Origin of the sequence: Helcococcus massiliensis (assembly GCF_900258485.1) — a bacterium.
Taxonomy (GTDB): Bacteria; Bacillota; Clostridia; order Tissierellales; family Peptoniphilaceae; genus Helcococcus; species Helcococcus massiliensis.
The window spans coordinates 57,672-115,342 of record NZ_OGVE01000001.1; the positions used below are offsets into that span (position 1 = coordinate 57,672).

The following is a 57,671-nucleotide window of genomic DNA, read 5'->3' on the forward strand; positions in this document are numbered from 1 at the left end:
TACTTAACTAATATTGAAAATAAAGGGCAACACCCCAGCATACAAGTTCTTTATGACCTTGTATCGTTACTTCATGTTTCCGTTGATGAATTTTTCTTACCTGCTAATAACTTGGTAAAAAGCACCCGACGATTACAGATAGAGAAATACATGGATAGCTTTACAGACAAAGAACTATCCTTAATGGAATCTTTAGCCAGCGGTATCAACGAAGCAAGAAACATCGAAGACTAATTAAAAGAATCCATACATAACGGAAAGAGCCGATAAAATGAGATTGTATTAATCTCATTTTATCGGCTCTGCGTCTTTGCGTCTGGCTCTGTAATCACAGTTACTTTGAACTGCTTTATTTCAATTAAATTTTCTTGTCTGCATTTCGGACAATAGAGGGGGAATTTTTTTAATTCAGTATCTTCCCTTATCTTTAATCGTGTTTTATTTCCACATACAGGACACAATATCCACTTGTAGTTTATAATAACTATCTCCTCCTTTACACTTTAATTCAAATCTTTATTAAAAAATATTTCATCTTATTTAACAAGAAACCATATTTATATAACAACATAAAATACACTAAGTTATTTTATTGAACATATATCGTACTTTATCTATACGACTATTTGGACGACGGGGCTGGCAAACAGGTTCACCGGTAGTAACATGGTACCCTTTTAACTCTGTTAAACAAACACTACGTCCATTTGTAAAGAAAGTTAAATCACTACGATATTCTTGAATACACCTAGCAGGGATTTCTCCACTAAGAATGACCTCATTATTTTTCAATTGAGTGTCTACGATGTTCGCACAATATTTAGGAGCATCGTTGTATGCTCGTGAAAGATATTCCTGTGGCGCATAAATTTTAAAACTAAGATATGGCTCTAACAATTCTGTTCCAGCTTTTTTTAAGACTTGTTCCAATACAATAGGAGCAAGCATTCGAAAATCTGCTGGGGTACTAACAGGGCTATAGTATAAGCCATACTTAAAACAGATTTTACAATCCGTCACATTCCAACCATATAATCCTTGTTCGCAACCATAGCGTATCCCTTCCATAACTGCATTTTGAAATGATTGATTTAAGTATCCAAGAGAAACCGAGCTCTCATACTGCATTCCACTTCCCAACGGAAGCGGTGATACAGATAAACCAATGGAAGCCCAGAAAGGATTTGGCGGCACTTCGATGTGAATGGTATATTCTGCATTTTTTAACGGTCTCTCCATATAAATGACTGTAGGCTCTTTTAGTTCTATCTCCACATGATACTTTTCTTGCAACAGTGCACTAATCACTTCCATTTGTACTTTCCCTAAGAAAGAAAGTATAATTTCATGTGTCGTAGAATCCACGTAATATCGTAGAAGCGGATCACTATCTGAGATTTCCAAAAGGGCATCAAGCAACATTTCTCTCTGTTCAGGTTTACTCGGTTCAACAGTTGTTTGTAGTAGAGGGTGCGGATTTTCAATCTTTTTTCTCTGTGGCAATAGTTTTGTATCTCCAAGAACACTATTTAACTTCAAAAACTCATTTTGCAAAATAACAATTTCTCCAGAATAAGCTCTATCAATCTTACATAATTCACCATTTATTGAAGTATACATTTCTGTAATTTTTATTTTTTCCTTTTCCGATATTCTAACCGAATCTCGCAAATGCAGTACGCCACTATAAAGACGTATATATGCAAGACGCTGTCTTTTTTCCGAATACTCAATTTTGAAAACTTTTCCGCAAAGTTCAGACTGACCTCGATGTGTTGATGAATAAAATTTATTCGTAATCACTTCTATAAGGTTATCAATCCCTATATTGTTTTTTGCACTTCCGTGATAAACAGGGAACAGGGAACAATTCTGAAATCTTATGCTTTCCTCTTGTTCGAGTTCCAATGCTTCTAATGATTTACCGGACATATATTTCTCTAAAAGGTCATCGTTTCCCTCTATTACCGTATCCCATTGTTCAGATTCGGTAAAGTTCGTCACACACATATTAGGATACAGTTCTACCTTCTGTTTGATTACAATTTCGGCAGAAAGTTTCTCTTTAATATCCTGATAAACCGTTGATAAATCAATTCCATTTTGGTCAATCTTATTGATAAAAAAGATTGTGGGAATCCCCATTTTCCTAAGTGCATGAAATAATATACGAGTTTGTGCTTGTACGCCATCTTTTGCAGAAATCAGTAGAATTGCCCCATCTAAAACTGATAATGAACGATATACTTCTGCTAAGAAATCCATATGTCCTGGCGTGTCTATGATGTTCACCTTCGTATTTTCCCACTGAAAAGAGGTTATTCCTGTCTGAATTGTAATTCCTCTCTGACGTTCTAAAAGCGTATTATCCGTCCTCGTTGTACCTTTGTCCACGCTTCCTAATTCTGTAATCGCTCCACTGTTATATAATAAGCTTTCTGTTAAGGTAGTTTTTCCTGCATCAACATGAGCTAAAACTCCAATATTAATAATTTTCATGTGATTTTCCTCCATTCAAAAACCCAAAAGGGCATAAAAATCCCAGTGATAAATACTTTTATCACTGGGATTTTTATGCATAACCATAGGTATACAAAGCATACAGATATTCTCTGGATACTTTAGAATCACATGATAAAGGTATTCTTAAACTGGGTACAAAAAACTAAGCCCTCCTAAAAAAGGACATCCAATTATTTGTTCCCACTATCAAATTGACAGTTTATTTAAGAATACCTTGCCACATATTTATTAACTCCTTTTAAATAGATACTTAAATAATAGCACGTAAGAGCATATTTGTAAAGGAATCTCCAATTTTTTATCAAAGAGAGTACGTGATTACAAAATAGCTGTAATAATGTACCAATATTTGTTATTCTATAATCTTCCAATTACTCCCGTTCTTTTCAAGTACCAAATCAAATTGAGATACCTGCGTTGCTTTGGTCTGCTGGTCGATATACTCCACTGTCAGCGATACCGTGACTTGATTATCCTTACGATTGTGAATAGGATTTACCAGTTCTTGAAAGATGTACTCTTTTCCGATTGGTTTTAATATCCCGTCATTCACATAGTAGGAAAGTTCACTGGCTGTCGCTGTAGGATAGAGCTTGAAGAACGTCGTTAAAAACTCATTGATTTCATTGGTTGTAATGGAATCAACCGTCCCCTCACTTTCAATGGCTTTTGGTTTATAACTTGATTTCTTAGGTATGTTGGTAATGGTCGGATTCTTAACCAGTACCATATTTCCAGAACCATCTACATAGACACTCACTATATAAGCAGAGTGGACGGTCTTTGTATTTTCTCCCTCTGTAATGAGCTGGTCTACACTGTAGGTTACATTAAACTCATTGTCGCCAGTTGGCTCTACCGTCCATATCTGAAATCCTCTTACAGAAGACGATACAGGAATATCTTTGCGTACTGTATCAACATTGAGAGCTTGAAGTTCATCTGTCAGATAGCCTTTTAGACTTTCCATTCGATTATCAATGGACTTATCGGATTGCTCCCATGAATAGTAGACTTTCGCAAAGTTCTCTACAAAATTTTCTACATGATGAGTATCAACGTATTCCTTTTCTATGATAGTTGTTTCGTGAATAGTATGAGTATCTATAGCTGTAAAGTGCTTGAATATCGCAAAGCTGAAACTAAGCCCTAAAAGTACCCACAAGGCAATCACAACCTTTTTATGAGGATTGACCTTATAGTAGACACGAGGTTTCTTTTCCTTTGGTATCTGTTTTTCTTTATTCTGATTTTTTCTAAATTTCATCATTAAATCTTCCTTTCTCATTGTTTGATTCGTCCTGCTCCCACTAAATGCTGTTGCCAGTAGGGGCTTGTTAAGTCGGCATAACCGATTGGGTCGCCTGCATGAAACATACGGTTATTGCCAAGGTATATCCCAACATGAGTAATATAAGAGCCAGCGTTATAGGTAGAATGAAAGAAAACCAAATCGCCAGCTTGTGCTTCCGATAGTGGGATATGCTGGGTCACATCATATTGCTGTTGTGCGGTTCGTGGTAAGTTAATTCCAGCTTTTCCATACGTCCATTGTGTCAGTCCGCTACAATCAAAAGAAGTAGTCGGGGAAGCTCCACCGTAAACGTATCGCCAGCCCTCATATTTCAGTGCTTCGTCCATGATGGCTTGTACCGTATCATCATCAAACTCTGTTGTGACAAGATACTGCGTTACCAGTTGCACATAAAACATATTGCCATAGTTGTATCGCCAGCCCCCATTGATAGGTATGGCTATGGGATTGGGGTAAGACACTTTTTCGCCACCTGAATACTCTTTTGAGAAACTTTGAGCCAGTTCAAAGGTATATTTATTTCCACGATTAGCCACATACCCTAAGAAACCACCACCATAATTGTAGGACTGGATAACCGATTCTAAATCTACACTGAGCCTTTCGCTACTGGCTAATAATTCACTGAAATACTTCACACCTTGCTTAATGGATTCTTCTGTACTCAATGAATTAGGTGGAAGACCGAGGGATTCCGAGGACTGCATAACATCTTCCGCAGTACCGCCCGATTCCACCTGTACAATCGCAAGAAGTATGTTGACATATTCTTCAACGCCATATTCTTTGGCATATTTTTCTACCATAGGCTTATGAGCCAGCACTTCTGCGGAAACATTCACACCTCCATAATGAATATTGGAAATTCCGCTGTCCTGTTCATCTGAAAATAAAATGGCAACAAACAGAAGCAGTGAGAAGACCATCAAGAATAATCCAGAACCACCAATCACTAAAGTTTTCAACTTCATGGTTTCTTACCGACTTTCTTAATGGTGGCGGTTTTGATTGGTGGTCTACTTCTTGTATTTTGTAGTGGTACTCTTTGAACAGTAGACGGACGTTCTTTTGTGATTGGACGTTGTGAAGTTCTATCTGCTGTAGTGGTTGAAGTTGCTGGCTTTTGAACGGTTTTTTCTTGAACGGTATTGCCTTGGCGTTCCACTTTTGGACTTGAAAAATCGGACTTAACTGCTGGACGCTCTTGTTTGGCTTGTTGAGATTCCTTATATGAAGTCTGAATATTAGACTGTTTTGAGGTCTGTTCATCATGATATTGTTCTTGTCTTGTAGTCGGTCTTTCATGAACAGAAGAAGCAGGCTGTTTTTTCTGTTTGACCTGTTCCATTTCAGAGCGACGCTTCGCAATGGTTTTTCGCCTTTGTTCCTGCTGTTCCTTGCGTCCACTGGCTCTGTCCGCTTTGGTTTGAGAAATACTACTGGTTAAATCACGGACATTCTCTTTTACTTTGGATTTTCCTTGATATACTGCATATCTTGCATTGGTCGGCAAATCTTTAACCTGTTCTTTCAAACCACTAGCAGTGTCTACCATTCTGTCTTTGGTATCAGCTACTGTACCGATGGTTTGACCGATACGTTTTCCAAGTGTTGATTTTTCCTTTCCGTCTGGTCGGGAGTGATCTGCTTGTGTCCTTGCAGAACTCCCCGAACCCGACTGTCCTTTTTTACCTGTAACAATGGCAGACCCAGCCCCTAGAGTAGTCATGGAACGTCCAAGTTTCCGCTGTAGACGGTGCATGTGAGCGTGCATAAGCATACGAGGTTTTCTCATCACACGACTTCCCACACTTTGAGAATCGTTACTCTGTAGAGAAAACATACTCATTAAATCGCCCAGCTTGAAGTAGATTCCTGCAAAGGTCACAATCTGTAGAAAAGCAATCAAAAAGAACGGATAACCAGCCGATAAGGTATAGAGCATGGTTGAAATACTAAATGCTGTCGTAATAATCAATGTGATTCCAGCTCGTGTCAAAATGGTATTAAAGAGCTTTGTTATGGCTCGTTTTGACATACCATCAAATGATGGAATCATGCTTAAAATAAAGCTCACAGGCAGAAACATAGCATAGATGATAAAAAGTACCTGCGAGAAAATCATGATTCCTGTTAATAGGAATACAAATATGGAAATCCCAATATTGAAGACAAATAGGAAGAAGACTGTACCTAAACGGTTAATGGTCTTTGTAATGGTTAGATTGGTATTGCTTCTGTCTTCAATTTCTTCCGCAACAATTTTTTCTCTGTCTTCGCCATTGTTGGAATCTGGGCTGGTGGAGAGCAGGCTTTCCACACGGTCAATACCGATACTTTCAATGTCTGAACTGTTGTATTGAAGCAGTAGCCACGGTTGCTGAACCTGTATGGAAAACAGGCTATCTCTGATTAAGTCCACGCTGTCCTTGCCTTGACTATCGGAATGGGGCATGACAATCTTCGTGCCAAGTGATAAACTGGCATTACTGATGTCTGATGAAAAGTCATTGATTTTTTTAATGTAGTCGGGAGCGTAGGCAATAAAGGAAGCCGATAGGATAAACACCAGCACAAAATTCATAATGGCATGAATTGCCTTTGTGGTTTCTCTCTTTATCAGTCCCGTATAGGCAACATAAACCCCAAGAACCAAAATCAAGAGTAAGAGGAATCCAACATAGAAACCCTCTGTTGAAAATCCGTTTGCACTCACACCAGCTAAGGTCTGCATATTCTTACCAATGGAATCTGCTGTAGCGGAAATGAAGTCTAAGGAATAGGCTTCCTGTACTAAGTAACCTGTCGCATTGGAAACATACAAACTGATTGTCCAAATAAAATTGGTAATGGCATATAGTCCATACATGACCTGTTTTCCAATCCCGTCCGACCAGTTCCACGGAAGCCAGCCCCAGCTATTATCCACATAAAAATCCAGTTGATAGTTTTCAAGTGGGTATCGGCTGTATTCATTTGCCACATTGACCGTATCATCTACCAAGCCCGCAGCTTGAACCACCGTTCCCAGCATGGCTAAAAGAAAAATGGCAATCACAAGTGTGAAAGCCACTGTCATTGCCACTTTACCTAGACGTTTCAGCGTCCAGTTTGATTTTATTCTGTTTACTATTGATGGTTTCACATTTACACCTCTTTTCGCACAGGTGGTCTGGTATCAAAGGCATGGAGCAGTTCTTCAAATACAGGGTGGAACTGTATCACACCGACACGACCATATAAATCACTGATAAGGCATTGCCCGTTTTCCAAATCACGCAATCGCTTCTGATTGTTTTCGTCCTCTGGGTCTACACCAAAAAAGGCTAAGGTCTTTTTAATCTCGTTAAGGTCAGTGGAACGAAATGCAAATTTTAAGCCGAGGTTATTTTTCAGTTTTTCATCTAAGAGGTCGTCTGTATTTTGGGTCACGAAATATACCCCAGCGTTCATAGCACGACCAGCCCGAACCAGCTTCATAGATAGTGTTTTTCCTTGTGCTACCTGTAAAAAGCTCCATGCTTCGTCTAAATCTACAATCTTGAAAATGCTTCGGTCTGTATGGATAAAGTCTAAAGCAAAGGTACTAATGACAATCAGCATAGCAACGGATAAAAGCTCCATAGTGGTATATTCCTCAAAGGAAGTTTCCTTGTCGGGAAGTACCAAGTCCGCAACCTGTATAATGTTCAGTTGTTTTTCTAAGCTGATAGACTGCTCCACATAACCATTACTGAATAATAAATGTGCAAAGTCATAGTCTGTAAAACTTTCGATATGGTCGGCTATACTGGTACTTAGTGGCGTATTCTCAACCCGTAATTCCTCAATCACTTTCATCAACCCTCGTACTTCACTATTGGTTACTGCACGAATGGCTTTTCTAAGGATTGGGAAGCGTTCCCCATCACGAGAGGAAATCCCCGTAAGGAATGTCAGAATATCAATAGCCAGTGATTCAGAATCTTTGGGATTTTTCATAATCACATAAGGGTCAAGTAAGCCTTTGTTTTTCTCATCAGAAGTCAGAGTGACGATATTGATTTCATGGGAAATCTCTGGCAAGGTTTCTTTCCATCTGCCACGTTCTGCTTTTGGGTCTACAATCACTGCTTGTGCCCCATAAAGCACCGCATAATAGACGATAAGGTTATTCGCAAAGGATTTACCACCACCCAGCGAACCAACAAAAGCCGACGCTAACGCATTGGTTACTGAACCCTTAACCCCTTGACTGGCAAGAGCAGGTTTCAGATAGACATTGCGTCCAGTATCTAAGCTGTAGCCAACATAAATCCCCTCATTTTCCCCCAGCATTTGAGTAGCACCAAAACCTAAACCAGCGAGGAAATCAGAGGTCACGTATTGAATATAATCATTCATATAACGCTTGCTGGCAGGTAAAAATTCTTCATGTAAGCCGAGCATATCCCCAAATGGTCGTACCAGTTTTACGCTTAAATCGTCATAAAAATCTTTCACTTCATTACAACGACGTTTGAGTTCGTCAAGATCATTTGCTGATACCCTTACCACATAAGACAGCTTGTACATAGATTCCTTGCTTTGGTCTAAATTGGTTTCCAGCTCATTCACACTTTCCAGAGCTTCCGCCACATTGGAGCTGGTTTCATTATCACTTTGCCAAGCGTGGTTATCCAAGTCTTTCAGTTCTTTCTTTTTATTGCGGACAGTAGATAGGGCTTTACGATTCGCTACAATTTCCACATTCATTGACGTATCAATCGGGAATGTAAATTGCTGTTGCTGGTAGTAGAAGATTTCAGAGGACGGGAAGTCCAGTTCTCCGACAATGCTGTTAATGGTAAAGTAAGCTACATAGACGGTTTCATCTTCCTGCTGGATTTTCAAATATCGCTGTTTTTCTTCCACCAAACAGCGAGTAGGCTTAATCAAGTCATAGTATTTAATCAGCGTTTCATTATCCAGCTTTTTCTTTGATAGATGGTACTCATACTCTTCATAGGCAGTGCCTGTCTGTCCGTAAAGGTGTTCAATCAGATAGCCGAAGTCGTCCTTATCTAACCTGCGGATTTTGAAACGACGAGAGATTTTATTTTCTAAGAGCTTTTCCATCTTCTGAAAACGCAGGATTTCATCATTACTCATACTAACAAAATCGCCCATCAGCTTATGGTTCACATCATAGACAAAATCAGACAAAGCATTTTTTGCTTCAACGGTAAGACTTTTCATAGAAAACTCCTGATCGTTGAGAAGCAACTTAAAGCCGATAAAGAAACGGTAGTTCACTTGATTTTCGCCAATCATGGATATTAAAGCGTCTGTCTGTTGGTCGATTTTGTCATAGGCAACCGCTTTGAGCTTGCCAGTGACTTCATTTTTGGAACGCTCTTGTGCAGAACGTATGCTGGATTCTGTACTGATTTGTAAAGCATGAATTTTGCCATCACGATTTTGTGCGATAAGCTGTCTGAAAGAATCATGCACTTGTATTTTCTGTTCTGGACTTAGAAATGAGTAATTGTAAGGAACAAGCTCATAGTAAGCATAACATTCCCCGTCTTTATTCCAGACGAGATTGTTTTCAATGTATTTAATTGGATATGCCATAAAATTCACTCCTAACTGCTGTAATGGCTTCTTGTGGCTGGTTTCTGCCAAGCGTTACTTTTTTTCCTGCATAGGTCAGCTTTGGTCGCAGTGCATAAGCAATGACAGACTTCAAAAATCCATAAGGCTTTTTACCATCAAAAGTTTTTGTAGACATAAACCATGTGAAAGCCACAGGAATCCCAAAGTATTTGAGAAATGCTCCCTCTATCATGGAAAGAGGGGGCAAGTTGCCAAGTATCATCACTGCAAAGAGTGACACGACAAACCATGTCATTTGCGTAAAGGTTATGGGAAACGGAAGTCTAAAATCATTGATAGAATACAGTACCTTTTCCACAGACCAGATACTGGTATAGCTTCGTATTTTCTTCATGTAATCAATCCTTTCATAAAAAATAGGGGTAGCTGATTGAGCCACCCCGTAAAATAGAAAATCTGCCAGTAGTAATGTACCGACAGATTTAATAGACGATTTCAAAAATCCCATGATTGGTTGAGATAAACGTTCCTGAAAGGTCTAAATCCCGACCATAGGCTTGATAATCAATATAGTTTTGAAGACTAGCTGGTACTTCGCCTAAAGCACCCGTTTCTTCAATGTAGTAGCGTGCCACGTCATACATATCATCACAATCGGAATGAATGATAATATCCTCTTGATGTTCGCTTAGTTCTTCAATGCTTGAAAAATGAGTGAGCAGAGCAGATAGCTCCGATTGTAATTCTTCGGGTAATTCCGATACCATTTCCCATAGTCGATTGAGTTCGCCAATGGAAGTGTATTCGTCAACCGTAAAGGGTAACTCGTAGTCATGAATGGCGTATTCCTCATATTCATCATTCAAGCCGATTTTCTCTTTGACTTCCTCAAAGTCAATGGGAAAGGTAAACCACGCACCGACCAATTCGCCCTCATTGTATTTGCCTAAATTCGCAATATAGACTTGCATATCGTCCATATATTCACGTCCTTTCTTTGTAGAGTTTCAAAAATCCCTACCGCACTTCGTTTGGTGTACCATTCCTTTGCGGAACATAAGAAAACCACTTATATTCCACAAAAGAACGGTTTTATTTAAGCACCAATAATGCGATTGAATAGCTCTAGTAAAATGTCTTTTACTCCAGCAGCGTTGAAGACTAAGCCAACCGCAATAATCGCAATAATTAAAAAGCCAATCAGTTTGCTAAACTCACGCTTGAAGCCAAGATACAAGCCAATCACAACGATTGCTAAAAGCACCAGTGATTGAGCGTTTGATAGAAACCAGTTATAAAGGTTTTGTCCAAAATTCATAAAAATGTTCTCCTCTCTATATTCAATGAATTTGTATTTGAGTTATTTTTTTGTTGTTATCACGTCCTGTTCTTTTACTGACTGTTGCTTCAAAATCTGCTTGTGTCGGTCTGTCAGTTTCGCATGGTCGAGAATGTCTTTTACAACCTGCGTCTGGTTGATTTCATCAAGTTTAATCGCAACCTTTAAGGTCGGGGCAACTTGATGAGATAGCCAGTTCAGCGTCCTTTGGAAGGAGTAAGGCTCTGGTTTTGTGGTTAGTTTTAATCGTTCACGATTGTTCCCAATAAACCAAGCCCATTCTTCATTCAGTTTCCAATCAGAACGAGGTTTGGAATCGTCTTTATCTACAAAACGGATATACCGATTGATAATTTTAAAGGCGGTATGCTCTGGATTGTCATAGACGAGTAAATCACGGACTGCATAATAGGCACGCTCATTTTTCAATCGAATCTCAAAACGGTTTTTTACTTCTGCGTCTTCAATGGGAATATCATTTTTCTTGTACTGCTCGTAGTCCTTTTCATAGATACAGAAATAAACTTCACTTTGTAATGAACCGATATAGAGGGTGTTTCCCATACATTCCTTTTCCTCTTTGCGTACCAGTTCGCCACTGCGATAGCTTTTAAAACTGCGGAAGACGGAGATACATTCTTCCTGTTGGCACTTTTCAGTGAGTACAGGGATATTTAAAATCCCTGTCTTATCGTTAATGGCAAGGTCAAGGCGTTTCATCACACCGCCAGCCACCAAAACGTCCATAAAGAACTCATACCAGCTTCTTTGTTGTGCCAGAAGATAGCTTTCAAATTGTCTGCACCCACGACCTTTCAATTCCACCAGAACTCCTTTGTCCAGTTCATGGGAGCAAAGGACGAATATGTCGCCTAAAGCATAATGCTCTGAATAAGAATAGAAACCATAGTCCTCATGAAGAAAATAGGACAGTTTCAGTTGTAAGATGTTTTCGACCACCTGCTGTACGTCTGTTGTCGGAAAGCGAATTCTTACATAATCAAACAGCATTTCAAGGGGAGCGTCGGGATTGAAGCGTTCCAGAGCTTCCCAAAGGGACTGCTGTAAATCCTCTGATGGCTTGACTTTTCCTGTTTCAATATCGCTTAGATACTGCCTTGTAATACCAGTCGCAACAGCTAAACGGTTTTGAGATAGTCCATAAGCCAAGCGTTTTTCTTTTAAATGCTGTAACCAAGTTTGTTCATTCAGTAAAAATCCCTCCAATCAAAAAGGCGTATGTCAACTTTTAAAGCCCATTTGACATACGCTGAAATTTTGTAAATCCCTTGTAACCAAAGGATTTTCTAATGTTTTTTTGACTGTTTCCTGTCGATTTGTACCCCCCTGTTAGATACGGGGGGTTAAGTGCTGGCGTGGCTATTGCCACACCAGCCAGCAAGATCAGTCCACACCTGCGACTTCCGCTTCGCACGTCGCCTGCGTGGACTGTCTGCTGTTGGATAACTTTTTAATTTCCTCCAAGAAATCATATCCTTTTGGTACAAGGGGAGTATAAAACTCTGATATGACACTTGTTCCTACATCAACATAGCCACGACCTTTGATTCGCTTTAAGAAGAAATCCTTTTGTACGTCACTGCCAAACATCATGCCATAGCCCATTTCAGACATACGACCTAAAGCCACTCTGAAATTAAACTGATCACGGATTCCGTCGCCTAAATATTTTGCGTCTGGACGTTGACAAGCCAGTATTAGAAAGAAGCCAGCTTGACGACCTAACATGACAATCTGTTTCAGCTTATTCATAACTGCGGTGTTTTCTTTTGTTCCCAGCATTTCCATGAAAGCGACGTATTCATCAAAGATTAAGAAGTGTGCCGGGAGACCTAAGTAAGCATAATTTTTGCCAGTCTTATAGTTCTTCATCTGCTTCATTTCCTCACTACGTTTCATCATTTCTTCATAGAATGTTTCAATGCAAGAAAGCAAGTCTTCTTTTCTATAGTAGACATTTGCCATCACAGAACCTAAGTCCGCAAGATCAGCATTTTTCGGGTCAAGAATATACAGTTTTGAATCTGTATGAAGCAAGGCTTCAATCAGTGTCAGTATAAAGTAAGTTTTACCGCCACCTGTACCACCAGCAATCAACATATGAGGGAGCTTATCATATTCCCACCATACGTTTTTCATTAAGCGAAGTTTACCATCTTTAGCTTCTACTTCATCAATAGAAATACGACTGGCTATGGTGTCATAGAGCAAAGTATATTCCACATAGGAATCCTTTAACTCTTTATCCGTCAGCTCACAGTACAAGCCACTCTCTAATTTCTTTTCCAAGTGTAAGAGTTGGTCTTGATATTTTCCCAGCGTGATTTCCACCCGTATCTGTATCAAGCCATTTTTAAGTCGATAATACATTTTAGGGAAGTAGGTTATCTTTTCCTTTGTACGACCAGCACTATCTTTAAAGAAACCCTCTGTTTTGACCTGTTCAGATTCATACCACTTGTTTTCAAGTATCATCTTTGCCAGTTTTTGACGGTGGTAAAGTTGTTTAACCGTATCATAGCGAACCCGTTTGAATACAAACGCTACCAGCAAGCAGATAAGAATTGCGACACTGAAACTGATAATTAAATAGGGAATGTCAATCTTATCTGCTTGTGATAGGTTAAAATCCTGCCAGTTGATCTGCTGGATTGTCTTCACATGAAACAGTCCGACAACCAGCAGGAAAACAGGCAGGAGTGACGCTATCGTAAAATGAAAGACTAAATCTTTACCAGATGGGCGAATCCTTTTACCACGCTGTTTCATGCGAAAAAGTCTCCTTTCTACCTAGCGACTATTTGTCTTGTGTCGGTTCTTTCTTTGCTTGTGGTTGAGCTTTGAATGAACTAGAATCCTTTGTCAGCACAATATCGTCTGCCTTGATATACCAGTCAACATCTGCTCCTTGATAGGTGGCAGTAGCAACGGTGTCCGCAATGGGATTGATAAGTTCCACCCGTGCGTTATAATCAAACTCTTTCAAAGGCACGCTGGCAGGAATACTTACTTGAATCATGCGTCCTTGTCCTTTGGATTTTAAGTCATAGGTACGTTCCTTGATTTCATCTGAAACCGACCCGTCTTCATTTTGGATTCTCACTTCACGACGTAGAGCAGAGAATTTCAATTCTCCAAAAGTCGTGTCTTTATCTAATACAATGCCATTTGCTAATCTCATCATTTTTCCTCTCTTTCTTTATTCTTTTATCATGTCGTCAGCATGTAAAAGGTAATTTGTAAAACCACGAGTGCCGATTTTGTAGCCCTCTGCGGTAATACGTGGATTGACTAACTTCACACGTTCCTCAAAGCCGAAATGTTTTTCGCCAGCTTCAGCAGGAAGCACCACCACAATATCATCTGCTCTTTGAACATCAGAATAGAGATTATAGCTTCTTGATAAGACAGTTAGCCGTCCGTTGATTCTTCGCTGAACGACTTTATCCTCGCCAGCAAATTCTAAATTGCCGAATGTTTTTTCCATGTTGGGAATCACAAATTTAAGTTCCATATTTTTACCTATCCTTTCTTTTTTATTGGCTGAATGAATGTTTGATGGTCTTAAAGAGTGGGGAACGACCTTTTGATTCTTGATTTTTTGTTTTCATAATTTCACTTCCTTTCAAAATCGGGTAAAAAAATAGACACCTCATTTTTTGAAGTGTCTACCTATTAAATATTCAAATTTTATTGGAAGTATCTTTATATCTTCACTTTTCAAGGATAAATCGTCGTATCAAAGCTCATTCATAAGTAGTAAATTAGTAGTAAATTGAGTGGTTTTGACCTTGATAAAGTGTGATAAGTCCAGTTTTTATGCGGATAACTAGATTTTTATGCTATTTTTCTAATAAAAATTAATATCCTATGCAGTTTAAAGGAATAGAAATAAGTATTACTTGTAATAATAGGAATAATATGCTATACTACATGAGTCAATAAACACATTGTTTGTTCATACCTGTGTGCCAATTTGGTTAGGTATTAAAAGAACAATGGAGGCAAAATAAAAACACAAGGAGAAAAGATATGTCAGTTATATCAATGAAAGCCTTACTAGAGGCTGGTGTACACTTTGGTCACCAAACTAGAAGATGGAACCCTAAGATGAAACCTTACATCTTTACAGAAAGAAATGGTATTTATATCATTGACTTACAAAAAACAGCTAAAAAAGTTGAAGAAGCTTATGAAGCTGTAAGATCAGTTGTAGAAGAAGGTGGAAAAGTTTTATTTGTAGGTACAAAGAAACAAGCTCAAGATGCTGTAGAATTTGAAGCAAAAAGAGCAGACCAATATTATGTAACAAATAGATGGTTAGGTGGTATGTTAACAAACAACCAAACTATCAAAAAATCAATCAAAAGACTTGAAGAAATCGAAGAAATGAAAGAAGATGGTACTTTTGATTTACTACCTAAAAAAGAAGTTGCTCAATTAGAAAAAGAACATGATAAGTTAGAAAAAAACCTAGGTGGTATCAGAGACATGAATGGTTTACCAGACATTATGTTTGTTGTAGACCCTAAAAATGAGCATATAGCTGTTAAAGAAGCACGTAAATTAGGTATACCTATAGTTGCTATCGTTGACACAAATGCTGATCCAGAAGAAATTGATTACCCAATACCTGGTAATGATGACGCTATTAGAGCTGTTAAATTAATTACTGCAACAATTGCAAACGCAGTTGTAGAAGGTAACCAAGGTGAATCATTAGACCAAGAAGTAGTAGAAGAAACTGTAGAAGCTGAAGAAGTTGAAGTTGAAGAAACAGAAGCTGAAGAAACTGTAGAAGTTACTGAAGAAGATGTTGAAGAAATTCAAGAAGAAATTAACTCAGCTGAATAGTTAAAATATAATAAACAAAAAAATAGGAAGTAGTCATCTACTTCCTTTAAATATATAAATAGGGAGGATCATATGGCAATTAGCGCAAAACAAGTTAAAGAATTAAGAGATTTAACTGGTGCAGGTATGATGGATGCCAAAAATGCTTTGGTAGAAACAGATGGCGATATGGATAAGGCTATCGAAATCTTAAGAGAAAAAGGTGCTGCAAGTGCTGTTAAAAAACAAAGTAAGGTAGCTGCAGAAGGTTTAATTAAACTTCATGTTGCAGAAGACAATTCTAAGGGTGCTTTAGTTGAGATTAACTCACAAACAGACTTTGTTGCTAAAAACGAAGTATTTATTGCTTTAACAGATAAGATTGTAAAACATGTATATGATAATGATATTACTACAGTAGAAGAATTAAATGCATCAGAAATTGATGGTCAAAACTTTGAAGATTTCTTAAAAGAACAAATTGCTTCAATTGGAGAAAATATTGTTGTTAGAAGATTAGCTTTATTTGAAGCGGGTGAAAATGACTTTATTATGGGTTATGTTCACTTTAACAAAACAAATGGTGTTTTATTAAGAGTTAAAGTTGATTCAGAAGCAACAAAAGAAAAAGCAATAGATATAGCACATAAAGTAGCTATGCATATTTCTGCTTTAGGACCAGAATATATAACATATAATGAATTCCCAGAAGGATTTGTTGAAGCTGAATTATCAGGATTAATTGGTCACTTAAAAGTTGAAAATGAAGACAATGAAATCTTAGGTAAACCATTAAAGACTATTCCGGAATATGGTTCAAGATCACAAATTACAGATGAAGTTTTAAAGGCTAAAGAAGAAGAAATTAAACAAGAATTACTAGCTGAAGGTAAACCAGAAAAAATCTTAGATAAGATTATACCTGGTAAGATGGCTAGATTCTTAGAAGATAACACACAAATTGATTCACAATTTGCTTTATATAGCCAAGGTTTTGTATTAGACCCAGAAAAAACTGTTGAAGAAGCATTAAAAGAAGAAGCTGCTAAAGTAAACGGTGAAATAGAAGTAGTTGAATACAAGAGATTTGTTGTTGGTGAAGGTATCGAAAAGAAAGAAGAAGATTTCGCTGCTGAAGTAGCTCAACAAATGGCTGGTAAATAATTACGACAATTTTAAGAGAACATTTTTATGTTCTCTTTTATTCTATATAGATTCAAAGGAGTGAATATGTCTAAATATAAACGTGTACTAATTAAACTTAGTGGTGAATCTTTAGCTGGAAATAAAGGTTTTGGAATGGATGACCAAGCTATTTTGAATATTGCCCATGTATTAAAAAATGTACATGAAGAAGGTGTAGAAATAGCCATTGTTGTTGGTGGAGGAAACTTCTGGAGAGGTAGAGATACCGATGATATGGATAGGACCACATCTGACAATATTGGTATGTTAGGTACTGTTATGAATGCTTTAAGAGTACAGTCAGCTTTAGAATCTTTAGACCTAGAGACTAGGGTCCAAACAGCTATAAAAATGGATGAAGTTGCTGAACCTTTTATAGTTAGAAAAGCTATAAGACATTTAGAAAAGGGAAGAATAGTGATATTCGCAGCTGGTACAGGCCATCCTTATTTTTCTACAGATACAACTTCAGCACTAAGAGCTCTAGAAATTCAAGCAGATGCTATGTTGATGGGTAAAACAGGTACCGATGGTATTTATGATAAAGATCCAAATAAGTATGATGATGCTGTAAAATATGATAAACTTACTTATAGAGAAATGCTTGAAAAAAATCTTCAAGTAATGGATGCTGCCGCAACATCATTGGCTAAGGATAATGAGATGCCAGTTATTGTTTTCGGTATAGATGATCCTAACAACTTAATTAAAGTTATCAAGGGTGAAGAAATTGGTACTTATGTCGGAGGGTAAAAATGACAGATAATATTATTAAAAATGGTAGAAAATCTCTAGAAGAACATTTATTAGGCTACAAAGAAAATTTATCACAAGTTAGAGCTGGAAGGGCAAATCCTTCATTAGTTGAAAATATCAAGTTTGACTACTATGGTGTAGAAACACCTATTAGAAATGCTGCAACTATTACAGTTCCTGAAGCTAGATTATTAGTAATCCAACCTTGGGATGCCAGTCAATTAAAAGAAATTGAAAGAGCAGTTCAAGCATCAGATTTAGGTATTACACCAAGTAATGATGGTAAGGTAATACGTTTACCATTCCCAGAATTAAACGAAGAAACAAGAAATAACTTAGCTAAAGAAGTTAAACAAAAAGGTGAACAATCAAAAGTTGGTGTTAGAAACCAAAGAAGAGATATGATTGACCTAGTTAAAAAGGCTGAAAAAAATAAAGAAATTTCTGAAGATGAAAGAAGAGCTTTAGAAGAAGATATTCAAAAACTAGTGGATGAATTTATAAAGAAAATAGACCAAGTAACTCAAGAAAAAGAAAAAGAACTTAAAACTGTTTAATAGGTAGAGCTATGGACCAAGAAAAATTAAAAAATCTTGTGGAAGAATATTCTCTTGAGCATATTGCCATAATAATGGATGGTAATGGTAGGTGGGCTCAAAAAAGAGGTGAAGGTAGGAGCCAAGGTCATAAAATGGGGATAGAACAAGTAATTGACCTCGTAAAAAATGCCAACAAACTAAATATCAAAGCCTTAAGTCTATATGCATTTTCAACTGAAAACTGGAAGAGACCAGATGATGAAGTTTTTACTTTGTTTGATTTGTTATCGAGCTTTCTAAATCGTAGATTAAAAGAATTGATGGAAGAAAATGTTATAGTACAAGTCATGGGCGATGTTAGCAAATTACCTTTTTTAACTAGACAAGCTATAAGTACAGCTATTAAACAAACATCTTCTAATGATGGTTTAGTATTAAATATAGGTATTAATTATGGTTCTCGTGATGAATTGAAAAAAGCTTTATTAGATATTTTGACTGACTATGATCAAGGAAAGATATCTAAAGAAGACATTGATACAGAGACCTTATCCAAATACTTATATACCAAAAATCTTAAGGATCCAGACTTGTTAATTAGAACTGGTGGAGAAGAAAGATTATCCAACTTTATGCTTCATCAAATGGCCTATACAGAATTTTACTTTACTGATTGCTTATGGCCAGACTTTAACTACGATGAGCTAGAAAAAGCCATTTTAGAATACCTAAGTAGGGATAGAAGATTTGGTGGATTAAATGAAGAATAATTTTATAAGTAGAACTATTACTGGTGCCCTTATCGTGGCATCAGTAGTAGCTATTTTATTGACAAATTTTAATATTATAAGCTTAGCTTTTATACTTATATCAAATCTAGCTATATATGAATTAATAAGAGTTTTAGAAAAAATGGGGAAAAGTGTTCTGAAAGCACTTGCCTATATCTTCAATAATATATTTTTATTAGTTCTAGCCTTTATAGGTAAAGAATATGCCTTAGTCTTAATAAGCATATACTTTATATTTTTAGCTATATTGCTTATTTTTGATAAAGAGAAAACTATAAGTGACTTAAGTATGAATATATTTATAGCTATATACATTACTTGTGCCTATAGTATGCTAATTTTACTTAAGGATCCTAAATGGATTGGATTTGCTATATTTATAACTGCTTTTTCTGATACCTTTGCATATTTGGTCGGTATCAGTATAGGAAAACACAAGTTTAATTTTCTTAAAGAACTTAGTCCCAAAAAGACAATTGAAGGTTCAGTTGGTGGTATCTTCGGTTCTTTACTATTTGTTTACCTATTTAAGCTATATTTTAATTTAGACCATGTTTTATTGATGTATTTAGCAAGTGTTCTGATATCAATAGTCTCACAGTTTGGAGACTTATTTGCTTCATATATTAAAAGACGTGCAAATGTTAAAGATTATGGAAAAATATTAAGGGGTCATGGGGGAATAATGGATAGGTTTGACTCTTTATTGTTTGTTGCGCCCCTAGTTTATTTATTTGTTAATTTATTGGAGTTAGTATAATGGATTTTATTGGAATATTATTAGCTATAGTATTATTTTTATTTTTAATAACTATACATGAAAGTGGCCATTTTATAGGAGCTAAACTTTCAGGCATCAAGGTAAATGAATTTTCTATAGGTATGGGACCAAGTTTATTCAAAAAGCAAGGCAAAGAAACCTTATATTCATTTAGGTTACTTCCAATTGGTGGATATGTAATGATGGAAGGGGAGGATGAGAGTTCAAAAGACCCTAGGTCTTACAAAAATTCTGCTGCTTGGAAAAGATTCTTAACTATTTTAGCAGGTCCATTTACTAATTTTTTATTTGGATTTTTAGTTTTTGTTTTATTGGCCAATTTTTCAGGCTACGCATCAAATACAATAGATCAAGTAGTGGAAAATAGTCCAGCTGCTTTAGCCGGTCTTGAAAAAGGTGATAAAATAGTAAAAGTAAATGGCAAAAACACCTATATTTTTAACCAAATAAGTAAAGAAATTAATGACAGTGATAATAAACTTGACTTAGAAATAAAAAGAAATGGTGAAAAATTTTCATATACTTTAGATACTGAGATACAAGATAATAGAAAAGTTGTTGGGATTATTTCAGAAGTTAAAAAGGACTTTTTAGGTTCATTAAAATATGGTATTCATAATACTATTTTTATGACTTCTACTATATGGGAGGGATTAAAAGGCTTGGTAACAGGAGTATTTGGTTTAGAAAACTTATCTGGACCAATAGGTGTTATCAGCCAAGTAGGAAAGTCTGTATCCTATGGTTTCCTTACTTATATTAATATGGCAGCCTTGATTTCCTTAAACTTAGGCTTATTTAATCTTTTACCTATACCAGCCTTAGATGGGTCTAAATTAGTATTCAACTTGTTTGAAATGATTACTGGTAAAAAGGTAAATGAGAAATTTGAAACTACTATTACTTTTATAGGATTTTTCGCTCTATTAGCATTGATTTTAGTAGTTTCTTATAATGATATTGTTAAACTTTTTAGATAATTTTATTGAGGAGATAAAATGAAATTTAACAAAATACTTGATGAAATTAATAAAAAATATGAAACGGAACTCATCCTTGATGATGTTTCGTTTTTTAAGCTTGAAAATATATTGGAGATAAATCTTTTAGCCTTAGATCTTGAAATAAGAGATCAGATTATTGAAGACATAAAGCAAAGATTAGAAAATATGCCTGTTTTTATAGAGCTGAATATTATTTTACTTGAAGAAATCTTAGATGAATTAAATGAAAAATTCATGAGTATTAAAACAGAACTTATAAATAATGAACTTATAATTTCATTAAATAATATTTCTGAAGCTAATTTATATGAAACAAATATTCAATTTAAGCAATTTAAGGAAAGACTTGAAAAACTCGGTATAAAGATAAGATTTATAGAAAATGAATTAAGTGAAAATCAACTTTTAGATATTGAAAAAAGATTAAAAGAAAAAGAATTGCAATTACAAGAACAAATTCAAAATAGTCAAATAAAAAATAAAGAAAAAGAAGTTAAAGTGGAACAGATGGAAAAAGGAGCCTTTGAATATGGATCTATAAAAACTGCTCCTAAAATTATGACTTCCATAGATAGCCTTACAGAAGATGGATCCAGAGTTTCGATAAAAGGGCAAATATTTGAACTTAATTATAGAAAAATTACAAATTCTACAATTGTAAGTTTTGATATAGATGATGGTTATGAGGCCTTAAGGTGTAAGTTATTTGTTAATGATAAAAATTTTCCAGCCTTTGAAGCATCTGTAAAAAATGGAATGGGTGTTATCGTTAATGGTAGTTATAGGTATGACGATTACGAAAGGGCAATGGTTTTAAATGTCTCTGGTATTGAAGAAATAGTTTTGCCAGTTAAAACTGATACTAGCCATGACAAAAGAATAGAGATGAATATTCATACTAAGGCTTCAAACTTGGAGTCCATAGTTGAAATTTCAGAGTTATTTGAAAGACTAAAAAATTATGGTCATGAGGCTGTAGGTATAACAGACTTGTTTAACGTGCAGGCATATCCAGAAATCAATAAATTTGCAAAAAAATATGATATAAAAGTAAATTATGGCATGCAGGCTAATTTATCAGAAGATTATCCAAGTATATTAGTAAACCACTATAATCTTGAAGTCGAAAATAAAGACTTTGTTGCTTTTGATATTGAAACTACAGGATTGTCTAATTTTACTGATAAAATTATAGAATTTGGTGCTGTTAAGATTAGAGATGGCAAAATTATTGATATTTTCGAAGAGTTTGTAAATCCTCAAGAACCCTTAAGTGACTTTACTACTGAATTAACTGGTATTACCAATAACATGGTTTCAAATGCTGAAACCATAGATAAGGTATTGCCAAGATTTTTAGAATTTGCAAAAGACACTATTTTAGTTGCCCATAATGCAGAATTTGACGTTCCTTTTGTCATAGCAAAGGCTAATGACTTAGATTTAGAATTTAAACCAGTTTACATGGATACCCTTTATATATCTAGGGCCTTACATCCAGAATTTAAAAATCATAGGTTAAATACCCTGGCTAAAAACTACCAAGTATCATTACTGAACCACCATAGGGCTTCAGATGATGCAAAGGCAACTGCAGAGATATTCTTGCATATGTTGAGAGAAATAGAAGAGCTAGGCAGTAAGGTAGATAAGGATATAAATAAATTGCCTACCAAAATGCCTAAGGGGGAAAATAAGGAATATCAAAATATAATTTTCGCCAAGAATTATATTGGCCTAAAGAATTTGTATACCTTAGTTACAAAGTCAAACCTAGATTATTTTTATAGGGAACCTAGGATTCCATATCAGCTATATGAAGACCACAAGGAAGGCCTATTGATAGGTACAGGAAATTACAAGTCCAAACTCTTTAACCTAACAGCCTTGGAATATGATGACCATATACTAAATGAAGAAATAAAGAAATTTGATTTCCTAGGAATATTACCTTTAGATTTTACTGACCACCTTATTAATAGGTCATATATAAAGGATATGGACCACTTTATTGAAATAAATAAAAAGATGATTGACCTTGCTAAAATGAATGACATTCCTATTTTAGCCATAGGGGATGTTTATTATTTAGACAAAAAAGATTATCCATATAGAAATATTATTAAAAATTATCCAAGAAAAAGGTCCTTAGAAAATTCAGGCGCCTTCTATTTTAAGACAACAGATGAAATGCTTGACCAATATGACTATCTAGACGCAGATACTAAAAGAGAGCTAGTGATTGAAGGACCAAACAAGCTTAACAATATGATAGAAAAAATATCACCTATAGCTTCAGGTACCTTCCCACCAAAAATCAAAGATGCTGAAAAGCAATTAAGGGATACAAGTTTTGGAAAAGCTAGGTCTATATATGGAGATGACTTGCCTGAAATAGTTGAAGAAAGATTAAATAAAGAATTAGATTCAATCATTTCAAATGGCTATGCAACCCTCTATATGATTGCAAAGCTACTTGTAGAAAAATCAATTGATGATGGATACTTAGTTGGTTCAAGGGGTTCAGTAGGATCTTCATTTGCTGCTACCATGGCAGATATTACAGAAGTAAATCCTCTTCCTCCACACTATGTTTGTGGATCATGTAAGTATACTGAATTTGTGAAATCTGATGAATATGCTACAGGAGTTGACCTACCAGATAAAAATTGTCCTGTATGTAATGAAATGCTGAACAAGGATGGCTTTGATATTCCTTTTGAAACTTTCTTAGGTTTTGAAGGAGATAAGGAACCTGATATAGACCTTAACTTTGCTTCCGTATACCAGTCAAAGATACACAAGTACACTGAAAGTTTATTTGGTAAGGGTAAGGTATTTAGGGCAGGTACCTTAAGTACAGTTGCTGATAAAACAGCTGCTGGTATGGCCTTGAAATTCAAAGAGTTTTATCCGGATTATGATTTAATCAAGACTGATTATGCTAATATCAATAGAGTAAAGAGGAAAATAGTAGGGGTAAAAAGGTCTACCGGTCAGCACGCTGGTGGTTTGATAGTAGTGCCTGAAGAAAAGGATATCGAAGACTTTACACCTGTCCAATACCCAGCTGATAAAAAAGAATCCGGCATTATAACTACACACTTTGACTACCATGCCATTGAAGAAAACTTGTTGAAGTTGGACTTATTGGGTCATAATTCACCTACAGTTATTAGGCTTTTATCTGATATGTCAAAGATAAATGCGGTAAATGTTGACTTATCAGATTCTGATACCATGTCAATCTTTTCATCAACTGAAAAGTTAAATATTAAGCATGACTACACAAATATAAATAATGGAAGTTTAGGTATACCAGAATTTGGTACTTATTTTGTAAGGACCATGTTAGATGATACAAAACCAACTACCTTTGATGAGTTAATTAGGATATCAGGTTTATCTCATGGTACAGACGTGTGGCTTGGTAATGCTCAAGAACTAGTTAAAGCTGGTACAGCAACTCTAAAGTCTGCTATTTGTACCCGTGATGATATTATGAACTATTTAATTGATAAAGGTTTAGAATCAAAATTAGCTTTTATTATAATGGAGCAGGTAAGAAAAGGTAGAGGACTTACTGAAGAACAAATTGTAGAGATGAAAAATAACAATGTACCTCAGTGGTATATTGATTCTTGTCTGAAAATCAAGTATATGTTCCCTAAGGCTCATGCTGCTGCTTATGTAATGATGTCTTATAGGATTGCATATTTTAAAGTCCATTATCCAGCATATTTTTATGCTGTGAGTTTTACAAATGAAATCTCAGACTTTAAATTTGCAGAGATAAAGCAAGGTCTAGATTATTTAACAGTTTTTATAAAACAACTAAAACAAGAACCTGGTTTTGTTGATAATGTCTTTTATACCTATGAATTAGCAGAAGAAATGTATGCAAGGGGAATTAAATTTGCGGATATAGACTTGTATGAATCTCATCCAACAAACTTTGAAGTAATAGATAAATCTACTATAAGACCACCACTAATGGCTATAGACAATGTATCAGAAGCAATAGCTTTAGACATAGCTAAGGCCAGGGAAAATGGCAAGTTTATATCTAAAGAAGATTTTAAACAAAGAACTATAACAAACAGGACCGCTATGGCAAGTATAGAAGATCTTGGTTTGTTTGAAGGTATGCAAGAAACTAATCAAATTGATTTCTTTAGCATATAAGTATTAAATTTGACCTGCTTATAAATAATTGTTATAATAAGGTTGATGAAGATAGAATGTTACTAAAGAGTGGGAGTTCCCACTCTTTATTGTTTATATCGAGGAGATGGTATGACAAATGAGATGTTAGAAGATCTAAGACTTATCTTAGAAAAAGAACTTGAAGAAAAGGGATATGAACTTATAGACCTTGAATTTGTTCATGAAGATGGGGACTTTTACCTAAGATTATTTATATGGAATGAAGAAGGTATAACTATTGATGATACAGAAATAGTTGCTAGGTATTTAAGCGAAAGACTAGATGAAATTGACCCTATAGATAAGCAGTATTATTTGGAGGTTTCATCTCCGGACTTAAATAGACCGCTTAAAACAACTGATGATTTAAGAAGAAACATGCATAATGAAGTAGTAGTGAAGTTATATAAAAAGATAGATGGATCTAAAGAATATGATGGCTTTATAGTTGACTATTCTGATGATTACTTAACTATTTTAATGGAAAATGATGAAGAAAAGAAATTTGATAGAAAGGATATAAGTCTTATAAGACAATTAGTAAGATTTTAAAAGTGAAATGAATAAAGATTTTATAAGATCTCTTGATGAATTAGAAAGAGAAAAAGGAATTAATAAGCAAGATATCATAGATGCTATTGAAAAAGCTTTAATCAAAAGTTATGAAGAGCAATATGGTGAATCAAATGTTGAAATTGACTTTAATAAAGACAATGGTGATATTAAGGTATATTCAATAAAAGATATAGTTGAAGAAGTAGAAAATAAAGAAACTCAAATTTCCTTGGAAGAAGCCTTATCTTATAGAAAAAGATCTAAATTAGGTGGCCAAATCAAACTACAAGTAAAACCTAAAGACTTTTTAAGGGTAGCTGCTCAAAAGGGTAAAAATATAGTGATCCAATTTTTAAGAGATGCAGAAAGAAGATCAATATATGACAGTTATATAGACAAAGAAAAAGAATTACTAAATGGTAGTGTTCAAAGAATTGACCGCAACAACATATATGTAGATTTAGGCAAATCAGAAGGTATCATACCTGAAAGAGAAACTGTTGAAGGTGAGAACTTTAAACCAGGTGACAGGATCAAGGTATATGTAAAAGAAGTTAAAGATACACCAAAGGGTCCACAAATTATTTTGTCTAGAAAAGATGGAGCCTTTGTTACAAGATTATTTGAATTAGAAGTTCCTGAAATATCTCAAGGTTTAGTTGATGTAATGTCAATTGCCAGAGAAGCAGGATTTAGAACTAAGATTGCAGTAAGAGCTACAGATGAAAATATAGATCCAGTTGGGGCAACAGTTGGTATGAAGGGTAGCAGGGTAAATGCAATCGTAGATGAAATAAATGGTGAAAAAATAGATATAATCATTTGGGATGAAGATATCAAAGTATATATATCAAATTCCTTATCACCTGCTGAAGTAGTTTATGTATTTGCAGATGAAAAATCTAAAGAAGCAACAGCCTTTGTTCCTGACAATCAATTGTCTTTAGCAATTGGTAAAGAAGGTCAAAACGTTAGATTAGCTGCTAAATTGACAGGTTGGAAGATTGATATAAAACCAGAATCCCAACAAGATGAAATAATTGAACAGCTTGAAGAACAGTACAAAGAAGCTGCTGAATCTGAAGAAGATGAAAATATTGAAGATAAGGCTGACTTAGATGCAAGTATTGATGATGAAAGTCTAGAAGATGAAGATGTAAAAGAAACTGAAGAAGATAAACAAGTAGATGAAGGTGAAACTGATTCTATAAGAGTTTATGAGCTTGCAAAAGAAGTTGGCTTATCAAGTAAAGAATTAATAGCAAGCTTAAAGAAAAATCTTTCAATAAATGTCAAAAGTCATATGTCTTCATTAGAAGGTGAAGAATTACAAGAAGCTTTAGAATATTTTGATATGAATTAATATGAAAACAAATAAGATTAGATTAAGAAAGTGCATTGTTTGCAGAGAAGAATTCCCACAAAATGATTTGTTAAGAGTGGTAAGACAAAAAGATGGAACTGTAAGCATTGACCATGATGGAAAAATAAACGGTAGAGGAGCTTATTTTTGCAAGGATAAGCAAACTATTGAAAAGATCATAGACAAAAAACTATTAAATAGACACTTGAAAGTTGATGTTCCAGATGAAATCTATAAGGAGTTAGAGTCTATGTAGAAAGGTGTTTATATGACAAAATTAAGAATTTATGAATTAGCAAAAGAAGTTGGTTTATCAAGTAAGGAATTGATAAAGGAATTAAACGAAGAATTTGGTTTAGATATAAATAGTCATATGGAAGTGATAGAAGGTGAAAACCTAGAGTTGATAAGAGACTACTATCACGAAATAAATGATGAGAATAAGCCAAAGGAAACAAAAGAAGTGGTAGAAGAAGTTGAAGAAGATATCTTTGACGAATATGATGACCAGCTAGATGCGCAAATCAAAAAAGATGCTAAACGTAATAGAAAAAAAGAAAAGAAAAAACAAAGAAACCAAAACGCTCAAGCGGAAGAAACTAAAAAAGAAGTTTTAGAAAGTCCAGATAAAATCTATGTTGAAGAAGGAGTTACAGTAAAAGAACTTGCTGATCTATTAGGAAAGCCAGTTTCACAAATAATAACTGAACTTATGAAAATGGGCTTAATGCTTAACATGAACCAAGCTTTAACTATTGACCAAGCTATAGAATTAGGTATGGTCTTTGATATTGAAGTTGAAGAAAAACAAGCTGAATCTAATGATGAAGATGATATTTCTAAATTAGACTTTGAAGATAAGGAAGAAGACTTGGTTGAAAGAGCTCCAATTATCACAGTAATGGGACACGTAGACCACGGTAAAACTTCCTTACTTGATAGGATTAGAAATTCTAGAGTTGCAAGTGGAGAAGCTGGTGGTATTACCCAACATATTGGTGCTTCAACAGTTTATGTAAATGACAAAAAGATTGTATTTTTAGATACACCAGGTCACGAAGCCTTTACTCAAATGAGACTTAGAGGTGCAAATACAACAGATATTGTTATCTTGGTAGTAGCTGGTGATGATGGAGTTATGCCTCAAACAATTGAAGCTATCAACCACGCCAAGGCTGCTGGTAACCCAATAGTTGTTGCTATAAACAAGATGGATAAGTATGAAGCAAATCCTGACAGAGTTAAAACTGAATTAGCTGAACACGGTTTAATGCCTGAAGACTGGGGTGGGGATACAGTTATGATTCCAGTATCTGCTCACACAGGTGAAGGTGTTGATGAGCTATTAGAAATGGTTCAAATGATTGCTGAATTAAAAGAATTAAAGGCAAATCCAAACAGACCTGCAGTAGCAACAGTTATAGAAGCTCAATTAGATAAGGGTAGGGGACCAGTTGCAAATATTCTTGTTGAAAAAGGTACTTTATCACAAGGCGACTTTATTGTTTCAGGACATTCATATGGTAAGGTAAGAGCCATGTTTGACTCTAGCCAAAAGCAAGTGAAAAAAGCTAAACCATCTACACCTGTACAAGTATTAGGTTTATCAGATGTGCCAGAAGCTGGTGACAAGGTTTATGTAGTTAAAGATGAAAAGACTGCTAGAAAATATGCTGAAAAAGTAGCCCAACAAGAAAAAGAAGACTTTGTGAAGAGAACATCACAAGTTAACCTTGACCAATTATATGAAAAAATCTCAGATGGTGACCTGAAAGAGATTAACATCTTAGTTAAGACTGATGTAAAAGGTACTATAGATGCTGTTACAAGCTCACTTCAAAAATTATCAAATGAAGAAGTAAAGATTAATATAGTTCACGGTGCTGTAGGTGGTATAAATGAATCTGACGTAATGTTAGCCTCTGCATCAAATGCTATAATAATAGGTTTCAACGTAAGACCAAACCAAGGAGCTAAATCACAAGCAGCAGAAAATGGTATTGAAATTAGAACTTACAGAGTTATCTATGAAGCTATTGAAGACTTAGAAAAAGCTATTAAGGGTATGTTATCACCTAAATATGTTGAACAAGTTATCGGTACAGCTGAAGTAAGAGATGTATTCAAGATACCAAGAGTTGGTAATATAGCGGGTGTTTATGTAACCAATGGTCAAATGAAGAGAGATGCCGGTGTAAGACTTATTAGAGATAACATTGTTGTTTACGAAGGAAAATTATCTTCACTTAAGAGATTTAAAGATGACGTAAGAGAATTAAATCAAGGATATGAGGGTGGTTTAGGTATAGAAAACTACAACGACATTAAGGTAGGCGATGTAATAGAAGCTTATGTAGACAAGGAAGTTGAGAGATAAGATGAAAAAAACTAGAATATCAAGAATTGCATCAGAAATGCAAAAAGAAATTTCTGTTATTATCAATCAAGACCTAAAAGATTCAAGGATTGCACCAATTACTTCAATAACAGAAATAGATTTGAAAGATGACCTACAATCAGCAAAAATATATGTTTCAGTTTTAGGTGATAAAAAAGAAAAGGAAGAAACCATGGCTGGTTTGACTTCTTCAATAGGATATATAAAAAAACTATTGGGAACAAGGATGAACCTACGTCATATTCCTGATTTGAGATTTACCCTAGATGAACATCTTGAAAAAGTTAATAAGCTAGATAAACTTATTGATCAAGTTATTAAAAAAGATAATGAGGCAATAGATGCAAGAGAAGATAAATAAACTTATTAAACAAATTGATAAAGCACAAAATATTTTAATTTCTGCACATATTGCACCAGATGGAGATGCTATTGGATCTTCATTTGGTCTTTGCCTTATTTTAAGAAATATGTGCAAGAATGCTTTTGTAGTAAAAAATGACGAATATCCAAAATACATCAATTTTATGTACAGGGATGATATATACTTCAATGATGAATTTGAAAAAGCTGACTTATTTATATCTGTAGATAGTGCTGATAAGGAAAGAATAGGATCATCAGCTAAGTATATGGATGAAGCTGAGGATACAGCAATCATTGACCATCATGTCACAAATAAAGGCTATTCAAACAATGATATTATATATATGTCATCATCAGCTAGTGAAATGGTGGCAGAAATATTTATAAATTCAAATATTGAAATACCAAAAGAAGCTGCAAACTACTTATATTTAGGTATAATGACTGATACCTATAGGTTCCAATATGATGCAGCAGATGCAAAAACTTTGGAAAATGCTGCAAAATTAATTAGGCTTGGAGCTGATAAAAAGAAGATTCAAGAAGAGCTATATGATAGGTTAGATGTTAACCAACTATTCTTACAAGTGGAAGTAATCAAGAATGCCACAAGAATTGGTAAACAAATAATAACAGCAAAAATTACTAAAGATCTAGTTGCAAAATTTGGAATGACAATGGATGATGCTGAAGGTTTAGTATCAATGTTAAGAACTATAAATGGAATTGAAGTTTCAGCTATAGCAAAAGAAGAATCTGAAGAAGAAACTAAATTAAGCTTTAGGTCACAAGCCCAAGTAGATGTTTCCAAAATTGCCGTAGAATTTGGCGGTGGTGGCCATGTAAGAGCGTCAGGTGCTACAGTAAAAGGCAATATTGATCAAGTATTTGCAAGATTAAACGAGAGAATGGAGAAATTATATGAAGATGGGGATCTTAGCGATAAATAAAGCTAAAAATATGACCTCCCATGATGTAGTTGCGATTTTAAGAAGGAAATTAGGAACAAAAAAAATTGGCCATACAGGCACCTTAGATCCAATTGCAACTGGTGTTCTACCAATGTGTATTGGTAGAGCTACAAAACTCTCCCAATATATTAGTGACTTAGGTAAGGCTTATATAGCAGACTTAGAATTTGGAAAAGAAACTTCCACCTATGATTGTGAAGGGGAAGTAATCAATATTTCTGACAAGCAAATATTTACTAAAGAAGAAATAAATAAAGAATTGAATAAATTTAAGGGGGAAATATCACAAGTACCTCCTATTTATTCAGCTATTAAGGTTGATGGTAAAAAGCTTTATGAATATGCTAGAGAAGGTAAAGAAGTTGAAATAAAAGCTCGTAAGGTTACTATCCATGATATAAAACTATTAGATCTTAATGCTAATAAGGCAAGAATTTATATTGATTGTTCTAAAGGTACATACATAAGATCTATAGTCCATGAGCTAGGAAGAAATCTTGGGACCTATGCCTTTATGACTGACTTGCAAAGAGTTAAAGTAGGTAACTTATCAATAGAACAAACTGTTGATATATTTGATATTGATAAGTATTCAAGCGAAGAGCTTTATAATTTAATAATAAATCCAGAAGATGTTTTAGATACTTTACCTAGTTTTGTTGTTGATGAAAATATAAGATTTAGACTTATAAATGGTCAAAGAATTAATGTGAAAGATATTAAAAAATCAGAAAAAATACAAGAAAATACTTTGACTTTAGTTTTTAACAATAATGATTTCTTAGGCTTAGCTCTAAGAAAAGATAATATTTTAAAAATGGAGAAATTGATTTGGCAAGAATAATTGATTTAGATAAAGAAAATTCAACAGAATCTATTGATAAATCAGCAATAGCTCTAGGAAATTTTGACGGTTTTCACCTAGGACATAGAAATATTATAAAAAAGGCTATTGATGTTGCTAAAGAAAAAGATATAAAATCTTCAGTGCTTATTTTTAAGCAACATACCAATGAAGTCTTTCCTCAATTTGAGAGAAGATATCTTAATTCATTAGAAGATAAGATAGAAACTTTAGAAAAACTTGGTATGGACTATATATTTATAAAAGACTTTAGTGAAGAATTCGCTAAATTAAATAGGGACCAATTTATGCTTGATTTTATAGTTGGTCAATTAAAGGCAAATTCGATTGTTTGTGGAAGAGACTATACTTTTGGTAAAAAGGATGATGCCAATGTTAGTCACATTTTGCAATATGAAAAAGATAAGATTTTACATGCTTATATTGTAGATGATTATTTATATAAAGGATCTAAATTATCATCAACCTTGATTAGAGACTTGATAAAATCCGGAGAAGTAAAAGAAGCATCTTCTTTACTTGGAGACAAGTATACAGTTAAAGGACAAGTTGTTCATGGCAAAAAAATAGGAAGCAAAGAATTGGGTTATCCAACTGCAAACCTTGATTTAGATTTCCCATATGTTTTACCTGCTGAAGGGGTATACTTGACCAATATTTATATTAACTCAAATAGATACCTATCATTGACTTCAATAGGTACAAATCCTACAGTTACTGATAGTAAGGATATAAAAGTAGAAGTTTTTATCTTAGATTTCAATGAAAAAATATATGGTTCAAAGGTGAAAGTTGAATTTATAGATTGGATAAGGGGACAAATAAAGTTTGATAGTAAAGAAGAACTTATTAAACAAATGGACCAAGACCTAGATTTCGCCTTAAAATATAAGGAAAATAATTTACAAAACTAATATTATTTGTTATACTAATTAAGTACTTTTGCTTGGTAATAGAGGACTCCGGTCTTTACTCGGTAAAAAGTGAAATATAAAAATATGGAGGAAGATATGATAACACCAGAAAAGAAAGTAGAATTAATCAAAGAATATGGTAGAGTAGAAGGTGATACAGGTTCACCAGAAGTACAAATTGCTATATTCTCACACAGAATAGACAACCTTACTGAACACTTAAAAGCAAATCCAAAAGATAGTGCTTCAAGAAGAGGTTTATACATGTTAATCGGTAAGAGAAGAGGTCTATTAAACTACTTAGAAAAGAAAGATATTGAAAGATACAGAGATATCGTTTCAAAATTAAAATTAAGAAGATAATAATAGAACATAATTTAGAGCTGGAGTTAATATATATTGACTTCAGCTTTATTTAATTTAGTATAAACACAAATGATTTTACACAATTACTAAAGTTCTATGTTAATATATAAAGAGAAGAAAAGAATAAAAATATATAATAGCAGGTGCTATTAAAGGAGAAAGTATGGTAAATACATTTAAATATAAATCAGATCATAATCAATTTGATATTGAAGTAGGCAAACTTGCCAAACAAGCAAATGCTGCCTTGACCTTAAGATCTGGTGACACAATGGTTTTAGTGACTGCAGTTGCATCAGACAAACCAAGGGAAGGTATAGACTTTTTCCCACTATCAGTAGAAGTTCAAGAAAAGATGTATGCTGTAGGTAGGATACCAGGTGGATATGTAAAAAGAGAAGGTAAACCAACAGATGAGGCAACACTTACAGCACGTATGATAGATAGACCTATCAGACCATTATTCCCAGAAGGGTATAATAATGATGTTCAAATAGTTGCTACAGTTTTATCAGCAGATGAAGACCATGAATATGGTATCTTATCAACAATTGGCGCTTCAATAGCCCTATCTATTTCTGACATACCATTTATGGGTCCAATAGCTGGGGTAGAAGTAGGATATATTGATGGTAAATATATTATAAATCCAAATAAAGAACAAAGAAAAAAATCAAAACTTGCTTTGACATTAGCTGGTACAGAAGAAGCTATCATGATGGTAGAAGCTGGAGCTCAAGAGCTTACAGAAGAAGAAATGCTAGAAGCAATCTTATTTGGTCATGAAGAAATTAAAAATATTTGCCGTTTTATTGATACAGTTGTAGCAGAAATTGGTAAAGAGAAAAAAGAATTTGAATATGAAGATGTAGATCCACAATTATATAGCGATATCGAAATCGAATTTGGATCAAGAATCAAAGAAGCTCTTAAAAATGCAGACAAGGCAAGTAGAGAAGATGACGTAAATGTCTTAAAAGAAGAAGTCTTAGAAAAATATACTGACGAAGAAGATGAAGATAATGAAGACTTACTAAAAGAAGTTTCTAGAATATTTAACCAATTAGAAAAAACTATTGTAAGAAGACTAATTTCTGTAGATAAGATTAGACCAGATGGAAGAAAACTAACAGAAATCAGACCACTATCAGCAGAAGTTGCTTTAGTACCAAAGGTTCATGGTTCCGGTTTATTTACTAGGGGACAAACTCAAGTATTAAATATTGCTACCCTAGCAGGACCTTCAGAAAAAGAATACATTGATGGTATGACCGAAGAAGAAGTAACCAAGAGATACATGCACCACTACAATTTCCCTGGATATTCAGTTGGTGAAATTGGAAGATTTAGATCAGCTGGTAGGAGAGAAATTGGTCATGGTAGACTTGCTGAAAGAGCTTTAGAACCAGTACTACCTGCAGAAGAAGACTTCCCATATGTAATGAGACTTGTATCAGAAGTTTTAGAATCAAATGGTTCATCTTCAATGGCATCAGTATGTGGTTCAACTCTATCATTAATGGATGCTGGTGTACCAATAAAAGCACCTGTAGCAGGTATTGCTATGGGATTGATTAAAGAAGGTGCTGACTTATCTATACTTACAGATATCCAAGGACTTGAAGACCACCTAGGAGATATGGACTTCAAAGTAGCTGGTACAAAAGATGGTATAACAGCTCTACAAATGGATATTAAGATTGATGGTATAGACAGATCAGTTCTTACTCAAGCTCTAGATGATGCTAAAGTTGCAAGATTAAAGATTTTAGATGTGATTTTAGGAGCTATAGCTGAACCAAGAAAAGAATTATCACCAAATGCTCCAAGAATCTTCTCAGTAAAGGTTGATCCTAAGAAGGTTGGAGAAGTTATCGGTTCTGGTGGTAAAACAATCAACAAGATAATTGAAGAAACTGGAGTTAAGATTGATATTGAAGACGACGGTTTAGTAACAATCACAGCACCAGATGGACCTTCAGGAGAAAGAGCCTTAGAAATTATAAATGGTATTGTTGAAGAACCTGAAAAGGGTGACGTATACCTAGGTAAGGTTGTAAAGATTACAAACTTTGGAGCCTTTGTAGAGTTTGGATACAACAAAGAAGGCCTTGTTCACATTTCAAAATTAGACCATAAGAGAGTCGAAAAAGTTGAAGATGTGGTAAAAGAAGGCGATGAAATCATGGTTAAGGTTCTTGAAGTTGATGACAAGGGTAGAATAAACCTATCAAGAAAAGACTTACTTGAAAGAGAATAGTTTAATAAAATTAAGAATTTAAAATACTTAAAAATGCTAGATTTTTCTAGCATTTTTTATTTTTACAATCTTTATTATAAAGCTCTAATATGATATAATTATAAAAGAGTTTATATGGGGGTAAATATGGCTAAAAATAGAAGAAATACTAATAAAAATAAAAAAGATCAAGCTTTAGTAAAGCTTATTTTGGCTATCAGTCTATTTGTAGTCTTTATATCTGTTATTTTATTAAAAGATAAAATGGGTATACTGGGCAAATATATTAGTCAAGCAATTTTTATAGTATTTGGATTGACAGCTTACATATTACCTTTTTACAGTCTATTTATGTTTTTTGCACTAAATAATGAGAAGTTTTGGGTAAAGCATAAGTCGGATATTAGCGTTATAAGCCTTCTTATTTTATCTTTAATATTGATATTAGGGACTATATACAATAGGGGCGGAAATTATAATGCTATGGTTGAAAACTCTTATTCTCAAGCGTTAAGTTATTCAGGTATAGGTGTTATCTTTACATCTATATATTTTATAATAAATGCCTTAATTGCTGATATTGGAATATATATCTTAACTATTCTATTATTCTTTATTTCTTATTTTTATATATTTGATAAATCTATTGCAGATTTTTTCAAAAATATTTTCTACAAACTATCTAATCTTACAAAAAGAGATAATAATAGTAAAAAAGTTAGAAAACCAGAGTTAAAAACTAGGGAAAAAACTATTATTGATACAAAAGAAAATAATTATATTGAAAATTTTGGGAATGAAGCAATCGAAGAAGATATAGTTCCAAATATTTCGTATCATAATGCTAGTGAAGAAAATACAGGCACTTATGATAATGAAATTTTTGAAGAAGAAATTAGTTCTGGAAGTCAGGTGGCCATCAAGTATGATGAAGATTATGAATATATAAAACCACCAATTGACCTATTAAATAAATCAGATACTAATGTAAGTGATGATGAAAGTATTTTACTGAAAAATTCTGAAATCATTAAAAATACCTTAGAAAGTTTTGGTATAGAATCAGAAGTTGTTAATATCAACAATGGACCTACAGTAACTTCTTATGAAGTAAAACCACAGATAGGGGTGAAAGTTTCAAAGATAACTAATCTTTCAAATGACTTAGCTATGGCGCTTGCAGCTCCAAGTATAAGGATTGAAGCTCCTATACCTGGTAAGCCTTATGTAGGTATAGAAGTACCTAATAGGGAAAAAGATACAGTTACATTCAGGTCACTTGTTTCAACTGAACAATTCTTAAAAGAAGATGACGATATTACCGTAGTAATCGGTAGAGATATATTTGGTCATCCACAATATGCTAAAATCAATGCCATGCCACACCTTCTAATTGCTGGTGCTACAGGTTCAGGTAAGTCAGTTATGATGAATGCTATTATCATGAGTATTATTTACAAGTACTCACCTCAAGAAGTAGAATTTATCATGATTGATCCAAAGATGGTTGAACTAAAAGTATATAGCAATATTCCACATTTAAGGGGAAGAAAGGTTGTTACAAAGGCTTCAGAAGCTACAGCATCATTAAATGAAGCTGTAAGAGAAATGACTAGCAGGTTTGAAAAATTCTCTGAAGCTGGAGCCAGGGATATAAAAGCTTATAATGCTAAGGTCCAAGAAGAAATTGACGAAAATGGTGAAAGTGAACTAGAGAAACTACCTTATTTAGTTGTTATTATTGATGAGCTTTCTGACCTTATGATGGAAGCATCTAAGGATGTTGAAAATTATATTACTAGACTAGCTCAAATGGGTAGGGCAAGTGGTGTTCACCTTATAATAGCTACACAAAGACCAAGTGTGAATGTTATTACTGGTATTATTAAAGCCAATATACCATCAAGGATAGCCTTTCAAGTTGCATCGAGTGTTGACTCTAGGACCATCATTGATATGGCCGGAGCTGAAAAGCTTTTAGGTAAGGGGGATATGCTTTACTATCCAAGCAAACTACCAAAACCAAAGAGGGTACAAGGTGCATTTGTTACAGACCATGAAATTGAAAGAGTCGTAACATATGTAAAAAACAAAAATATAGTTGAAGAAACTAATGATAGTTTTAATAAAAAAATAGAAGAAGTAAACAAGTCTAATGATTCATTAGATGAGGTAGATGAACTATTTGACGAGGCGGTAAGATTCGTTATTATGGAAGATACTGCATCAATATCTGCTATACAAAGAAGATTTAGGGTTGGTTATGCCAGAGCTGGCAGGATTATAGACCAAATGACCCTAAGTGGAATTGTAAGCGAACAGGATGGTTCAAAACCAAGAAATGTATTGATGACCTTAGATGAATATGAAAATATGTTAGGAGATGGAGATGTTAAAAATGAACTTAGCTAATAAATTGACCCTAATCAGGTTGTTTATGGTTCCAGTTTTTGTAATAGTTTTTAACATTTATGGTGTTGATTCAGTAATACCAGCTGTAATATTTGCTTTAACAGCAGCAACGGACTTTCTAGATGGCCATATAGCTAGATCTAGAAATTTAATCACTACTTTTGGTAAATTTATGGATCCATTAGTAGATAAGGTGCTAACACAAGCTGGATTTATAGTCCTAGTTGGAGCAGGTTTGATACCTGCATGGCCAATGATTGTTATAATTTTTAGGGAATTATTGATCGACGGCCTACGTATGCTTGCTGCATCAAGAGATATAACCATTGCAGCATCTATTTACGGAAAAGTAAAGACAACCAGCCAAATGATAACAATAATCTTATACTTATTAAGTGGCCAATTAACTTTTGTGCCAGCATATGTATATAGCATTTTCCTATATTTATCAGTTATACTTACAATCATTTCAGGTTTAGACTACCTCATTAAAAATATTGAAGTCCTAGACTTAGACAATATATAGGAGGACAAATGACTGATATTGATTTAGAAAAGAAAAAAGCCCTCGATAGGGCCTTATCACAAATTGAAAAGTCATATGGTAAAGGATCAATAATGGTGCTTGGTGATGAAGCTGCAGTACCAAATATTGACGCTATTCCTACTGGAGCTCTTAACCTAGACATAGCTCTAGGCATTGGTGGCTTACCAAGGGGTAGGATAGTTGAAATTTATGGTCCCGAATCATCTGGTAAAACAACCTTAGCCTTACATTCTATAGCTGAAGCACAAAAATTGGGTGGGATTGCTTCCTTTATTGACGCAGAGCATGCTTTAGATGTAAACTATGCTAAAAATTTAGGTGTTGATACAGAAAACTTAGTTTTATCACAGCCTGATACTGGTGAACAAGCTTTGGCTATTACAGAATCACTAGTTAGATCAAATGCTGTTGATATAATAGTAGTTGACTCTGTAGCAGCCCTAGTTCCAAGAGCTGAAATAGAGGGGGATATGGGGGATACCCATGTTGGTCTATTAGCTAGACTTATGTCCCAAGCTTTAAGAAAATTAACGGCTATAGTTGCAAAATCAAATTGTACTGTAATTTTCTTGAACCAATTGAGACAAAAGATTGGTATTATGTTTGGTAACCCTGAAACCACAACAGGTGGTATAGCTCTTAAATTCTACTCAAGTGTAAGACTTGATATTAGAAGAAAAGAACAAATCAAAGACAAGGATGAAGTAATCGGTAACTCAACTCAAGTAAGAGTTGTTAAAAATAAGGTTGCTCCACCATTCAAAGTAGCTACATTTGATATTATGTATGGTACAGGTATTTCAAAAACTGGTACAATACTTGATACAGCTGTAGACTTTGGAATTATTGATAAGGCAGGTTCTTGGTATTCATATGATGGTGAAAGACTAGGACAAGGTAGAGAAAATATAAAAACTTACCTAGAAGAAAACCAAGATGTATGTGATGAAATAGAAACAAAAGTAAGAGAACATGCTAAAAGCTTACAATATGGTAAGCAAGAAGAAGTAGTTGAAGAAGATTCAGACAAAATAGAATAGCATCTAATAGGAGGCAATATGGATATAGTATATTATGTTCTTGCCTTGCTTGTGGGAGTTATAATTGGGTATATTGTTGTTTCAATTATGAAGAAAAAATCTGATAGGAACAAGATTAGTTCTGCTGAGAATATTTCCAGAAGAATTATCGATGATGCTAACAGAGATGCTGAAAATATAAAAAAAGAAAGTTTGTTGACAGCTAAAGAAGAAGTATATAAATTAAAACAAAATATAGAATTAGAAGAAACTAAAAAACGTAACGAACTTAGCAAACAAGAACAAAGATTAAATAAAAGAGAAGATCTTTTAGATAAAAAAGAAGACAGCTTAGATAAAAAGTCAGAAAAACTTGATAGAAAACAAGAATCATTAAATGCTAAGCTTAAAAATGTTGAAGAAAAAGAATTACAAATAGACGAAAGTCTAGAAGAACAAAAGCTAGAATTAGAAAAGATTGCTTCATTAACCAATGAAGAAGCTAAGCAAATAGTTTTGGACATGGCAAATGAAGAAGCTGAACACCAAAGAGCTCTTATAGTAAGAGACTACGAAGCTAGAATAAAAGAAGATCAAAATAAACTAGCTAGAGAAGTTATCACTAGAGCAGTTCAAAGGCAAGCTTCTGATGTTGTAGCCCAATCATCAGTTACCCTAGTAACCCTTCCAAATGATGATATGAAGGGTAGGATAATTGGTAAAGAAGGTAGAAACATTAGATCTTTTGAAAATATAACAGGTGTAGACGTTATAATCGACGATACACCAGAAGCGGTAGTATTATCATCATATGATCCAAAAAGAAGAGAAATTGCTACTATTACATTAGAAAAATTAATGATTGATGGTAGGATTCATCCAGCTAGGATAGAAGAAGTTTATGAACTAGCTGTAGAAGAAGTTGAAGACAGGATTAGACAATATGGTGAAGATGCTGCAGAAAGAGCTCGTGTACACGGTCTACCACATGAAATAATAAGGACCTTAGGTATTTTAAATTTCAGAACTTCTTATGGACAAAATGTTTTAGAACACTCTGTAGAAGTTGCTAATATAGCTGGTAACCTAGCAACCGAATTAGGTATAAATGCGAGAACAGCTAGAAGAGCTGGACTTTTACATGATATAGGTAAGGCTTTAGATCAAGAGATTGAAGGTACACACGTTGAAATTGGTGTAAGATTATTAAGAAAATATAAGATAAATGAAGAAATTGTACATTGTGTTGAAGCTCACCACTTTGATGTACCATTCAATTCACTGGAAGCTATGGTTGTACAAGCTGCAGATGCTATTTCAGCAGCAAGACCAGGAGCAAGAAGAGAATCAATAGAAGCTTACTTACAAAGACTTTCAAACCTTGAAGAAATTGCTAATTCATATGATGGTATTAAATCAGCTTATGCAATTCAAGCTGGTAGGGAAATAAGAGTTATAGTAGAACCAGATAAGATATCTGACGATAAAATAACCTTATTATCACAAGAAATTGCCCATAGAATTGAAGAAGAATTAGAATATCCAGGTAAGATAAAAGTTCATGTTATAAGAGAAATAAGAGCTTCTGCCTATGCAAAATAAAATAGAAATATGATAAAATAGGTCTGATATACTAATAAAGTAAATCAGATCTATTTAATTTAGGAGTAAATATGTTTAAGCATACCACTGATGAAATTGTAATGATCAAACCAAAAAGATTTGATTTTAATGAAGAAACTGCGGTGAATAATACTTATCAAAATAATGATAATAAGTCGCCCGAAATCATTCAAAAGAAGGCCTTAGAAGAGTTTAATGGCTTGGTAGATGCTATTAGATCTAAGGGAGTAAAAGTAAATATAATCGAGGATACTACCATTCCACATACACCTGATTCTATCTTTCCAAATAATTGGTTTTCCAGCCATGAAGGTGGACTTTTAGTAATTTATCCAATGTTTGCTGAAAATAGGCAGGAAGAAATATATAAATTTAAATCTAAAGTTGAAGAAATAGCTAAAAATAAGACTTCAGGTGAATTGTATATAAGAGATTATTCTGACTTAAGAGAGAAAAATATGGTACTTGAAGGTACCGGAGCTATTGTTATAGATAGGAAGAATAAAACAGCCTATACTTCATTATCTGAAAGATCTGACAAGGACCTATTTTTAAAATGGTGTGAAGATACAGGCCATAGGCCTTGTTATTTTGAATCATACCAAGATGGAAATATTATTTACCATACAAATATAATGATGGGAATTGGTGAAAAGAAAGCCCTAATATGTCTACAAGCCATAGATGAAAAGGATAGGGGAAGAGTAAGAGAGTCTCTAGAAAAAGATGGAAATGAAATAATAGAAATATATCCCGACCAATTAAAGTCTGGGCTTGGAAACACCTTAGAACTTAAAGGTACTGATGGAAATAATTTTATAGTAATGTCTACCAATGCATATAAGTCTTTAACTGAGGAACAAAAGTCAGCTATTGAAAAGACAACAGAGATAGTCCATGCAGATGTAAGTACTATAGAATTTTATGGCGGTGGATCTGCTAGATGTATGATTGCAGAAATATTTTAGTTAAATAATTTTATCTGCTTAATATTAAATAAAATATAAATGGAAAAAGAGAGAATTTATTTCTCTCTTTATATATTTTAAATAATTATATTGATATAAAAATTAGTTGTAGTTATAAAGGTAGGGTAAGATGTGTCTAAAAATGTTTCCATATAAAAATATAAAGTTTGTCACAAAATAATAATTTTGCGACAAAACCCATTCTTTTAAATCGAAATGAAGAGACCTGCTCTGATACAGCTTTATAGCCATTCTTCCAAGTTTTTATACTTAATTTCAATTCAGGCAATTTGTATGTCCTCTATGTCTCTCAAAAAATTATTTAACTACTCTATCAAATCTATTGTAAATTCTCTAAATGAATTTCTTATCCTTTAGAAACTGCTTCTACTTAATCTATTCTTATATCTTATATAGCTCTTGTCCTTAATATTTTCTCATCAATTCTTCTTGTATTAAATTTCTTATACTTTATATTTCTTGTGTCTTGTATTATTTATTTACTAGCTCAATTAACTAGATCTTATTACTTTATTATTTAAATCACGGTAAATTCTATCTATTTATAGTAAATTATACTATAATACTAGAAAAACACTTTATAAACCTGATAAAATAGCTATTCGTCTCTAATTTGCGTTTTAAGAGCTTTTTATTTATATAGACAAGTAAATATATGTCTATTTTCGACTAAAATGGGTCTTATTTGGATATTTTCTTTTTATAAGTGATCTATCAAATATATCTTGGTTATTTAAATACTTTTCCATCAAATCCCTTATAAAAAGTTTATGCCATGTGGCATTTTTATTTTCAGTTTTTAATGATGGATAAATTGAACCTCTTTGTATATAGTCGTGACTTACAATTGTATATTCTTTTACTGGATCAAGTTCTTCATTATCTATGGTAACTTTTAAAGGATCTTCTTGTATCTTTACATTAGAAGAAAATGATAAATCTCCAATTATAGTACCTCTAAAACCTGGACCTCTAGAAGGTCTTCTAATATAATCTTGGTCTTGTGATAAGCTTATGGCTTCTAGTATATCCGAACCCTTAACCTTGTATTTGGTTGGATTCAATTTGGATGGGATTGTATCTAATAAAGTTAGTCTAGAAATCGGTTTAACTAAGGAATGATTAGCAATACCATTATGCATGATTGCTAAGTCGCCAGACATCTCATCAAGTATTGAATCGCATATAAAGTTTATTAACTGACATTCTTCATATGGTTCATATGAAAGACTATCGACAGCTGCAATTTCTTGGGATAAGATATTTGTAGCTAGGTCAGACTTTGATTTATATATTTCATCAAATTTCATATTTTCTTTTTCATCTAGGTATTTATGGTCAATGCTTTCAATAGTTATTTTTTTATCAATTATAGATAAGTCAATTATCCCTAAGTTTTCACCTCGTCCAGATTGGGAATATTTCCTGTCTATCCATACATCGTGTGAATGTCCACCAAGGATAAGGTCTATTTGTGGATATTTTTTAATAAATATTTCATCCATCCAAAGTCCACTATGGGAAAGTAGAATTAGATAATCATATTTTCCTTTATTTGCTTCAAGTTCTCGTTCTATAGCTTCAAAAGGATCAGTGGTTAATAGATTACCATTTTTTAGAAAATCGTTGTAAGCACCAGCTCTAAAGTGCGAATTAAAGTATGGAGACAAGGCAATAACTAGAAAATTGATATCATTTTTCTTTATGCTAATTGATCCATTAAGACCCTCAATTTTATTACCAGTCCCGTCGGTAACATTCGCACTGATTAAAGGAAATTTATTTACTAAATAACTTACAGCATCATAGCCTAGGTCAAGCTCGTTGTTACCTATAGCCATTGCATCTAGCTTAAAAGAAAAGGCTAATTTAAGGGCTGATTGTCCCCTATCGGCTTGGACTATAAAGTTACTTAGGTCGGCAAAGTCACCGCTATCCAAGTATAAATCTTCATCTTTCTTATTTTCGTTTATATAGGCACTTGCCTTTTTAAAAAATTCAAAGTTACTGTGTATATCATTTGTATGGTATATTTTCATATATTTCGCTCCCTTATTTTCTTATTATAACATTTAAAATAAGATCAAATATAGTATATAATAGGTTAAGGAGGAATTATGTACAAGGATATTCCATATTTCTTAAGAGATTTTTTAAGTTATTTGAAGACAATTAAGGGACTCTCACCAAATACAGTCCATGAATATTATTATGACTTAAGATTATATTTAAAATTTATGACCTACAGACTCAACTTATTAGATTTTGAAGAAAAAGAGATTGAAGATATTGATATAAGAAAGCTTAAGGTTGAAGACTTAAAAGGTATAAGCATTATAGACTTGCATTCTTACATATCTTATAGGGACAACGACAGGGACAATTCTACAACCACAAGGTCTAGAAAAGTTTCTTCATTGAGGACTTTTTATAAGTATCTGAATACTGTAGCCAAGTCCTTGGATGAAAACCCAACTTTAGAGCTAGAATTACCAAAGATGAAAAAAAGAAACCCAGTTTATATGACCTTTGATGAATCAAAAAGATTGTTAGAAGTCATAGCCCAGGAGAAGAATGCCTTTCTAAGATATAGGGACTTTGCTATAGTCTTACTATTTTTAACTACTGGTATAAGACTTTCTGAACTTACATCTATGGATACTACTAGCTTAAAAGACTTGGAATTTACAGTAATTGGTAAGGGTAACAAGGAAAGAATAGTTTATATGACTGAAGCTGCAAGATATGCTATAGACCAATATTTGATGGTAAGACCTGACTTAGAAGAAGAAAAGGCCTTATTCTTAAGTAATAGGTATAGTCGTATGTCAAACAGGGCTGTCCAACACATGCTAGATAAGTATTTGGCCAAGGCTGGATTTGATACTAGGAAGTATTCAGTCCACAAGCTAAGACATACAGCAGCTACACTTATGTATAGAGAAGGTGTTGATATTAGGACATTGCAAAAAGTCTTAGGCCATACTTCAGTGGCAACGACACAAATATATACCCATGTGGCAGATGATAGTATTAAAGGTGCTATAAGTCACAATCCATTGAATGCTATAAAAATGGATGAAGAAAAATCAGAAGAATAGAGAAATCAAAAAAGACTGTTTTACACAAAAAGTGTAAACAGTCTTTAACTTTCCATTATTAAATTGATAAGTTCTATCACTTTATCAACATGTATATTTTCTTTAATTAAATATCGCCATAAACTCACATATGGGAATAAAAATAGGTCCACTATCTTTCTATATGAGTCCCACATTTCTATTTCTAAATCATCTAATTTATAATATTTAAAGATATGATTAAGAAGATTTTTTCGGTAATTGGTCATTTTATAATAGATTTCTTCAGCACTTAAACTTTCAAAATCTTCTAATGACAAATCATACCTAGTTTCATTCAATATATGATTTATATTTACTTCTTTACCAGCCATATTAAAGTCAATTAAACCTACAAACTCTCCATCTTTTAATAATAGGTTTGAAGGATTTAGGTCAGCCTGTATAGAGCATTTTCTTAAGTCTTTGATATTGTTTTTTATTCTTTCTCTACAATCAAGGTTTATTTTATCAAGCTTTGAAACTAATTCTTTTTGTTCAATATCAAGTAGAGATTCTCTTAACGAAAGATAATTCTCTTCTTTTTCATCTATTTTCTCATCCCATATAGACAAGTCAATTATAGACCACATACTATTTCTAGACATAAGGTCCTTATTTGTGTACATAGTCATGTACTTTGAAGTTTCTTCTAATACTTGAATTTTAAGATCTTCGTTATAATCATCACTTGAGCATATTTTATATGGTGCATATTCTTCTATCCAGGCTATAAAGCTTATATTTTCAAAGTCTAACTCATATAAGTATTTATCATCTCTAGATATTTTATATCTTGGTGCATAGATTCTAGACTTATTGTAGTTATGAATAAGCTTGCTGGTTTCTATAAAAAATTTTTCATCTAAATTGTTATTTGTAGAGATTTTAAGAATCCAATTATAATCTATATTAAATTGCATTCTAATATCACTTACAGAACGTGCTGTATGGTGGATCAAATCTACGGCTTTATGGTCTATTTGAAAATAAGCACATATATCTGATAAAAGTTTATTATCATTTTTTATTTTATCTATTATATTTTCACAATTCATAAGCAACCTTTGCGGATATAGCCTATATATACTATTTATCTAAGAAAATATTATATTTTTCTCTATCATAGACTACGTCTAATTCACCAATAAAGTTAGAATACCTATCTGGATAGCAAAAACCTTCTTTAAATCTATATAAGCCATCTAAGGAATCTAATGAATATATTCCACCAAAATCAAAATAGTCATAACCATTTTCTCTAGACCATTTTATTTCTTCCCATATCATATTGTAGTTCGGCATTTTATTTCTATGTTCATTTGAACTGGCTGCATATAGGTAATATACTTTGTCACCATAAGGAACTAATAAAGATGATGATGATAAGGCTTCTCCTTAATAGTAAGTGGTAAATATTATTCCTCCACTATGGTCAATAAGTCTTTGGAAATAATCTTTTGGCCTGTAAGTTACTCCCTGTCTTTCAGCCATAATCTTTGTTAGCTCATAAAATTTATCTAAGGTTTTTTCATTAGTTTCTAAAACAGTTTCTACACCACTTTTAAATGATTTTCTTAGGTATCTTCTTGTTGATGAAGAGAATCCTTTAAATAATTCATCTTCACTCATACCAGAAATAGGTAAAATCATACTATGTCTAGGTTGGCTAAATGAATGTTCATCTTCCCCATAAGTTCTAAAATCATAGCCTCTTTTTCTATATTCATAAATAGTTTTTTCATTAAAGATAACTTCAGGATCTATCCTTAATAAGAAGGCATTATACTTATCCTTTAAAACACTAGCTTCTTTTATTAACTCATCAACTAAATCGTAATCTTTAAAATCGCAAACAGGACCTCTTGGTGCGTAAAGGAAGTATCCGCTATCTTTATTTTTGATTCCTAAAATGGTCAAAGCAGCTACTATTTGATTACTTCTTTCAACATAAACATAATCAACTGACCAATTATCTTTTACCTTTGCCCAATTTGGGTCTTGCATTGGTTTAGCAAACTTTGAATTTCTAACAAATTTTTTATATCTATTAAAGTCTTCTTGACTTTCTACTAATGGCATTTCTACTCCTAAATATTTTACTCTTAAAGAACTATTATAACAGTTTTAAGCTCAATAACAAAGTTTATTGTAGAAAACTATATATTTTCTCTGAATAAGGAAATAACCCTCCCTAGTATTTCCATATACTCTGGTATAATGGGATCCATAGAAGAGTTTTCAGGAATTAGCATAACTTGTCCATTTTTTTTATATAATCTTTTAACTGTAGCTGAATCTTCTATAAGTGCTACAACAATTTCTCCATGGTTGGCATAATTTGTTTTTTCTACCAAAATCAAATCATCTTCTAATATACCAGCTTCTATCATGGAGTCACCTTTTACCTTTAATAAGAAATAATCCTTATTTTTAGTAATATGTGTAGGTACAGGATAATATGACTCTATATTTTCTTCAGCATAGGTTGGACTACCAGCAGCGATATTACCTAGAACAGGTATATCAATAGTCTCTTCCTTACTAGATAAAATCTCATCTTCATATTCATTATCTACCAAAAGCTTGATGGCTCTTGATTTTAAATTTGATCTTTCTATATATCCTTCTTTTTCTAACTTGGCTAAATCATTTGAAACAGTAGACGTTGATTTTATACCAACGCCATTTTGTATATCTCTTACTGTCGGTGCTAACTGGTTTTTTGCTATAAATTGTTTAATAAAATCTAAAACTTGTTTTTGTCTATCGTTCATATCAGGCTCCTATCTTTATCTAAATTATAACAAAATACACAAAAGAAAACAAATGTTCTTTTTTTGTTGACATAGAACAAATGTTCTGTTAATATAAGTATATGAAAAGAACAAATGTTTGATTGAGAGGTAGATATGAAATTTAGAATTAAAGATCAGAGAAAATTCAACAGATTTATAATAATGAGCCTTAGCCTCATTACTTTATTAGTATTTTTTACATTTAATGTTTTCGGAAATAGTATTGTAGAAGGTAGGTCAGAAAATCAACCTAGTTTGATAGTAAAACAAGGTGACAGCTTATGGACAATAGCTGAACAAATCAACTCTAAAAAAGATGTAAGACAAGTAGTTTATGAGATTAAAGAGTTGAATGGATTAACTGGTTCAAATATCCAACCAGGTAAAAGATTGTATATTCCTAAATAATATTTATTCGATAAAGATTCCCCGTTTTATGGTAAAATATAATAATTGGGGGACCTTATGTTTTTAAATGAATTTGACCAGATTTGCGTGATAATAAGCACCGCTTCTAAAAACTATGATGATATTGCAAAAAAAATAGATAATAAATTTTCCAATATCCTTGATAAAAATAAATATAAAATACATCTTACAAAAAATGCTAATTCAGTCACCAATATTGCCCATGACTTTGCAAGTAAAAATCCTGGCCAACTTATCATTACCGTTGGTGGAGATGGGTCTCTAGGAGAAACTGTTAATGCTATTAGAGGCAAGGATATTATATTCTCCTTTTTACCTAATGGTACAGGAAATGATTTTTCTAGGACTATTTATCCAAAGTTATCTTTTGACCAAATATTGGATAAGGTTGAAAGCTTAGAAATAAAAGATATAGACTTGATTAGAGTCAATGATGACCTATGCTTAAATGCTTTTTCATTTGGATTTGAAAGTCAGGTATTGAAAAAATCTTTAGAGCTAAAAGAAAAATTGGGTAAATTTAAAAAGCTTTCTATTATATTGGCTGTAGCCTTAAATTTAACTAAACTGACTGCCTATAAGTACAAGTTTACATACAAACTAGCTGATGGTACAATCCAGGAATCTACAAATGATAGATATATCACAGCAGTGACAAATGGTAGGTTTTATGGGACTGGATTCCAGCCTGCACCCTATGCTGAAATAGAAGATGGTATTTTAAACTTTAACTCTCTAAAAAAAGATAAGTTTGTAAAACTGCTTGGATTTTTAGCCAAATATAAGAGTGAAAAGCATATGAAGCTTCCTATCAGTGAAAACTTTGAGCTTGTAAGTGGTCATATAGAATCCTTAGATGGCCCAATGATAGGAAATATTGATGGAAATATGAGAGACTTTACTGATATAGACTTTGAAGTCTTAAATAAAGCACTAAAGCTTGGTATCTTTAATGGATAGTTACCAAGCTTTTTTCATTATATAATCTATTATTTTATTAGGGCTATTAAATTCTTCTTTAGAGATATCAATCCAGTCGGAATATTCATTTCTCCTAAACCAAGTCAATTGTCTCTTAGCATAACGTCTAGAATTTCTTTTTATAAGCTCTATCATCTCTTCCTTGCCATATTGGCCTTCTAAATAAGGGATGACTTCCCTATAGCCGATTGCCTTTAAGGACTGGACATTTTTGTCTAGGCCTTCATCTAATAAACCCTTAACTTCATCTATCAATCCTTGGTCTATCATTTGATCAACTCTTTTATTTATCCTTTCATAAAGGACTTCCCTATCATCAGTTAGGACAAAAAGCTTATAGTCGATATCTTCATTTAAGTTTTCCCTATCGTAATTTATTTTTTTACCGGCCAATTTGTAGACTTCAATGATTCTTATCATTTTTTTCATATCATTAAGGTTAATATTTTTATAGAGATCAGAATCAATTGCTCTTACCTGGTCTAAAAGACTCTGTGGATCTTCTTTATACTGGTCTTCTAATTCTTTTCTAAGCTTGTAGTCAGGTTTCACATTTAGAAAATCATAGTCATAAACTAGAGAATCAATATAAAGACCCGTACCCCCTACTACTACCGGCACCATATCTTTTTCAAAAATATCATCAAATATTTCATAGGCCTGGTTTTGGAAATTTTGTACAGAATAATTTTCATCTGGATCGACTATATCAATCATATGGTGGACTATGCCATCCATTTCTTCTTCTTTGATTTTAGCTGTACCTATATCCATTTTCCTATATATTTGCATGGAATCAGCGGATACAATCTCAGTATTCAATTTTTTTGCAAGCTTGATAGCAAGGTCAGACTTACCTACCGCAGTAGGACCAGCTATTATAATTATTTTTTTCATATTATCTCCTAAAACTATTATAACATTAATTAGACTTATGTATAATTACAATGCTATATACACTTGACCTTAGTTAATTAGATTAATATAATAGTCTTTGTATCTTAGAATTTTACAAGAAAAAGGAAGTTAAATGACAAAAACTAATTTATTTAAAACATATTTAAAATACTTATTACCAACCTTGGCCACCATGGTATTATTTTCAACCTATACCATGATAGATGGGATCTTTGTTGGACAAGGAGTTGGTAGCCATGCCCTATCAGCTGTAAATATAGCCATGCCTTATGTGGCACTTTTATTTGCTGTATCCATGCTTATATCTATTGGTAGTTCAAATATCATTACCTATTATTTAGGTAGAAAAGATGAACACAGGGCTAATGAAGCCTTCACTATAGGCTTATTTTTATCTTTTACAATTTCCATCATTCTTACTTTAGTAAGTTATTTTAACTTAGATATATTGGTAGATATGCTGGGAGCAACAGACTCTATTAAGGATTTAGTAAAAGATTATTTATCTGTAATTATATTATTTAGTACATTTTTTATAATGACCTATATATTTGAAATCATGGTAAAAGCTGATGGTACACCTCAATTGGCTATTGTATTTATGGTAGTTTCAGCCTTGACAAATATAGTCTTAGACTATGTATTTATCTTTATATATGACTATGGTGTGAAGGGTGCTGCAGTCGCAACCGGTATAGCCCAAACCCTACCATGTATTGGTTATGTAATTTATTTTAGGTCTAAGAAGGCTAAATTAAGCTTAACCAAATTTAAGTTAAGGCTAAGCAATTTAAAGGAAATATTTATTTATGGGGCCCCAGCATCTCTTACAGAATTATCTACAGGTTTTATTATATTAATGTTCAATAACGCCCTAGGAGATAGTTATGGTGAAGTAGGATTGACTACATTCTCAGTCTTAGCCTATGTACTTACCCTAGTAGTAAATACTATGCTTGCTATAAACCAAAGTGCCCAACCATTAACCTCATACTTTTATGGGGCTAAAGAATATGGTGTAGTAAATAGATTAAAAAGATATATGCTTGTTACTGTAGCTATAGCTGGTATATTGATATTTACCATGATACAAATATTCCCAGGCCAGGTATTTGGATTATTCTTCAAGAGTGATGATGTAGAATTTATTAAATTTTCTATCTATGCCTTAAGAATATTTAGCTTAGGATTTTTAGTTTTAGGTTTTAATACTGGGATCGGTGGATACCTAACTGCTGTAAAAAGACCAAAATATGAATTTATCATATCTGCCCTACGTGGTTATATAAGTATAAGCTTGTCTATCATACTTATACCGATGATATTTTCACACCATAGCATATGGTATGCCTTGTTTGCTTCAGAATTATTAACCTTGCTAGTGTCACTATTCCTATTAAATAAATCAAGTGAATTAGCTAAAAAATGAGTGTTTAAGAAAACTTGAACACTCATTTTATGCTTAGTCTATTAATTTTTCATAAAGATTTGAATCGATATTCCAAATGCCTTCATATGGCATTTCTATATAATATCTGCTTACTATATTTTTCTTAGCATAAACATGCAAGTATCTTTTTTTACCAGCATTTTCTATTTCAAAAGTATGGTAATTATCTACATTTACTGGTGTCTCATTTACAGAAGATTTATTATATTCTTCTATATTTTCTAACATCTTGAAAAATTCGTCCTTATCTTTGCTATATTCTTTGCCATCTAATAAGATTTTTGTTTCTGGTCCCTGCATATCGCTTAAGTCTAATTTTACCCTTTTACTTGTACAGCCGGTAAGTATTAAAATCATAAGTAATACTGTAGCTGTTAAACTAAATATTTTTTTCATATACACTCCTTATTTATTCAATATATTTATAAACTCATCTCTAGATAAGTTATATATTATACTTTGGCCATTTTCTGTTGTATAAGGATTATCAAGCTTGCTTAATTCCTTAATAAGGACTTGGGCTTGGCCTATACTTAAATTGTTTGTTCCAGATGATGCCATGGCTATTGAAGACCTTAAGACCTTGTCTTTTTTGTCTTTTTCATAAGAACTTATATCATCTAAAAGACTTCTAAAGTTTTCAATATTTGATGGCTGGTCAAAGTAATATGGAATTGACCTTATAGCTATTGAAGACTCATCGAAGAGGTCAATATCATAGCCTAAGTCATTAAATAAATCTTTATTTTCTTCAAATATATTTAATTCACTATTGGAAAGATTTACTATAATTGGCTTCAATAGGTCTTGGCTAATATTTTCTTCATTATTTATAGTAGCTTCATAAATAAGTTTTTGCTTGGCCCTATTTATATCGACTATTTTTAAATTTTTATTTTCAAAATCTTCAATAAGTATATAACGGTTGAAGATAATAGCCCTTATATCTTCGATTTCTAAGTCAAAAGAAGTTTGGATATTTTCTTCTTCACTTGAATCTGTGTCATTATCGTAGACTTCAAAGCTTTCATATTCACTCACATTATTTGGCCAAGTGATATGTTCAAGATCTTCAAAATCAACATCTTCCTTAGATTCTTCTTCAAAAAAGTTTTCAAGTGGTTGGCTTTGTTTTGGTTGATAATCTTTCACATCAGCAGGTTGCTTGTAAGCATCTAAAACACGTTTATATCCATCACCTTGGTTGAGGTCATAAAAAGATATCAAGCTATCTTCTTTTTCAACTTTTTTAATGGTTTTTGGAAGGTTGGCTTCCATTAGTCCATCATAAATTTTCTTATAAAGTATATCGGTCAATTCATCCAGATAGGAGAATTTAATCCTTTGCTTGTTTGGATGAATGTTTACATCTATTAGGCTAGGGTCTACCTCTATTTTGATATCATAGAGAGGAAACCTACCACTAGGTATTAGATTGCTATAGGCTCTTTCTATGCTGTCTGCTATGTCCTTATTTTCAATATATCTGCCATTGACATAAACAAATTGCATGGACCTATTTCCCTTGTAAATCTTGTTATTTGAAACGAGGGCTTTCACCTTATAATGGTTAGACTCAAAGCTTAAATCAATTGAATTTTCAATAAAATCTTTACCAAACATGGTTTCATAGTTTATATCTCTTGTAGACTTACTTGAAGTCTTGAAAACTTCCCTATTATTCCTTATATAGCTAAAAGAAATATGTGGATTTCCTATGGCAAAGATATACATAAGCTGTGTTATCTTATTGGCCTCACTTAAGTCTGATGATAAAAACTTTTGTCTGACAGGTATATATTTAAATAAATCAAATACTTCTATACTTGTACCAGTATTCATGGCTATAGACTTATTTTCTACCATTTTATTGTTGTCAAATTCAACATGACTAGCAAGGTCTTCGTCTATATTTTTTGTCTTGACTGTGACCTTTGATACGGCAATGATTGACGCCAAGGCTTCACCACGAAATCCCATAGAAAAGCTAGAATACAAATCATCAAATTCTTTAATCTTTGATGTGGCATGTCTGGTAAAGGCCAATTCAATATCATCCGCCTTTATACCATGACCATCATCACTTACTCTTATATAAGATTTACCACCATCTATGATTTCTACAGAGATATTTTTTGCCCCTGCATCTATTGAGTTTTCTACTAGTTCCTTTACTATAGAAGCTGGTCTTTCTATTACTTCACCAGCAGCTATTTTTTGAATGGTATCATTTGATAGGAGATTAATCATTGTAAATGTCCTTTGCCTTATTCATTAAGGATTCAAGTTTTTCTAGGGCTTGAATACCCGTAATATTGTTTATATCTATATCTTTTATTTCATGTAAAAGTATTTCTGTTTCCAAGGTATTGTATTTAGGGCTTTCTTCTAAATTCATACTTATTTGTCCATCACTAGTAAAATCTGGCCTTTGATCTATATTTTCCAAGATATGTTTGGCCCTTGCTATTATTTCACTTGGAAGACCTGCTAATTTAGCAACCTCTATACCATATGATTTGTCAGTCTTACCCCTTATTATTTTTCTTAAAAAAATTATATCTCCATCTTTTTCTTCGATTTCTACCTTGAGATTTTCCAATGTTGGGATTTCATCTTCCAAGGATGTAAGCTCGTGGTAGTGGGTAGCAAACAAGGTCTTTGACTTATTATGTTTAGTGATATATTCAACTATAGACTTGGCTATTGAATAGCCATCATTGGTCCCTGTTCCCCTACCTACTTCATCAAGAATGATAAAGGAATTTTCTCCAGCATTTTTTATAATATTGGACATTTCATTCATCTCAACCATGAAAGTAGAATCACCCTTGGCTAAGTTGTCTGATGCCCCTATCCTAGTGAATATAGCGTCTGAAATTGAAATATCTGCGGCCTTAGCAGGCACAAAAGATCCAATCTGACCCATTAATAGTATCAAGGCTAATTGCCTCATATAGGTTGATTTACCAGCCATATTAGGTCCAGTAATTATCTGGAAGGTCTTATCATTTTTCCCGATTACAGCATCATTTGCTATAAAGGCATTTGCACCCAAACTTAGCTCAACGACTGGATGTCTACCTTCAGAAATACTAATATAGTTTTCCTTGTTGAATATTGGTCTAGTATAATTGTTATTTAAGGCCACCTTAGCAAAGGAATTTAAGGCATCTACTGTAGAAATCGTATCTGTTGTAGCCTTGATACGGGTAGATGCTTCCGATATAGTTTGTCTGATATCATTAAACAATTGATATTCTAAGTCTTCTACTTCAGATTGGCTTCCTAAGATCATATCTGACAGTTCATTTAAATAAGTTGTAATATATCTTTCACTATTTTTCAAGGTTTGTCTTCTGGTATAGTCTTCAGGCACCTTGTCAAGGTAAGAATTTGTAATTTCTATAAAATATCCGACATTTTTATTGTAGGATATTTTTAATTTTGGTATGCCAGTTTTTTTCTTTTGTTCAACTTCATATTCGACCATTAATTCCTTACCTCTAACAGATGAAGTTCTTAACTGGTCTAAGTCTTCACTATAGCCTGATTTTATAAGCCCACCCTCACTTATCTGTATAGGAGGGTTTTCGACTATAGCCTTATCAATAAGATCATGTAAGTCCTCTAAAGTATCAAAATTGTTAGATAAATTTTCAAATCCTTTGAAGCTTGATCCTTCAAGTAAGGACTTAAATTTAGGTAGGTTTTCTATGGAATTTTTTAACAATAATAAATCTCTAGCATTAGCATTTCTATATGAAATCTTAGACAAGAGCCTTTCTATATCATAAATTTGATTCAATATCTCATCAAGATTCCTAGACAGGTCTTGATTAGTATATAAGAAATCGACAATATCCAACCTACGATTTATATGGTCCTTATCTAGCAGAGGAAATTCTAACCAGGAATTTATCTTCCTAGATCCCATAGGTGTCTCAGCTAAATCAAGTACATGAAACAAGGAATTTTTTCTTGAATTATCATTTAAGTTTTTATGGATTTCCAAGTTTTCCCTAGTAGAAGCATCAAGCTTCATAAAGACCTCAGTATTGATATATTCAATATCATCAATATGGTCTAACTTGTCTTCCCTGAAAGAATAAATATAGTCTAGTAAAAGACTAATTGAAACCAAGGAAAAGTACTTGTTAGCAAAAAAGGTCTTATTAAAGTTTTTTACTTTTTTATTTATCTTAGCCATATAGGCTTTTAAATCTAAAGAATCAAGGTCTACATAAGTTAGGTAAATATTTTTTTGACTTATGTAGGATGCTAAATTTTTAAATGCTAACTTTTCAGACAAAACAATTTCCTTTGGATTTATTTTCACTATAAAGTCTAGCAAGTCTCTTTCTATATTGGCTGAATTCAATATTTCTGTAGTCTTAAATTCTCCTGTGGTTATATCTAAGTATGAAATACCATAAGAATGCTTGTCTCCATAAAGGGCAAGTAAAAAGTTGTTGTCCTTTTCCTTGCCTTCTAAATCTAAGATAGTACCAGGAGAAACAATTTTCACCACATTTCTTTTTACAATCCCCTTTGATGTAGCAGGGTCTTCGAGCTGCTCTACTATACCAATCTTATAGCCCTTTTCTACCAGCCTATTAATATAAGGATTGGAAGAATGATGTGGAACTCCTGCCATAGGAACTCTTTCATCTAAGCCCGCATCCCTACCGGTAAGTACTAACTCTAATTCTTTAGCAGCAATCAAAGCATCATCAAAAAACATTTCGTAAAAGTCGCCCAACCTGTAAAAAAGGATGAGGTCCCTATATTGGTTTTTGATTTCAATGTATTGCTTCATCATTGGTGTTAATTTTGATTGGTCAATCTTATCTATTAACATCTTCACCTCTAATTATCGTCCCTCTAACTTTTGCATCACTTGTTTTGTTTATAATAACTATTCCAATTATAACTAAAATTAAACCTAAAATAATATATGGATTCAAGCTTTCTCTGAGTACTAGGGCACTTAAGAAGGTACCAAAGAATGGTATAAATAATCTTAAGAAGGCTATTTCAGATGCCTTATATTCTTGTAAGATGATATACCATAATGAGAAAGCTACTGATGATATCAATGCGGCGTATATGATTAAAATAACTGAAAGAAATGTAAATTCCATTACCTTATTTGATAAGATAAATCCAATTACCATAAGTAAAAATCCACCATATAAAAATTGTCCGGCAGAAGAGGCAAATGGAGATATTCCCTTACCATGTTTCTTTACATAAATGGTTGATAAGGCGCCTAATATTGAGTTTATAAGCATAAAGCCTTCACCCTTTAGTGTAAAGTTAAAGTCAAAGCCCTTGTCGATATTTGTGATTATAATTCCTAATATACCAAATAAAATAGCTATTAATTTGTATTTGGTAAATTTTTCTCCCAATAAATAATGGGAAAAGATAACTACAAAAAATGTTGAAGATGATGAAATCAAAGCTGACTTCATACCAGATGTATTTCCTGTAGCAACATAGAAGAATAAGTAACCAAAGGTAACAACAATAAGTCCAAGTTTCAATAAATATGGAAAATTAGTCTTTAATTGGTGTAAGTTTTTCCTATCTAAAAATGACATTATAAATACAACTAATAAACCTGCTAGGAAAAATCTGATACCTGCTACTAGGATCATTTCACTAGTGTCACCCGCTTGGATACCTAGTTCTCTGTAAGTTAATTTAACTGTTGGAAAGGCTGATCCCCATAAGAAGGTACAAAATATGGAAATGATATAAGCCCATTTTTTATCTTTAATTAATTTTCTCAATTTTACCTCCAAATATATAAGATAATTATATCATAGGTATTTTAAAATAAAAAAAGACTCCTATTGAAGGAGTCTTAGTGATTATTCTTCGTCAGATGTGTTTTCTTCATCTTCTAATTTTAATTCTAATAAGTCACCTAAGTTTGATCCGAATGAATCTTGGCTTGGAGCTTCTTCTCTTTGAGGAGCTTTTTTCTTAGGAGCTGGTTTTCTTTCAGCTTTCTTTTCTTCTTGAACTGGTTTTTCAGGTTCAATTAAAGCTCTTCTACTTAAAGAAATTCTCTTTTCTTCTGGATTGATTTCTAAAATCTTAACTTCAATCTTGTCGCCAATGTTCAATACGTCTGATGGTTTTTCAACGTGTTCTGGTGAGATTTGTGAAACGTGGATTAAACCTTCAACACCTGAAGCTATTCTTACGAATGCACCAAAATCTAATAGGTTAACTACTTCACCTTCAACAACATCGCCAACTTTGTATTCATTTTCAAACTTTTCAAAAGGTTTTTCTTGTAATTGTTTTAATCCTAATGATACTCTGTTCTTTTCTCTGTTAGCTTTTAGGATCTTAACTTCAACTTCATCACCAACATTTAATACTTCTGATGGTTGGTCGATTCTTTCCCATGAAATATCTGAAATATGAATTAATCCATCAACTCCACCTAAGTCAACAAAAGC

General features: G+C 33.2%; 51 protein-coding genes and 2 pseudogenes (2 of these 53 cut by a window edge). 28 read left to right on the top strand and 25 right to left on the bottom strand.

Translation table 11 applies throughout. The annotated features are described in order from the left end of the window. Positions 1 to 234, top strand: the 3' portion of a protein-coding gene (locus C4Q29_RS00275) for a helix-turn-helix transcriptional regulator (RefSeq protein ID WP_001227347.1). The gene continues 120 nt to the left of window position 1, outside the view; the window shows 234 of its 354 coding nt (coding positions 121-354); the start codon falls outside the window, past its left edge; its stop codon occupies positions 232 to 234. A 59-nt stretch (positions 235 to 293) separates the two neighbouring features. Here C4Q29_RS00275 and C4Q29_RS00280 read toward each other — a convergent pair whose 3' ends face one another. The 14 genes from C4Q29_RS00280 to C4Q29_RS00350 form a co-directional block, all read right to left on the bottom strand. Continuing rightward, entirely contained in the window at positions 294 to 461 is a 168-nt protein-coding gene (locus C4Q29_RS00280) for a cysteine-rich KTR domain-containing protein (protein ID WP_000336323.1), read from the bottom strand. Positions 462 to 579: 118 nt separating this feature from the next. Next, the gene (gene tet(M), locus C4Q29_RS00285) at positions 580 to 2,499 is read right to left on the bottom strand and encodes a tetracycline resistance ribosomal protection protein Tet(M) (protein ID WP_019107244.1); all 1,920 of its coding nucleotides are present in this window, start codon (positions 2,497 to 2,499) and stop codon (positions 580 to 582) included. Between the two features lie 15 nt (positions 2,500 to 2,514). Beyond that, positions 2,515 to 2,601, bottom strand: coding sequence for a tetracycline resistance determinant leader peptide (locus tag C4Q29_RS00290; RefSeq protein ID WP_011058339.1), 87 nt, complete (start codon positions 2,599 to 2,601; stop codon positions 2,515 to 2,517). Positions 2,602 to 2,875: 274 nt separating this feature from the next. Continuing rightward, entirely contained in the window at positions 2,876 to 3,793 is a 918-nt protein-coding gene (locus tag C4Q29_RS00295; protein WP_000975335.1) for a conjugal transfer protein, read from the bottom strand. A gap of 14 nt (positions 3,794 to 3,807) precedes the next feature. After that, positions 3,808 to 4,809, bottom strand: a complete 1,002-nt coding sequence (locus C4Q29_RS00300) for a bifunctional lytic transglycosylase/C40 family peptidase (RefSeq protein WP_103980840.1) — start codon at positions 4,807 to 4,809, stop codon at positions 3,808 to 3,810. Next, positions 4,806 to 6,983: a CD3337/EF1877 family mobilome membrane protein gene (locus tag C4Q29_RS00305; RefSeq protein ID WP_000804748.1), complete on the bottom strand. Its 2,178-nt coding sequence runs from the start codon at positions 6,981 to 6,983 to the stop codon at positions 4,806 to 4,808. Before C4Q29_RS00305 ends, C4Q29_RS00300 begins: the two co-directional genes overlap by 4 nt. A gap of 2 nt (positions 6,984 to 6,985) precedes the next feature. After that, positions 6,986 to 9,433, bottom strand: coding sequence for a conjugal transfer ATPase TcpF (gene tcpF / locus C4Q29_RS00310; protein ID WP_000331160.1), 2,448 nt, complete (start codon positions 9,431 to 9,433; stop codon positions 6,986 to 6,988). Continuing rightward, positions 9,417 to 9,923, bottom strand: a complete 507-nt coding sequence (locus tag C4Q29_RS00315) for a conjugal transfer protein (protein ID WP_000506270.1) — start codon at positions 9,921 to 9,923, stop codon at positions 9,417 to 9,419. Before C4Q29_RS00315 ends, tcpF begins: the two co-directional genes overlap by 17 nt. After that, the gene (locus tag C4Q29_RS00320) at positions 9,898 to 10,395 is read right to left on the bottom strand and encodes an antirestriction protein ArdA (protein ID WP_000342539.1); all 498 of its coding nucleotides are present in this window, start codon (positions 10,393 to 10,395) and stop codon (positions 9,898 to 9,900) included. Before C4Q29_RS00320 ends, C4Q29_RS00315 begins: the two co-directional genes overlap by 26 nt. Positions 10,396 to 10,511: 116 nt before the next feature. Beyond that, positions 10,512 to 10,733, bottom strand: coding sequence for a hypothetical protein (locus C4Q29_RS00325; RefSeq protein WP_001009056.1), 222 nt, complete (start codon positions 10,731 to 10,733; stop codon positions 10,512 to 10,514). Between the two features lie 42 nt (positions 10,734 to 10,775). Beyond that, positions 10,776 to 11,981, bottom strand: coding sequence for a MobT family relaxase (gene mobT / locus C4Q29_RS00330; protein ID WP_000398284.1), 1,206 nt, complete (start codon positions 11,979 to 11,981; stop codon positions 10,776 to 10,778). Between the two features lie 177 nt (positions 11,982 to 12,158). Then, on the bottom strand, positions 12,159 to 13,544 hold the full coding sequence (locus tag C4Q29_RS00340; RefSeq protein ID WP_000813488.1) for an FtsK/SpoIIIE domain-containing protein: 1,386 nt from the start codon (positions 13,542 to 13,544) through the stop codon (positions 12,159 to 12,161). Positions 13,545 to 13,572: 28 nt separating this feature from the next. Then, the gene (locus C4Q29_RS00345) at positions 13,573 to 13,959 is read right to left on the bottom strand and encodes a YdcP family protein (protein WP_000985015.1); all 387 of its coding nucleotides are present in this window, start codon (positions 13,957 to 13,959) and stop codon (positions 13,573 to 13,575) included. Positions 13,960 to 13,974: 15 nt separating this feature from the next. Continuing rightward, entirely contained in the window at positions 13,975 to 14,289 is a 315-nt protein-coding gene (locus tag C4Q29_RS00350; RefSeq protein ID WP_000420682.1) for a YdcP family protein, read from the bottom strand. A gap of 518 nt (positions 14,290 to 14,807) precedes the next feature. Here C4Q29_RS00350 and rpsB point away from each other — a divergent pair. The 23 genes from rpsB (at position 14,808) to ctlX (ending at position 41,476) form a co-directional block, all read left to right on the top strand. Then, positions 14,808 to 15,629, top strand: coding sequence for a 30S ribosomal protein S2 (rpsB, locus tag C4Q29_RS00360; RefSeq protein WP_103980842.1), 822 nt, complete (start codon positions 14,808 to 14,810; stop codon positions 15,627 to 15,629). 72 nt (positions 15,630 to 15,701) lie between these two features. Beyond that, complete coding sequence (gene tsf, locus C4Q29_RS00365) at positions 15,702 to 16,772, top strand: translation elongation factor Ts (protein ID WP_103980843.1); 1,071 nt, start codon at positions 15,702 to 15,704, stop codon at positions 16,770 to 16,772. A gap of 66 nt (positions 16,773 to 16,838) precedes the next feature. Next, positions 16,839 to 17,546: a UMP kinase gene (gene pyrH / locus C4Q29_RS00370; protein WP_103980844.1), complete on the top strand. Its 708-nt coding sequence runs from the start codon at positions 16,839 to 16,841 to the stop codon at positions 17,544 to 17,546. A 2-nt stretch (positions 17,547 to 17,548) separates the two neighbouring features. Next, positions 17,549 to 18,106 (top strand): ribosome recycling factor, encoded by a 558-nt coding sequence (gene frr, locus C4Q29_RS00375; protein ID WP_103980845.1) that lies wholly within the window; start codon positions 17,549 to 17,551, stop codon positions 18,104 to 18,106. 11 nt (positions 18,107 to 18,117) lie between these two features. Next, a complete protein-coding gene (gene uppS / locus C4Q29_RS00380; RefSeq protein ID WP_103980846.1) occupies positions 18,118 to 18,858 on the top strand; it encodes an undecaprenyl pyrophosphate synthase in 741 nt (246 codons plus the stop codon). Then, on the top strand, positions 18,848 to 19,639 hold the full coding sequence (locus tag C4Q29_RS00385) for a phosphatidate cytidylyltransferase (protein WP_103980847.1): 792 nt from the start codon (positions 18,848 to 18,850) through the stop codon (positions 19,637 to 19,639). Before uppS ends, C4Q29_RS00385 begins: the two co-directional genes overlap by 11 nt. Continuing rightward, positions 19,639 to 20,640, top strand: coding sequence for an RIP metalloprotease RseP (rseP, locus tag C4Q29_RS00390; RefSeq protein WP_103980848.1), 1,002 nt, complete (start codon positions 19,639 to 19,641; stop codon positions 20,638 to 20,640). The genes C4Q29_RS00385 and rseP overlap by 1 nt, the downstream gene beginning before the upstream one ends. Before the next feature lie 18 nt (positions 20,641 to 20,658). Then, positions 20,659 to 24,849, top strand: a complete 4,191-nt coding sequence (locus tag C4Q29_RS00395) for a PolC-type DNA polymerase III (protein WP_103980849.1) — start codon at positions 20,659 to 20,661, stop codon at positions 24,847 to 24,849. A gap of 111 nt (positions 24,850 to 24,960) precedes the next feature. Continuing rightward, positions 24,961 to 25,422: a ribosome maturation factor RimP gene (gene rimP / locus C4Q29_RS00400; protein ID WP_103980850.1), complete on the top strand. Its 462-nt coding sequence runs from the start codon at positions 24,961 to 24,963 to the stop codon at positions 25,420 to 25,422. Positions 25,423 to 25,429: 7 nt separating this feature from the next. Next, the gene (gene nusA, locus C4Q29_RS00405; RefSeq protein ID WP_103980851.1) at positions 25,430 to 26,788 is read left to right on the top strand and encodes a transcription termination factor NusA; all 1,359 of its coding nucleotides are present in this window, start codon (positions 25,430 to 25,432) and stop codon (positions 26,786 to 26,788) included. Position 26,789: 1 nt separating this feature from the next. Continuing rightward, on the top strand, positions 26,790 to 27,044 hold the full coding sequence (rnpM, locus tag C4Q29_RS00410; protein ID WP_103980852.1) for an RNase P modulator RnpM: 255 nt from the start codon (positions 26,790 to 26,792) through the stop codon (positions 27,042 to 27,044). 12 nt (positions 27,045 to 27,056) lie between these two features. Further along, a complete protein-coding gene (gene infB / locus C4Q29_RS00415) occupies positions 27,057 to 29,165 on the top strand; it encodes a translation initiation factor IF-2 (protein WP_103980853.1) in 2,109 nt (702 codons plus the stop codon). A gap of 1 nt (position 29,166) precedes the next feature. Next, on the top strand, positions 29,167 to 29,547 hold the full coding sequence (rbfA, locus tag C4Q29_RS00420; protein ID WP_103980854.1) for a 30S ribosome-binding factor RbfA: 381 nt from the start codon (positions 29,167 to 29,169) through the stop codon (positions 29,545 to 29,547). Next, positions 29,528 to 30,502 carry a DHH family phosphoesterase gene (locus tag C4Q29_RS00425; RefSeq protein ID WP_103980855.1) on the top strand — a complete coding sequence of 325 codons (975 nt, stop codon included), beginning with the start codon at positions 29,528 to 29,530 and terminating at the stop codon, positions 30,500 to 30,502. The genes rbfA and C4Q29_RS00425 overlap by 20 nt, the downstream gene beginning before the upstream one ends. Next, complete coding sequence (truB, locus tag C4Q29_RS00430) at positions 30,474 to 31,367, top strand: tRNA pseudouridine(55) synthase TruB (RefSeq protein ID WP_103980856.1); 894 nt, start codon at positions 30,474 to 30,476, stop codon at positions 31,365 to 31,367. Before C4Q29_RS00425 ends, truB begins: the two co-directional genes overlap by 29 nt. Continuing rightward, the gene (locus C4Q29_RS00435) at positions 31,355 to 32,302 is read left to right on the top strand and encodes a bifunctional riboflavin kinase/FAD synthetase (RefSeq protein WP_159459170.1); all 948 of its coding nucleotides are present in this window, start codon (positions 31,355 to 31,357) and stop codon (positions 32,300 to 32,302) included. The genes truB and C4Q29_RS00435 overlap by 13 nt, the downstream gene beginning before the upstream one ends. Positions 32,303 to 32,398: 96 nt before the next feature. Next, positions 32,399 to 32,665, top strand: a complete 267-nt coding sequence (gene rpsO / locus C4Q29_RS00440; RefSeq protein ID WP_103980858.1) for a 30S ribosomal protein S15 — start codon at positions 32,399 to 32,401, stop codon at positions 32,663 to 32,665. Positions 32,666 to 32,831: 166 nt separating this feature from the next. Then, on the top strand, positions 32,832 to 34,928 hold the full coding sequence (locus C4Q29_RS00445; RefSeq protein ID WP_103980859.1) for a polyribonucleotide nucleotidyltransferase: 2,097 nt from the start codon (positions 32,832 to 32,834) through the stop codon (positions 34,926 to 34,928). 126 nt (positions 34,929 to 35,054) lie between these two features. Further along, the gene (locus C4Q29_RS00450) at positions 35,055 to 37,319 is read left to right on the top strand and encodes a DNA translocase FtsK (RefSeq protein WP_159459171.1); all 2,265 of its coding nucleotides are present in this window, start codon (positions 35,055 to 35,057) and stop codon (positions 37,317 to 37,319) included. Then, complete coding sequence (pgsA, locus tag C4Q29_RS00455) at positions 37,306 to 37,845, top strand: CDP-diacylglycerol--glycerol-3-phosphate 3-phosphatidyltransferase (protein ID WP_103981097.1); 540 nt, start codon at positions 37,306 to 37,308, stop codon at positions 37,843 to 37,845. Before C4Q29_RS00450 ends, pgsA begins: the two co-directional genes overlap by 14 nt. Before the next feature lie 8 nt (positions 37,846 to 37,853). Beyond that, positions 37,854 to 38,906 carry a recombinase RecA gene (gene recA, locus C4Q29_RS00460; protein ID WP_103980861.1) on the top strand — a complete coding sequence of 351 codons (1,053 nt, stop codon included), beginning with the start codon at positions 37,854 to 37,856 and terminating at the stop codon, positions 38,904 to 38,906. Between the two features lie 6 nt (positions 38,907 to 38,912). Then, on the top strand, positions 38,913 to 40,487 hold the full coding sequence (gene rny, locus C4Q29_RS00465) for a ribonuclease Y (RefSeq protein ID WP_370737684.1): 1,575 nt from the start codon (positions 38,913 to 38,915) through the stop codon (positions 40,485 to 40,487). Between the two features lie 71 nt (positions 40,488 to 40,558). Next, the gene (ctlX, locus tag C4Q29_RS00470) at positions 40,559 to 41,476 is read left to right on the top strand and encodes a citrulline utilization hydrolase CtlX (RefSeq protein WP_103980863.1); all 918 of its coding nucleotides are present in this window, start codon (positions 40,559 to 40,561) and stop codon (positions 41,474 to 41,476) included. 680 nt (positions 41,477 to 42,156) lie between these two features. On the opposite strand, the gene C4Q29_RS00475 is transcribed toward ctlX, so the two are convergent. Beyond that, positions 42,157 to 43,536, bottom strand: coding sequence for a bifunctional metallophosphatase/5'-nucleotidase (locus C4Q29_RS00475; RefSeq protein ID WP_103980864.1), 1,380 nt, complete (start codon positions 43,534 to 43,536; stop codon positions 42,157 to 42,159). A 78-nt stretch (positions 43,537 to 43,614) separates the two neighbouring features. Between C4Q29_RS00475 and C4Q29_RS00480 the strand changes: the two genes are divergently transcribed. Further along, complete coding sequence (locus C4Q29_RS00480; RefSeq protein WP_103980865.1) at positions 43,615 to 44,598, top strand: tyrosine recombinase XerC; 984 nt, start codon at positions 43,615 to 43,617, stop codon at positions 44,596 to 44,598. A 44-nt stretch (positions 44,599 to 44,642) separates the two neighbouring features. Here C4Q29_RS00480 and C4Q29_RS00485 read toward each other — a convergent pair whose 3' ends face one another. The 4 genes and pseudogenes from C4Q29_RS00485 to lexA form a co-directional block, all read right to left on the bottom strand. Next, on the bottom strand, positions 44,643 to 45,674 hold the full coding sequence (locus C4Q29_RS00485; RefSeq protein WP_103980866.1) for an aminoglycoside phosphotransferase/kinase family protein: 1,032 nt from the start codon (positions 45,672 to 45,674) through the stop codon (positions 44,643 to 44,645). A 31-nt stretch (positions 45,675 to 45,705) separates the two neighbouring features. Next, positions 45,706 to 45,987, bottom strand: a pseudogene (locus C4Q29_RS06405) (peptidoglycan bridge formation glycyltransferase FemA/FemB family protein); the annotation flags it as partial. Positions 45,988 to 46,014: 27 nt separating this feature from the next. Then, the gene (locus C4Q29_RS00490; RefSeq protein ID WP_234993998.1) at positions 46,015 to 46,698 is read right to left on the bottom strand and encodes a lipid II:glycine glycyltransferase FemX; all 684 of its coding nucleotides are present in this window, start codon (positions 46,696 to 46,698) and stop codon (positions 46,015 to 46,017) included. Between the two features lie 77 nt (positions 46,699 to 46,775). After that, complete coding sequence (gene lexA / locus C4Q29_RS00495; RefSeq protein ID WP_103980867.1) at positions 46,776 to 47,393, bottom strand: transcriptional repressor LexA; 618 nt, start codon at positions 47,391 to 47,393, stop codon at positions 46,776 to 46,778. A gap of 135 nt (positions 47,394 to 47,528) precedes the next feature. Between lexA and C4Q29_RS00500 the strand changes: the two genes are divergently transcribed. Together C4Q29_RS00500 and C4Q29_RS00505 are read left to right on the top strand one after the other, a co-directional pair. Continuing rightward, a complete protein-coding gene (locus C4Q29_RS00500) occupies positions 47,529 to 47,822 on the top strand; it encodes a LysM peptidoglycan-binding domain-containing protein (RefSeq protein WP_103980868.1) in 294 nt (97 codons plus the stop codon). 57 nt (positions 47,823 to 47,879) lie between these two features. Next, entirely contained in the window at positions 47,880 to 48,803 is a 924-nt protein-coding gene (locus C4Q29_RS00505) for a diacylglycerol/lipid kinase family protein (RefSeq protein ID WP_103980869.1), read from the top strand. On the opposite strand, the gene miaA is transcribed toward C4Q29_RS00505, so the two are convergent. Further along, positions 48,804 to 49,721: a tRNA (adenosine(37)-N6)-dimethylallyltransferase MiaA gene (miaA, locus tag C4Q29_RS00510; protein WP_103980870.1), complete on the bottom strand. Its 918-nt coding sequence runs from the start codon at positions 49,719 to 49,721 to the stop codon at positions 48,804 to 48,806. It abuts the gene before it with no gap. Between the two features lie 133 nt (positions 49,722 to 49,854). Here miaA and C4Q29_RS00515 point away from each other — a divergent pair, with 133 nt between their 5' ends. Beyond that, positions 49,855 to 51,171: an MATE family efflux transporter gene (locus C4Q29_RS00515; protein ID WP_103980871.1), complete on the top strand. Its 1,317-nt coding sequence runs from the start codon at positions 49,855 to 49,857 to the stop codon at positions 51,169 to 51,171. Between the two features lie 33 nt (positions 51,172 to 51,204). On the opposite strand, the gene C4Q29_RS00520 is transcribed toward C4Q29_RS00515, so the two are convergent. The 5 genes and pseudogenes from C4Q29_RS00520 to rpsA all read right to left on the bottom strand — a co-directional run. Beyond that, positions 51,205 to 51,588, bottom strand: a complete 384-nt coding sequence (locus tag C4Q29_RS00520) for a DUF5301 domain-containing protein (protein WP_103980872.1) — start codon at positions 51,586 to 51,588, stop codon at positions 51,205 to 51,207. A 9-nt stretch (positions 51,589 to 51,597) separates the two neighbouring features. Beyond that, complete coding sequence (gene mutL / locus C4Q29_RS00525) at positions 51,598 to 53,442, bottom strand: DNA mismatch repair endonuclease MutL (RefSeq protein WP_103980873.1); 1,845 nt, start codon at positions 53,440 to 53,442, stop codon at positions 51,598 to 51,600. Continuing rightward, positions 53,435 to 56,053, bottom strand: a complete 2,619-nt coding sequence (mutS, locus tag C4Q29_RS00530; protein WP_103980874.1) for a DNA mismatch repair protein MutS — start codon at positions 56,051 to 56,053, stop codon at positions 53,435 to 53,437. The genes mutL and mutS overlap by 8 nt, the downstream gene beginning before the upstream one ends. Continuing rightward, complete coding sequence (locus tag C4Q29_RS00535; RefSeq protein ID WP_159459172.1) at positions 56,040 to 56,990, bottom strand: DMT family transporter; 951 nt, start codon at positions 56,988 to 56,990, stop codon at positions 56,040 to 56,042. Before C4Q29_RS00535 ends, mutS begins: the two co-directional genes overlap by 14 nt. An 81-nt stretch (positions 56,991 to 57,071) precedes the next feature. Beyond that, positions 57,072 to 57,671 (bottom strand): annotated as a pseudogene (gene rpsA / locus C4Q29_RS00540) (30S ribosomal protein S1); its annotated part runs 621 nt beyond the window's last position; the annotation flags it as partial.

Excerpts from the sequence above, each read along its gene's own strand:
- C4Q29_RS00345 (WP_000985015.1), bottom strand. The coding sequence starts at position 13,959 with ATGATGAGATTAGCAAATGGCATTGTATTAGATAAAGACACGACTTTT.
- rimP (WP_103980850.1), top strand. The coding sequence starts at position 24,961 with ATGACAAATGAGATGTTAGAAGATCTAAGACTTATCTTAGAAAAAGAA.
- mutL (WP_103980873.1), bottom strand. The coding sequence starts at position 53,442 with ATGATTAATCTCCTATCAAATGATACCATTCAAAAAATAGCTGCTGGT.
- truB (WP_103980856.1), top strand. The coding sequence starts at position 30,474 with ATGAAGATGGGGATCTTAGCGATAAATAAAGCTAAAAATATGACCTCC.
- C4Q29_RS00395 (WP_103980849.1), top strand. The coding sequence starts at position 20,659 with ATGAAATTTAACAAAATACTTGATGAAATTAATAAAAAATATGAAACG.
- C4Q29_RS00485 (WP_103980866.1), bottom strand. The coding sequence starts at position 45,674 with ATGAATTGTGAAAATATAATAGATAAAATAAAAAATGATAATAAACTT.
- C4Q29_RS00445 (WP_103980859.1), top strand. The coding sequence starts at position 32,832 with ATGGTAAATACATTTAAATATAAATCAGATCATAATCAATTTGATATT.
- C4Q29_RS00425 (WP_103980855.1), top strand. The coding sequence starts at position 29,528 with ATGCAAGAGAAGATAAATAAACTTATTAAACAAATTGATAAAGCACAA.
- frr (WP_103980845.1), top strand. The coding sequence starts at position 17,549 with ATGACAGATAATATTATTAAAAATGGTAGAAAATCTCTAGAAGAACAT.
- C4Q29_RS00350 (WP_000420682.1), bottom strand. The coding sequence starts at position 14,289 with ATGGAACTTAAATTTGTGATTCCCAACATGGAAAAAACATTCGGCAAT.
- C4Q29_RS00340 (WP_000813488.1), bottom strand. The coding sequence starts at position 13,544 with ATGAAACAGCGTGGTAAAAGGATTCGCCCATCTGGTAAAGATTTAGTC.
- C4Q29_RS00450 (WP_159459171.1), top strand. The coding sequence starts at position 35,055 with ATGGCTAAAAATAGAAGAAATACTAATAAAAATAAAAAAGATCAAGCT.
- rpsO (WP_103980858.1), top strand. The coding sequence starts at position 32,399 with ATGATAACACCAGAAAAGAAAGTAGAATTAATCAAAGAATATGGTAGA.
- tsf (WP_103980843.1), top strand. The coding sequence starts at position 15,702 with ATGGCAATTAGCGCAAAACAAGTTAAAGAATTAAGAGATTTAACTGGT.
- C4Q29_RS00520 (WP_103980872.1), bottom strand. The coding sequence starts at position 51,588 with ATGAAAAAAATATTTAGTTTAACAGCTACAGTATTACTTATGATTTTA.
- rseP (WP_103980848.1), top strand. The coding sequence starts at position 19,639 with ATGGATTTTATTGGAATATTATTAGCTATAGTATTATTTTTATTTTTA.
- C4Q29_RS00490 (WP_234993998.1), bottom strand. The coding sequence starts at position 46,698 with ATGCCATTAGTAGAAAGTCAAGAAGACTTTAATAGATATAAAAAATTT.
- miaA (WP_103980870.1), bottom strand. The coding sequence starts at position 49,721 with ATGAAAAAAATAATTATAATAGCTGGTCCTACTGCGGTAGGTAAGTCT.
- recA (WP_103980861.1), top strand. The coding sequence starts at position 37,854 with ATGACTGATATTGATTTAGAAAAGAAAAAAGCCCTCGATAGGGCCTTA.
- pyrH (WP_103980844.1), top strand. The coding sequence starts at position 16,839 with ATGTCTAAATATAAACGTGTACTAATTAAACTTAGTGGTGAATCTTTA.
- nusA (WP_103980851.1), top strand. The coding sequence starts at position 25,430 with ATGAATAAAGATTTTATAAGATCTCTTGATGAATTAGAAAGAGAAAAA.
- C4Q29_RS00515 (WP_103980871.1), top strand. The coding sequence starts at position 49,855 with ATGACAAAAACTAATTTATTTAAAACATATTTAAAATACTTATTACCA.
- C4Q29_RS00475 (WP_103980864.1), bottom strand. The coding sequence starts at position 43,536 with ATGAAAATATACCATACAAATGATATACACAGTAACTTTGAATTTTTT.
- C4Q29_RS00290 (WP_011058339.1), bottom strand. The coding sequence starts at position 2,601 with ATGCTTTGTATACCTATGGTTATGCATAAAAATCCCAGTGATAAAAGT.
- rbfA (WP_103980854.1), top strand. The coding sequence starts at position 29,167 with ATGAAAAAAACTAGAATATCAAGAATTGCATCAGAAATGCAAAAAGAA.
- ctlX (WP_103980863.1), top strand. The coding sequence starts at position 40,559 with ATGTTTAAGCATACCACTGATGAAATTGTAATGATCAAACCAAAAAGA.
- C4Q29_RS00325 (WP_001009056.1), bottom strand. The coding sequence starts at position 10,733 with ATGAATTTTGGACAAAACCTTTATAACTGGTTTCTATCAAACGCTCAA.
- rpsB (WP_103980842.1), top strand. The coding sequence starts at position 14,808 with ATGTCAGTTATATCAATGAAAGCCTTACTAGAGGCTGGTGTACACTTT.
- C4Q29_RS00480 (WP_103980865.1), top strand. The coding sequence starts at position 43,615 with ATGTACAAGGATATTCCATATTTCTTAAGAGATTTTTTAAGTTATTTG.
- C4Q29_RS00315 (WP_000506270.1), bottom strand. The coding sequence starts at position 9,923 with ATGGGATTTTTGAAATCGTCTATTAAATCTGTCGGTACATTACTACTG.
- C4Q29_RS00320 (WP_000342539.1), bottom strand. The coding sequence starts at position 10,395 with ATGGACGATATGCAAGTCTATATTGCGAATTTAGGCAAATACAATGAG.
- C4Q29_RS00300 (WP_103980840.1), bottom strand. The coding sequence starts at position 4,809 with ATGAAGTTGAAAACTTTAGTGATTGGTGGTTCTGGATTATTCTTGATG.
- C4Q29_RS00500 (WP_103980868.1), top strand. The coding sequence starts at position 47,529 with ATGAAATTTAGAATTAAAGATCAGAGAAAATTCAACAGATTTATAATA.
- rnpM (WP_103980852.1), top strand. The coding sequence starts at position 26,790 with ATGAAAACAAATAAGATTAGATTAAGAAAGTGCATTGTTTGCAGAGAA.
- tcpF (WP_000331160.1), bottom strand. The coding sequence starts at position 9,433 with ATGGCATATCCAATTAAATACATTGAAAACAATCTCGTCTGGAATAAA.
- C4Q29_RS00295 (WP_000975335.1), bottom strand. The coding sequence starts at position 3,793 with ATGATGAAATTTAGAAAAAATCAGAATAAAGAAAAACAGATACCAAAG.
- infB (WP_103980853.1), top strand. The coding sequence starts at position 27,057 with ATGACAAAATTAAGAATTTATGAATTAGCAAAAGAAGTTGGTTTATCA.
- C4Q29_RS00385 (WP_103980847.1), top strand. The coding sequence starts at position 18,848 with ATGAAGAATAATTTTATAAGTAGAACTATTACTGGTGCCCTTATCGTG.
- pgsA (WP_103981097.1), top strand. The coding sequence starts at position 37,306 with ATGAACTTAGCTAATAAATTGACCCTAATCAGGTTGTTTATGGTTCCA.
- mutS (WP_103980874.1), bottom strand. The coding sequence starts at position 56,053 with ATGTTAATAGATAAGATTGACCAATCAAAATTAACACCAATGATGAAG.
- uppS (WP_103980846.1), top strand. The coding sequence starts at position 18,118 with ATGGACCAAGAAAAATTAAAAAATCTTGTGGAAGAATATTCTCTTGAG.
- C4Q29_RS00505 (WP_103980869.1), top strand. The coding sequence starts at position 47,880 with ATGTTTTTAAATGAATTTGACCAGATTTGCGTGATAATAAGCACCGCT.
- lexA (WP_103980867.1), bottom strand. The coding sequence starts at position 47,393 with ATGAACGATAGACAAAAACAAGTTTTAGATTTTATTAAACAATTTATA.